A 55526-nucleotide genomic window follows, 5' to 3' on the forward strand; every position below is an offset into this window, starting at 1 on the left:
GTGAGCTTGCCACGCTTGTGCTGCGCCTCGATGCGCCGTTCGCCGCCGCCCTTGCGCGCGCCCTCGCGCCGCGATTCGAGCTGTTCGAGAATATCGCGCATAGGCAAGCCCCAGCCTTGTACTTCCCAGGTTGGGGCTTATGCGAAAGCGACTTCTCGATCTCGCAAATTAGTGCCAAACTGCTAAAATGCTAACCCAACAAATTTGCAATGCGACGTAAGCTCTTTGCAGGCCCTGCCGTCCGCAGGCTTAGGGAAGAGGCCGGCTGGGCCCAAGGCGATCTCGCCAAGAAACTTGGCATATCGGCCGGGTATCTGAATCAAATCGAGCATGGCCAGCGACCTTTGAGCGCCGCCGTGCTCGTTGAATTGGCTCGGGTGTTTAAAGTGGATGTGTCGGCATTCTCGGAAAACGATGAGCACCGGTTACTCGTCGATCTTCGCGACGCGCTTGCAGAACCCATCTTGGCCACGGTGCCGACTGGTCAGGCCGAACTCAAGGCGACGATTCAATATGCTCCCGGCATCGCTCGGGCCGTTGTCCATCTGCAGGCAGCATATCGCGCAATGGAGGACAAATATCAGGCGTTAGACGGCACTTTGCTCTCGTCAGAGCAGCTTACCGCGAGGGCGGGCCTGGTTTTTCCATATGACGAGGTTCGGGACTTTTTCCACCGGATTGGAAACTACGTTGACAGCCTTGACCATCAAGGCGAAGCGCTGCGAGCCGAGCTGCGAGCCGAACCGGCCGTTCTCCATGAAGCCCTCATAGACCGCCTGGCAACTCGACATAAATTCAAGGTCGTTTTTGATCGGTCACTAGGCTCTGAGCGCGCAATGCGGCGGCTCGATCGCAGCACAAAAACGATCGCGATCGACGGCTATGCTGAATCATCTAGCCAAAATTTTGCGCTCGCGCATCAACTTGCACTCCTCGAAGCTCGGGATGCGATCGACGAGACCGTGCGACATGCGACGTTCCGCAGCGCGGACGCCGGTGCCGTCTGCGAAATCGCGCTGGCGAATTATTTCGCCGGGGCCGTGCTCTTACCGTACACGGATTTCCTCGCCTCTGCGCGAAGGCATCGCCATGACCTCAGCCTTCTTGCAAGACTGTTTGGCACGAGCTTCGAACAGGTTGGTCATAGGCTATCGACCCTTCAGCGGCCGAAGGCGATGGGTATCCCCTTTTACTTTCTGCGCGTCGATAGGGCCGGAAACATTACCAAGCGACACAGCGCGACCCGATTGCGCTTCGCTCGCTATGGCGGCGCCTGCCCCCTTTGGAATGTCCACGAAGCATTTGAGACGCCTGATCGAATTTTGGTGCAGGTCGCGGAAATGCCCGATGGCGTACGATACCTGTCGCTAGCCCAGGCAATAACGAAGGCGGGAATAGGCCATTCTGCTCCGCGACGTAGGTACGCCATCGGATTGGGCTGCGAGCTAAGGGATGCGGGACAGGTTGTGTATGCTGACGAATTAGACATCACAAATCCGAAGCAAGTCGTGAAAATCGGGACCAGCTGTCGTCTTTGCGAGCGAAGCGACTGCACGCAACGTGCGTTTCCGCCCGCTGGCGGCTCAATCCACGTCGATCATGATAGCCGATTTGTCGTGCCTTACCGATTAGGTCCAAACTAACAACCGTCCCGGAAGCGATGATCACCCTTCCAGAGCAAGCGGTGAATTCCCGTTGGGCGGAGAAGATGTACGAGCCATGTTCGGATGCTGTCTCAGGCCAGCGTGTAGGCCGTCTTGACGGTGATATAGAACTCCTTGGCGTAGGCGCCCTGCTCACGCGAACCGTAGCTAGAGCCCTTTCGGCCACCGAAGGGCACATGGTAGTGCCGCCTATCGTATCTGACCGTTGTCGGCTCGGCACCGACCGCAGCCAGCCCCTCCATCATCCGCGTGAACACGCCCGCTTCACCTCAGCGCTTCCATCGGTTGTAGAGCGTCTTGTGCGGGCCGTAGGCGCTCGGCGCGTCTCGCCATCGCATTCCGTTCCGGTTGACGAATACGATGGCGCTCAGCACCCGTCGGTCATCAACGCGCGGTTTGCCGTGGCTCCTCGGAAAGAACAGTCGGAGCCGCTCCATCTGCACTTCCGTCAGCCAAACAGGTCGCTCATGCCAGTCTCCTCACGGAGCCTGAACCAGATCGCGGCCATCACAGCAAAGGGTCCTGACCCTAACGGCTCCTGGGCGCTTCCACCCGGCGCTTTTGACGACCATACCCGACCGACTTAACTGCTGCCTTTCGACCCGAGACCCCCTTTTCAAGCATCATCATCTCACGGCAATTCGGCTGCTGACTGGATAGATCGAGCCCTTATCGTACAGAACTTCTCCATGTTGCGATTGCCCCAGTCGGCGACTGCCGTCATCAATCCAGAAAGGTCCAATCCCAGCGGCGTCAACTCGTATTCGACATGGGGCGGCACCGTCTGAAAGTCGATCCGGCGTACCAATCCGTCGCGGGTCATTTCCTTGAGCTGCTGGCTCAACATTTTCTCACTGACGTTACCAAGCTGCCGACGGAGCTCGCTGAACCTTAGTCTGTCGGCGTGAAGATAGTGGAGGATCAGCAACTTCCACTTGCCTCCGACGAGGTCGACTACGGCTTCCATGCCGCAGCGAAATGCAGGCCCTGGCATCACAATCACCTCAAATTAACACTTACAAAAAGGCAAGTACTGGTGGTGGTGTTTGTGCACCCTATCCTCTTTGAAGCGCGCGGCAAGGCCGCTTTCGAAGGAGAATCCGATGAGTCTTGAAAACCCGATGCGTCGTGTGGCCCATTACAGCTTCGGCAGCCCCCAGGAGGTTCTGCGGGCCGAAAAGGATATTCCGCTGCCGCCACTCGCGGCCGACAAGGTGCGGGTGCGGCTGACGCGCAGCATGATCCATCCCGCCGATCTCCAGGTCATGGCCGCGCATTATGTGTCGAGCCACGACGACATTCCCGAAGGACGCGTCCCCGGCATGGAAGGGGTCGGCATATTCGAGGAAGCCAGTCCGGAGGCATTGGTCGGAACGGGCATCGACATTGGCACGCGGGTGGCTTTCATGGGCGACGGCACCTGGCAGACATCGGTTGATCTCCCGGCCCGCTCGCTGGTCGCGGTTCCTGACGATATCACCGATGATGTGGCAACTCAGATGCTGCTCAACACGATCACCGCGCTTCATGTGCTCCGCGTCGCGGAGCAGACCGTCGGCAAACGTCCTACGCGTATCGTGCTGACAGCCGCCTCATCACACGTAGGTAAGCTCATCGCCGTGCTGGCGCTGCGGGAAGGCCTCCCCTTGATCTGTCTTGTCCGTTCGGAGGACAGCGCGAAGCAGCTCGCCGAACTGCTCCCGGTTACCGACATCGTCCCGACCGAAACCAACGGGTGGCAGGATGCCGTTCGCAAGGCGGCAGGTGACGACATCCCGCTCATTATCGACGGCGTAGGCGGCAAGATGGTCACCGAAAGCGGTTGGCTGCTGAATGAGGGCGGGACGCTGATCTCGTTCGGTCTCCTCGCCAAAGGCCCGGCCGACATGACAATGTTCCTGCCGAAGGCACTGACGCTGCGCGGTGCGACCATCGGCACGTGGCATTCGGAAACCAGTGCCGAAGACCAGGCGCGCGATTACGACGCCGCGATCGATATCGCGCGCACCTCACCCAAGCTTTTCGACAGTGGTTCGACCTTCGACCTGTCCGACATCAACGCCGCGGTCGACGCCGCCACATCGCCGAAGAAGCAGGGCAACGTCCTCATATCGTTCTGAGCAAACGCCATCCCTCAGCGCGCCGCTCATGTGATCCGCCCGCAGGCACGGGCGGTCAGACGGATCTACGGCAATCGGACCCGCTTCATTCCGAACGCGCTGCTCGGCCAGTTCGCGCGGACGGCTTGGCCTATCGCGACAACAGACGTCGCGCTGGCGCCTTCGGGCGGGCCGAAGGTCGATGTCAGGGCCAAGATGCGAGGCATGCTATCCGCCCGCGCGGTCCTTGCCGCCGTGCGCGGCGATGAACATGGCGACGGCCGACCGGCAATAGGATTCGATTTCGTTGTCGTCCTCTGCTCTCGCCTCGTCGAAGCGGGCGATCATCAGGAGATCGGATCCTTTGAAAAGCGCGGCAAACAAGCGGGCCGACCGGAGTGGATCGGGCACGTTCAGAAGCGCCTTCGCGTGCAATTGACGCAACAGGGCCTCGATTTGGGCGATGATATGGGCGGGTCCGGCTTCGTAATGGAGCTTGCTCAACGACGTTTGACTCGTGACGTCGGCCATGACCATGGCTTCGACATTGCGGACTTCCGGGCTCGACAGCGTGCGAAGCAGCGATGATCCCACCGCCATGAGCTGGTCTTCGGCCGAACCGTCGACGCCTTCAAAAAGGGCCTGCGGTATTAACTGATGGCAGCGGGCCGCAAACGCTGCGCCAAACAGCGCCTCCTTGTTCTCGAAGTGCCTGTAGATGCTGAGCTTGGATATCTTCGCTCGCTGGGCGACCTTGTCCAAAGTCGTCGCTTGAAAACCCAATTCCGCAAAAAGTTCGCCCGCGGTGTCGACGATCGTTTGGCCAAGCGCCTCGTTGGCGGGCCGGCCGCGCCGGCCCCGGCTGTTTTCGGTCACGAAAATTCTGGTCCTTGACAGTATCGTAATTCCCAAAATACGATACCATACAGTTTCCGAAATACGCAAGTGCGGTCGTCGGACGTTTGCCGACCTGAAACACAAGAGACCATGCAACGACGAACCCTGCTGAAGCTGGCCGCGCTTTCCACCATCGGCCTCGCTCGCGCCCAAGTCAGCGCCAGGTCCAGCCCAACTCCCTCCATCCGCAACACGGAGCCCATCACCATGGATGACGTCATCATCATTGGCGGCAGCTTTGCCGGTCTCGCCGCCGCCCTTCAGCTCGGCCGCGCCCGCCGCAAGGTCACCGTTCTCGATACCGGCCTGCCGCGCAATCGCTTCGCGGGCCGCTCGCATGGCATGCTCGGCCACGATCACAAGCCGCCGCTGGACATCCTGGCCGAGGCGCGACAGCAACTGGCGCGTTATCCCGCGATCAAGCTGGTCAATGCCCGGGCCGACAGCATCTCCGGCACCATCGACAATTTCTCCGTCCTCACCGGCGACGGCGAAAGCCTTGGCGCGCGCCGCCTGATCCTGAGTTATGGCGTTGTCGACCAGATGCCTGCTGTTCCGGGCTTTGCCGAAAGCTGGGGCACATCCATCATCCCTTGCCCCTATTGCGATGGCTTTGAAGTCGCCGACCAGCATTGGGGCCTCGTCTGGTCCGGCCCGCAGTCGATGAACCAGGTCAGGCTGTTCCACGACTGGACCGACAGGTTGACCGTCTTCGCCGATGGTCACGACATTCCGCCCGATGTCCGGGTTGATCTGGGGCGTCGCAACACACCTGTCGTCGACGGCCGGATCACCGAGGTCGCCCATCACGGGGAGCATGGCGCCACCGTCAAGCTCGATACCGGCCCCGATGTCGCGGTCGACATCCTGTTCGCGCATCCGCGCAACAAGCCGTCCGCAAGCCTGCATGAAGCATTGGGTCTCGCCACGGTCGACACGCCTCTTGGCATCGTCCTCAAGGTCGACGAGCGCCGCGAAACCAGCATGCCCGGCATCTACGCTGCGGGGGACCTCACCAACCCCGTCATCCCCTCGGTGACCACGGCATCATGGCAAGGCGCGATGGCGGGCATCTTCTCCCAGCAGTCGATGCTGGTTTGAGAGCACAGATTGGAGATGAGCATGGCCGTCGAGCCGGACAGCGCGGGTGTGCGCTTCCCTCCGCCCTTCCTCTATCTGGGAGCGCTGCTGTTGGGGCTGGCGGCGGAGCGGTTCGTCGCCCTGCGCTCTTTCGGCATCGACTGGCGGTTGCTGGTCGCGACGGGCGCGCTGCTGTTCGTTGCCGGCGCGGCGATGATGCTTGCGGCGGCGGGGCTGTTCCGGCGGCTCGGCACCAACGTTCCGCCTTCGCAGCCAACGACCCTCGTCGCAACGACCGGTCCTTACCGGTGGACCCGCAATCCCATGTATCTTGGCATGGCGCTTGTCTATGCCGGCCTTGCGATCGCCTTCGACTGGCCGATCGCCTTCGCCTTGCTCCCCTTGGTGCTGATCGGGATCCAGACGCAGGTGATCGCCCGCGAGGAGCGCTATCTCGAAGCGAAGTTCGGCGACGACTACCGCCGCTACAAGGCCGAGGTCCGCCGCTGGTTCTGACCCTCGCTCAGCGAGACCACGCGCGAGCTCTGGCCCTTCTTTGGGGTGGCGATGCTCGTGCTGCTGCTAGTGAGCTACGTGCCGGCGCTGACGATCTACTGAGCATCCTTAGAATATGAACGCCCGCGGCACCCCAAGAAGGGAATCTGCGCTATTGGTAGGCTCCCGCGTTTGCAAGGATCGATCGACCGATCCTACAATCCTGCGACCAATTCCTTCGGCCGGTTCTTGAAAGTCGTACGCAGGCGCATCGATGTCAGCCCCGCGATCAGCCTCGCCTTCCAAGCTCGCTTCGAGCCGAGCGCGGGCAAGTCAGCTTCTTGATCGCGCGTCAGACGGGCTGACCGTTGAGACCCTTGGGAGGACGCAAGAAGCGAAGACCAAACCTCAGCGACAATCGCCGCGCTGGAATTTTAGTGGCAGTATGAAAATTTTTTATATGGGTGATGGAGAGCCCGCGCCTCTCACCGCGACCGGGTTCATACCAATGCCTGCCGATAAGCCTCTGCCCGGCTTCCTTTGCCAGGCTGCTCGCTGACTAACGAATGTCTCGCAGTCTTGGCTTTGGCAAAATGCCAAAGTCTCGCGGAAGACGATAAACGATTTTGAGAATGGATACGCTTCCCCCAAAATGGCGCTGAATACTAGGATTAGGCACGCTCTTGACCTCCGGGTCACCTTTCGGTGTGCGCCATCGACGACAATGCGGAAGGACTAACTCGCCTCAAGGTACGCGTAGTCGACATCAAGTCTGCCCTGCAGAAAGACCGCGGGGACATGCGCACCTTCCTCGAAGCCAGTGCCGAGATCGGGCTTACGCCGGCGGCCGCGAAGGAGGTTCGAGATGCTGGCTACCTCCCGTTTGTGAAGACGGGAAACCGCTACAGCGTTTCGAAGCAGCATATTGACGAGTTCAACGACCTCTACACCACGTCTAGCAAGTTGGCAGAGACCTTCGGCCTGTTAGGCTGGCAATCGGCCGACCAGCTCCTGAAAACAATAGGGGTCAAGTCAGTCGGCGAGCGGGAATTCGCCAAGCGGTTCATCTACCATCGCCGGGAAACTGAAGAAGCGATCCGAAGTTGGTCTCAGTCGGAAACCAAGGCCGAATCGTATTCTGCGGGCGGTTGGCTCACACCGAAACATGCTCTCAGTCAGCTCCAGGTCCCTTACATCCTCGGAATGGAGCTTATTGGCGCCGGTATCCTTCCCAGTGAGGTCAACAGTCGCGGGCGGCGCATCAGTGAGGATGCGGTCAGCGATTTTCGTGCCCGCTTCCTCACCACAGTCGAGGCTGGAGAGCTCCTCCGTTGTACTGCTCAAAAGGCAATCAATCTGCTCAGAGATCAGAAATTGGTCGCCGGGCCGCCGGACTATTCGGGTTATCTCTACGAGCGAAAATGCGCGCTGGCAGAGATCGAACGCCTGAACTCCGTTGTGATTGAGGAGGCGCCGCGTTTCGAGTTCGATCCTGATGAGCACCTCACCGCCTCGCAGATCACGGAGCTCGTGGGCATCAACCGCGACACGATAACCTTTATCGAAAAGAGGGGGCTCCTCACGTCAACCCGACAGGGCGGCCAGTTCGATTTCTCCGCGACCCAACTCGCTGGCTTTCGCGATCGGTATCTAGGCGGAAGGGACGTCGCTGAGGCGCTGGAAGCGAACACCAAAGATCCTGAGATGAATCCAGTTTGGTTCTCGAAGCGCCTTGGATTGAAGCCGGCCTTCGGGCCTCCAGATATCAAGGCCTACATTTTCGACCGCGAAGAGTTCGTCGAAGCGGTTCGGCAGTTCGAAGTCGAGCGGCAGGCGGAGGAGGACAGGCAGGCGGAGATCGCAGAAATTCCTGTCCTCCAGTCCCGGCAAGTCGGCGAAAGGCTTAGGATTGTCTCAAAACTCATGGCCAATCTGGTCCGAGCTGGCATCCTCCGCGGGGGGAAGCGCGGCCATTCCGTCGTGTTCACCTTGGAAGAGGTCGAACGGTTCGAGAAAACCTATATCCTCGCTACGGAGGCTTCGGAGCACATCGGCAAAAAGGGCTCGATGACCGCGGTTGCCGCTCTGCAGCGGCTGGGCGTGCCTCCCATCGCTCCGTACTCAGAGTTGGGCGGCTACATCTACGATCAGGAGCAAGCTATACGCGCACTGGACGGCCTCACCCAAAAGCGCTGGTCAGCGGCCTGAGATGCGGTGTGGCCAAGTTGGAAGGGATATGCTCGTGCCCCAGTTCTCGGTCCGTGAAGCACAAATCCAACTGTCCGAATTGATTGCGAAGGCGCTGGCGGGTGAAGACGTGGTCATCACCCGCCGCAGCGTGCCGGTTGTGCGTCTGGCGCCCATTGCGCCACGGGGCAAACGACGCTTTGGAACGCTCAAGGGCAAGATCGCCATCGACGAGCGCTTCCAGGATCCGCTGCCCGAGCATGAGCGCGGTAGTTGGGACCTCGACTGAAACTTCCCATGTCGCACCAAGGCTGACTATACCGAGGCTTCACGGTGCCTTTTTGTCGCGCTTCTGTTTGCGCATCAGCGCTCGTAGTTCGCGCACTCTCTGTTTGCTGGCGTCGGCCAGTTCAGTCTGACTGCGTTCGCCGTCCTGCGTGAGCGCGACCGAAGTCGACCCTTTCAAGGTCGGTTTCGTCTCTTCCGTCGATTGCGACGACCGATCAGTCAATTTTCATTCCAACAATCAGGTTGCGTCGAGACGGCACTACCGGGGATCATATGTGATCGAACCGCGTCAGCCGATCGTACGGGCCATGAGGCTACGCGTCATGACGGAACTACCGCGGCCATTGGTTGGTTTACGGTAGTGCCGGCAGCACTACTCTTGCGAGCCCCAAGCCACAAGTCGGGGATGGGGAATCGCAGCGCCCAGCGGGGCGATATCCAGACCAGCCCAACGCTGTCGCTCATTCGCCCGCCCGCACGACTGCATCAAACGCAGCATCGACCCGAGTCGAAGATCTACGTCATTTGAGTCCGACAACCCGGCCAGAGAGTCAGGCTTTAGGGTGCCCCTACATTGCAGCGGGATCAGATGTCGACGGTGGCGTTCAGCGCGTTGGTCTGGATGAATTCGCGCCGCGGCTCGACGACGTCGCCCATCAGCTTGACGAAGAGGTCGTCGGCCTCGTCGTTCTGGTCGTTCTTGACGCGCAGCAGCGTGCGCACGTCGCGATCGAGCGTCGTCTCCCAGAGCTGGTCGGGGTTCATCTCGCCCAGTCCTTTGTAGCGCTGCAGCGCGACGCCCTTCTTGCCGATGGTCGAGACCGCATCGAACAGGTCGGTGGGGCCGTTGATCGGGAAGGAATCGCCCTTGCGGGTGAGCATCGCCGGCTTGGCATAGGCTTCCTGCAGGGAACCCGCCGCGGCATCGAGCTTGCGGGCTTCCGCACTGGCGAGGAGGCCTGCGTCGATGGTCGCCGCCTGCTTCACGCCGCGGATCATGCGCGAGAACACGAAGCCGCCTTCGCTCACCTTGCCTTCCCAGCCGCGCTCCAGCTCGTCCGAGATCGCATCGAGGCGGCGCGCGACAGAGGCTGCCGCCTCGTTCGCCTGGGCCTCGTTCTCCTCGCTCACCGGATGCAGCACGCCGGCGATCGCCATCTGCTCGACGATGCGCCGGTCATAGCGGGAATGGAGCTGGCCCAGCGCGTTGCGGACGTTGCGGGCTTCCTCGATCAGCACCCTGAGATCGGCGCCGGCCCGTTCCACGCCCTCGCTGGTGCGGAAGGTCGCGCCGTCCAGCGTCGAATCGATCAGGTACTCCTCCAGCGCCCGCTCGTCCTTGAGATAGACATGGCTCTTGCCGCGCGCCGCCTTGTAGAGCGGCGGCTGGGCGATGAAGAGATGGCCGGCATCGATCAATTCCGGCATCTGCCGGTAGAAGAAGGTCAAGAGCAGCGTACGGATATGGGCGCCGTCGACGTCGGCGTCGGTCATGATGATGATCTTGTGGTAGCGCAGCTTCGCCAGGTTGAAGCCGCCCTGCTCGGCATCGGCGCGGCCGATGCCGGCGCCCAGCGCCGTGATCAGCGTGCCGACCTGATCCGACGAGAGCATCTTGTCGAAGCGCGCGCGCTCGACGTTCAGGATCTTGCCGCGCAGCGGCAGCACGGCCTGGTATTCGCGGGCGCGGCCCTGCTTGGCGGAGCCGCCGGCCGAGTCACCCTCGACGATGAAGAGTTCGGATTTGGCGGGATCCCTCTCCTGACAATCAGCCAATTTGCCCGGGAGCGAGGCGATATCGAGCGCGCCCTTGCGGCGGGTGAGGTCGCGCGCCTTGCGGGCGGCCTCGCGGGCGGCAGCGGCTTCCGCCACCTTGCCGACGATGGTCTTGGCCTCGCCTGGATGCTCTTCGAGCCACTCCGAGAGAGCCTGATTGACCACATTCTCGACGACCGGGCGGACTTCCGAGGAAACCAGCTTGTCCTTGGTCTGCGAGGAGAATTTCGGGTCGGGAACCTTGACCGAGACGATCGCGGTCAGGCCCTCGCGGCAATCGTCGCCGGTGAGCGAGACCTTCTCCTTCTTGGAGATGCCGGAGCTTTCGGCATAGCCGGTGATCTGGCGCGTCAGCGCGGCGCGAAAGCCGGCAAGATGGGTGCCGCCGTCGCGCTGCGGGATGTTGTTGGTGAAGCAGAGCACGTTCTCGTGGTAGCTGTCGTTCCACCACAGCGCGACGTCGACGGTGATGCCGTCCTTCTCCGAGGTCAGCATGATCGGCTTGTCGATCACGGAGGACTTGGCGCGGTCGAGATAGCGCACGAAGGCCTCGACGCCGCCATCGTACATCAGCTCCTCGCGCACGATCTCGGCATGGCGCGCATCGGTCAGGACGATGCGCACGCCCGAATTCAGGAAGGCGAGCTCGCGCAGGCGGTGTTCAAGCGTCTTGTAGTCGAACTCCACCATGGTGAAGGTCTCTTGCGACGGCAGGAAGGTCACCTCCGTGCCGCGCTTGTCGCCTTGCGGGCCGACGACCGCAAGCGGCGCCACTGCGTCGCCATGGCGGAACTCCATGTAGTGCTCGTGCCCGCCGCGCCAGATGCGCAGCTTGAGCGAGACCGAGAGCGCGTTGACGACGGAGACGCCGACGCCGTGCAGGCCGCCCGAGACCTTGTAGGAGTTCTGGTCGAACTTACCGCCGGCATGGAGCTGGGTCATGATGACCTCGGCGGCCGAAATGCCTTCCTCGCTGTGGATATCGGTGGGGATGCCGCGCCCATTGTCGCTGACCGTGACCGAGCCGTCGGCATTCAGCGTCACCGTGACGAGGTTGGCATGACCCGCCAGCGCCTCGTCGATCGCGTTGTCGACGACCTCGTAGACCATGTGATGCAGGCCCGAGCCGTCATCGGTGTCGCCGATATACATGCCAGGCCGCTTGCGAACGGCATCCAAGCCCTTGAGAACCTTGATGGAATCGGCGCCGTAGTCGTCGGGCTGGGCGCTGAGCGCGGCATCGGTCATGAAATGGTCCCTGAGCGGGCGAGCGAGCGCCCGCGATGATCCTGATTCGAAACGACAATATAGGGGCAGACGATGGCTTTTTCACGCGCCTACGCGTGCGTGTGCGTAGAGGGGCGGTTTGGTTCCCCTGCCTCGTCATTCCGGATCGGCGCCGCTTCGCTCCGCCCGGAATGACGAGGCAGGGTGAGCCTTAGCCTCGAAACTCCGAAATCGCCTCGACGAAGGCCTCGCCATATTGCGCGAGCTTGCGCTCGCCGACGCCCTCGATCGCCCGCATCTCGTCCAGGCCCAGCGGCCGCTCGCGCGCCATCGCGATCAGGGTCCGGTCGGTGAAGATGATATAGGCCGCCACGCCCTCCTCGCGGGCGATCTGGAGCCTGAGCTTGCGCAGATGCTCGAACAGGCCGGCCGTGCCCTCGTCGAGCCCGTCGGCGCGGGCCGCGTCGCGCTCCGAGCGGCGGGAGCGTCGCTCGGCGAACGGGTCGGCCCGGAGCGCGATCTCCTCTCGGCCGAACAGGATGTCCTCGCCCTTCGGCGTCAGCTTGAAGCCGCCATGCTCGGCGCTGGCCTCGGCCAGCGCCCCGGCGGCGAAGAGCTTGCGCGTCAGCCCCATCCAGGCGGCCTTGGGCTTGTCGGCGCCGACGCCGAAGGTCTTAAGCCCGTCATGGTTCTGCCGGCGGATGACCTCGGTCGTCGTGCCCGTCAGGATATCGGCGAGATGGCCGGCGCCGAAGCGCTCGCCGGAACGGATCACGGCCGAGAGCAGCTTGCGCGCATCGAGCGTCGCATCCTGCAACGCGGGCGCCTCCGCACTACAGAGATCGCAGCGGAACGGCGCTTGGCCATGCCGGCAGGGCGGTGTCTCCTCGCCGAAATAGGCGAGCAAGGCGCTGCGCCGGCAGAGCGCGTTCTCGCAGAGATCGATCATCGCGTTGAGGCGCTTGTGCTCGATGCGCCGGCGCTCGTCGTCGATCTGCTTCTCGTCGATCTGGCGGCGCCTCAGAGACATGTCGTCGACGCCATAGAGCGTCAGCGTATCCGCCGGCAGGCCGTCGCGCCCGGCGCGGCCGATCTCCTGGTAATAGCCCTCGATCGAGCCCGGCATATCGGCATGGACCACGAAGCGCACATCCGGCTTGTTGATGCCCATGCCGAAGGCGATGGTGGCGCAGACGACGACGCCGTCCTCCTGCAGGAAGATGTCCTGGTTACGGTTGCGCGTCTCCTGTTCGAGCCCGGCATGGTAGGGCAGGGCATTCCAGCCCTTTTCGCTGAGCGCCGTGGCGAGACGCTCGGTCTTGCTGCGCGAGGAGCAGTAGACGATGCCGGAGCCGTTTCGGTGCCGGCGCAGGAAATCGTCGATCTGCCGGCGCGGCTGCTCCTTCGGCGCGAAGGCGAGCTTCAAATTCGGCCGGTCGAAGGAATGCACCACCATGCGCGGCGGCTGCGGGAAGAGTTGCTGGGCGATATCGGCCTGGGTCTGCCGGTCGGCGGTCGCGGTCAGCGCCGTCACCGGCACGCCGCCCAGCGTCTCGCGCGTCTTGGCGAGCAGGCGATATTCCGGGCGGAAATCATGGCCCCATTGCGAGACGCAATGCGCCTCATCGATGGCGAGCCGAGTCACACCGAGCCGCTTCAGCCGGCCGACCAGTCCCTCGCCGGCCAGCCGCTCGGGCGAGACGAAGAGCAGCCTGAGATCGCCCGAATTCAGCCGGTCCCAGGCTTGCGCCGCCTCCTCCTCGGTATTCATCGAGTTGAGCGAGGCGGCCCAGACGCCGGCCCGGACGAGCTGCCCGACCTGATCGCGCATCAGCGCGATCAGCGGCGAGACGACCAGCGTCAGCCCGCCCGCGACCAGCGCCGGCAATTGGTAGCACATCGACTTGCCGGAGCCCGTGGGCATCACCGCGAAGACGTCTTCGCCGTTGAGCGCGGCGGCGATCACCTCCCACTGGCCGGGGCGGAAATCATCGTAGCCCCAGACGGATTTGAGGATCGCGCGGGCGTCTGATTCGCGGGATGGCGACATGGACAAGGGATGTGCCGCAGCCGGGCGCGCTTGGCCAGCCTTTCGAGGCCAAAGCTTGTGTCGATCTCCCTCGGAGCCACCACCGTCATCCCGGGCTTGACCCGGATCCATCGAAAGGCGCGGCGCTTTACGATGGATCCCGGATCTCCGCTTCGCTTCGTCCGGGATGACGGTGAGGGGATTAGGCGCACCTCAGATTTTGACCGCCAGGAGATGGATCACGATCGCCAGTGCGAAAACCGCCGTGATCAGCTTGGACGGCCAGGGCTTGAGGTCGAACCAGATGAATTGCAGCGTCAGCCGCAGGCCCCAGAAGGCGGCGCCCACGAGCGGCAGCACAGGGTGGACGCGGCCTTGCCCGGCCAGCCAGATCAAGGTCGCGCCATAGGCGAGGAAGACGAAGATCAGCATCGCGTTGAGCGTCTGCGTGATCGCCGTGTTCAGGCTGCCCGAGGGTGCCAGCCGCTCCGGCCAGCCGAACAACCGCCGGAACGCGGCATGGAACAGCGCGAAGCCGAGATCGATGAGGCCGGCCGCCAGAGCCAAGGCCGCTCAGCTCCGCGTCGCGATCGCGGCGGCCGCGCCGGCCATCACGCCGCCGGTCGTCCGGTTGATCCAGCGCATCGCGCGCGGGCTGGCGACGAGGCGCCGAGCCCGGTCGGCCGCATAGGCATAGGCCATCAGCGTGCCCGTGATGATCGGGGCGATCAGCGCCGCGACCTCGACGAAGGCGAGCGTGCTCATCGCGTTGAGATCGATCACCAGCGGCAGGATCGACAGGAAGAAGACCATGACCTTGGGATTGCCGAGCGTCAGCGCAATGCCGCCGAGGAACAGGCGCGCACCCTCGCCGCGGGCGGCAGCGGAGGGCTTCGGTGCTTCGGCCGGCGCCGTCCAGGCCTTCCAGGCGAGGTAGAGGAGATAGGCGCAGCCGGCATATTTGATCGCGACGAAGACGCCGTGGAAGCTCTGCATCAGCACGCTCAAGCCCAGCGCGGTCAGTGTGAACCAGACGAGATCGCCCGCGACGATGCCGGCGAGGAAGGGCAAGGAGCGCCGGAAGCCCGATGACAGCGAGCGCGCGACCAGCGCCGCGATGGCGGGGCCGGGCGAGGCGACGGCGAGGAAATAGACGCCGGCGAACAGGGCAAGGCTGGAGATGTCCATGGAAAGCCTCCGAGACTGCCCGCGAGATTAGCAGGAACGCGACGAAGCGTCCCATCGCAAGCCGTGGCCTGACCGATCAATCGAGCGGATCGATCCGCCCCGGCGTCACCGAAAAGCGCTGTGCCCCGGCTGGAAGATCGCCGAACAGCGCCGCATCCGCGCCGGTCATCCAGACCTGGCAGCCGAGCCCGGTCAGCCCCTCGTAGAGCGCAGCGCGGCGGCGCGGATCGAGATGGGCGGCAATCTCGTCGAGCAGGACCAGCGGCGTGATGCCGCTCATCGCGGCGACCAACCTGGCATGGGCGAGCACGAGCCCGATCAATAGCGCCTTCTGCTCGCCGGTCGAACCCTGGCCGGCTGGAATATCCTTCGGCCCGTGCCGGACCTCCAGATCGGAGGCTTGCGGCCCCGCGAGCGTGCGCCCGGCGGCGCGGTCGCGGTGGCGGCTCTGGCGCAGCAGGTCGCGATAGGCATCCTCCGCATCGACGGCCGGCAGGCGCGCAACCAGCGCGTCGATCTCGCCGGAGAGTGCGATATCCGCGAAAGGGAAGGGCGAGGCCTCGTCTCGCGTCTCGGCGATGATGGCGGAGAGCCGCGCCACCGTCTCGGCCCGGGCGGCGGCGACCGCGACGCCGAGCTCGGCGACCTCGCGCTCGACGGCGTCGAGCCATTGTCCCTGATTGGGGCTCTCTTCAAGGATGCGGTTGCGCGAGCGCAGAGCCCGCTCCAGCGCGTTCGAGCGGGTCGCATGGCCGGGATCGATCGCCAGCACGAGACGGTCGAGGAAACGGCGCCGGTCGCCGGCGGCGCCGCGGAACAGCCCGTCGAGATCGGGCGTCAGCCAGACCAGCCGCAGATATTCGCTGAAGGCCAGCGCCGAGCCGGCGGTCGTGCCGTCGATGCGGGCGATGCGCGGGCGGCGCCCCTCCGCATCGAGCGGTCCGAGCCCGATACCAAGCCGGCCGGCCTCATCGGCCAAGGTGATGGACGCGGCGAAGCTGCCGTCGCCGCCCTGGCGCGCCATGCCGGGCAGCTCGGCCCGGCGCAGGCCACGGCCGGGCGCGAAGAGCGAGAGCGCTTCGAGGATATTGGTCTTGCCGGCACCGTTCTCGCCGATCAGCGCAACGATTTGACCCTCGACCGGGAGATCGAGGGCCTCGTAGGAACGGAAATCCTGCAGGATCAGGCGCGTAACGGCCGTCACGGCCGAAAGCCCTTCACACGCGCATCGGCATCAGCACATAGAGCGCGGAGGCGCCTTCGCGGTCCTGGATCACGGTCGGCGAACCCGGGTCGGCGAGCTTCAGCAGCGCCGTGTCGCCGTCGAGCTGGGCGGCGATGTCCATCAGGTAGCGGGCGTTGAAACCGATATCGAGCGGGCTCGCCTCGTAATCGACCTCGATCTCCTCGGTCGCCGAGCCGGAATCCGGATTGGTGACCGAGAGCGTCATGCGTCCGTCGGCCATGGAGAGCTTCACGGCGCGGCCGCGCTCGGAGGAGATCGTCGAGACGCGGTCGACGGAAGCGGCGAAATCGCCCCTGTCCACCGTCAGCCGCTTGTCGTTGCCGGAGGGGATGACGCGCTGATAGTCGGGGAAGGTGCCGTCGATCAGCTTCGACGTCAGTACGACATCGGCGGCGGCAATGCGGATCTTCGAGCCGGAAAGCTCGACCGCGACCTCGCTCTCGCCATCCTCCAGCAGCTTCTGGATCTCGGCCACGGCCTTGCGCGGCACGATCACGCCGGGCATGCCGGCCGAGCCCTGCGGGGCGGCGGTGTCGACCCGGGCGAGCCGGTGCCCGTCGGTCGCGACGGCGCGCAGCACCGGGCGGCCATCGACATCGATGGTGTGGAGATAGATGCCGTTGAGATAGTAGCGCGTTTCCTCGGTCGAGATCGCGAACTGGGTCTTGTCGATCAGGCGCTTGAGCTCGCCGGCCGGCAGCACGAAGCGATGCGCCATCTCGCCGGCGGTGATGTCTGGGAAATCGCTTTCCGGCAAGGTCTGGAGCTGGAAGCGCGAGCGGCCCGAGCGCAGCACGAGGCCGGTGTCGCCGGTGGTCTCCAGCGAGACCTGTGCGCCGTCCGACAGCTTGCGGACGATGTCATAGAGGGTGTGCGCCGGCACGGTCGTCGCGCCGGGCTCGGTGACATCGGCCGGAATCGTCTCCACCACCTCGATGTCGAGATCGGTCGCCTTGAGGCGCAGGCCTCCATCAGTGGCGCTGAGCAGCAGGTTCGACAGGATCGGGATGGTGTTGCGGCGCTCCACCACGCGATGCACGTGGCCGAGCGATTTGAGCAGCGTGGAACGTTCGACCGTGACCTTCATGATTGTCTAGTCTTCTGACGCTAGCCGCCCAGGCATGACGGCCCGGGCCCGAATGAATGGCCAGCGACATTGCCGGACAGCAGCCGGGCGCGCAAGGGCCGCGCATCCCGGCAACCACAACCATTTGGCAGGACAGGCGCGAGCGGCCGCTCCCTCACTCCTGCAGCATGCGCTTCAGGAGATCGACCTCCTCATGCAGCGAGCGGTCCTCGCTGATCGCTTTCTCGATCTTGCGCACGGCATGCAGCACCGTGGTGTGATCGCGCCCGCCGAAGCGCCGGCCGATCTCGGGCAGCGAACGCGGGGTCAGCGCCTTCGACAGATACATCGCGATCTGGCGCGGCTTCACGACCGCGGCCGTGCGGCGCTCGGAGAGGATATCGGCGCGGCTGACATTGTAGCGCGTCGCGACGAGCTTCTGGATGTCCTCGATCTTGACCCGGCGCGGCTCGCGCGTCCGCACGAGGTCGCGGATGGCCGCCTCCGCCGTCTCCAGCGTCACGAACTGGCCGGACAGCGTCGCATGGGCGAGCAGCCGGTTGGCGGCGCCGTCGAGATCGCGGCCATTGGTGGCGACGACGCGGGCGACATAGGCCACCACATCCGGGCTGACCTGGAAGTTGGGATGGGCGCTCTGCAGCGCTTCCAGCCGGGTCGCCAGGATCTTGGCGCGCAAGGCTTCGTCGAGTTCGCCCACTTCGACAACCAGACCGCCGCCCAGCCGCGAACGGATGCGCTCGTCGAGGGCCTCGAGCTCGCCGGCAAGGCGGTCGCCGGCGACGACGATCTGCTTGCCCGCATCGAGCAGCGCGTTGATCGTGTGGCCGAACTCCTGCTGGATCGACTTGCCCTGGATGAACTGCACGTCGTCGACGACGAGCAGGTCGATGCCGCGCAGCTTCTCCTTGAAGGCCAGCGCCGTCTGCGACTTCAGCGCCGCGACGAAGCCGTACATGAAGCGGTCCGCCGTGAAATAGGCGACGCGCTTGCCCAGCCGCCTGGCTTCCTGCGCGATGGCCTGCAGCAGATGCGTCTTACCCAGGCCGACACCGGCATGGAGATAGAGCGGGTTGTAAGGGCTCTGTCCGGCCGGCGCCGCCGCGATGCGCTCGGCCGCGGCGAAGGAGAGCTGGTTCGACTTGCCGACGACGAAGTTCTGGAAGCTCATCCGCCTGTCGAGCGTCGTGCCGCAGACATCGACCAGCTCGGGTTCGCCGGACTGGGCGGTCGCCGCGCCGGGCTTGGCCGCCTCGGCCGGGACCGGTGTCGTCGAAGAGGCGGGGCGGCTGCGCATCACGGCTTCCGCCAGCGGGGCCGGCGTGGTGTCGCGCGAAGCCTGGCGGACTGAGAGCAGCACGCCCTTCGGCGCCGGCAGCTCGGCGATGCAGTTCACCCGCAGCCGCTCGGCGTAATGGGCCTCGAGCCAGCTTTTCAGGAAGCGGGTCGGGACGGTGAGATAGGCGATGCCCCCGACGATGCCGGCGATTTCGAGCCGGGCGAACCAGCTCGAGAAGACATCCTCGCCGAGTTCGGCACGCAGGCGCCGGCGCACACGCTCCCAGGCGTCCTGGAGCGACGCGTCCTCTGCTCCGACCGGAGCAGTCTCCTCGACCGCCATTGTCACCACCACCGACGCTGCCTCGACCGTATCTCCGATTTGCTGCCGCTCGAACATCAATGGCCCCATTTGCTTCAAAATTGAACACGCCTTCGGAGGGGCGATTGCAGAGGCAACCGCCTTCCCGGCGCTGTTGTCCGGTTAAAAAGGATCCCGGCCCGGCAGGCGCATCCGCCCGACAGGTCAGGAAATCCCGGTTCTGTCGATTACGCTTGGAAGGCTCGCCGCTGGCTGGAGCCGCGCTTCATCTCAATACAGAAGACAAAGAGCCGCATTCTCCAACCTCCCTGGTCGCGAGCCAAAACACCGATAATCTATGGAAACCGCCACCGCGTTCATTGCTGTCCGCCCGGCGATGAAGTGACCTTACAGGGCGCGCTCGACGGGCTGCAATATCCCTTTCAGCCGGCTTCGGAGCGAGGTGGCTTCCGCCCCCCCGGATCGAACGGGGTCGGGGGGCTGCAATTGGTTGGGGAACTTAATCTTTTCTTTACAGCGGGCGCGCTCGCGGCGGCCGAATCTTTTTTTTCAAAGGGGCGAATGGGTGCCTTGGAGTCGCCGCGATTCTCTCGCCTCAAAATCCTTTGCCCGCTAAGATGATGAAAAATAATGACTTTCCATGTGCGGCAGACTCCTGCTGAAGCAGCGATTCCGCGCCCCGAAAGCGCCCGGAGAGTCAAGTCCGTAAAGCCGTGGAAAGATTGCCGAATCGGCTTGCCGTAACGATTTTTTTCTTCCGTGGCGGCGCGTGGCGAGGCGGCAACAGGGGGCCTTGAAGCCAACAAAAAAGCCCGGCGTCGAGCCGGGCTTTTAAGCGATGCGATGCGGTCCGCGAAGGTGGCTCAGGAGGCCAGCGCGCCGATGCGATGGGCGAGACGCGAAACCTTGCGCGAGGCGGTGTTCTTGTGAACCACGCCCTTCTGCGCGGCGCGCATGATCTCGGGCTGGGCAGCCTTGAGCGCCTCGGCCGCGGCGGCCTTGTTGCCCGTGGCGATCGCCTCTTCGACCTTGCGCAGGAAGGTGCGCATGCGCGAGCGGCGGTTCTTGTTGACCTCGGTGCGCCGCGCGATCTTGCGCGTGGCCTTCTTGGCCGACGTCGTATTGGCCATCCAAACGTCCTCGTCTTCATCACGGTCCGTCGCCTGGCGTTGAGCCGGCGGTTCTGACCGCTACCTTGCTGGAAACACGTGAGCGGCGGCCGAGCTTGCGCGGGCCGCCGCGAGTGGTGGGGCTATAATCGCTCGCGCGGCCGCCGTCAACGCGGAATCCGCGTGAGCTTTACCATGAGGCTCACACTGACGGCGCGATGAAGCGGGCGAAGCTCGCCAGATCGACATTGCCACCGGAGAGAATGACGCCGACGCGCCGCCCTTCGACGGGCACGGCGCCGGTGAAGGCGGCCGCCGCGGCGAGGCAGCCGGTCGGCTCGACGACGAGCTTCATGCGCTCCGCGAAGAAGCGCATCGCGTCGATCAGCGCCGCGTCGCTCACCGTGACGATGTCCTCGACGTCGCGCTGGATGATCGGGAAGGTGAGATCGCCGAGGAAGGCGGTCTGCGCCCCGTCCGCGATCGTCTTGGGCACGCCGATCTTCACGATCTCGCCCTTGCGCAGCGACTGCTGCCCGTCATTGCCGGCCTCCGGCTCGACGCCGAAGATCCGGCAGCCCGGATTGAGCGTCTTCGCCGCGAGCGCCGCGCCGGCGAGCAGCCCGCCGCCGCCGAGCGGCACGATCAGGATGTCGAAGGGGCCGGCATCCTCGATCAGCTCCTTCGTCGCTGTGCCCTGGCCGGCGATGACGTGGGGATGGTCGTAAGGGGGGATGATCGTCAGCCCGCGCTCGCTGGCGAGGCGATCCCCGATGGCGAGCCGGTCCTGCGTATAGCGGTCATAGCGCACGACCTGCCCGCCATAGCCCTCCGTCGCCGCCACCTTCGCGGCCGGCGCGTCGTTGGGCATGATGATCGTGGTCGGCACGCCCAAGAGCTGGCCCGCATAGGCGATGGCCTGGGCATGGTTGCCGGAGGAGAAGGTGACGACGCCGGCCTTCTTCTGCGCGGGTGAGAGCGAGGCGATCGCGTTGTAGCCGCCGCGGAACTTGAAGGCGCCCATGCGCTGCAAATTCTCGGGCTTGAAGACCAGGCTCGCATTCGTCCGCCGGTTGGCGGTGGCGGAGCTCATCGCCGGCGTGTGGTGGGCGATGCCCTTCAGCCGCTCGGCCGCCGCCTCGACATCGGCATAGGTCGGGAGGGACGGTCCGGTCTGGGCGTTCATGGCGGGAAATCCTGCTGGCGAAAGACGTGTTCTATCTGCCAGCAGGAGCGCCGGTCCATCAAGGCGGGGCCGCTCGACGCCGCCATGCGGCAGGCGATGGCCGGTTGCTCAGGCGTTCCTGAAATCCGGCTTCCGCTTCTCGGCGAAGGCGGACATGCCTTCCTTCTGGTCGGCGGTGGCGAAGAGCGAGGAGAAGACGCGGCGCTCGAAGCGCAATCCCTCCTGAAGAGTTACCTCGAAAGCGCGCTCGACCGCCTCCTTCGCCATCAGCACGGAGGGCAGTGACTTCGTGGCGATCGCCTCGGCCGCCTTCAGCGTCTCGGTCAGCAGGTCGGCGAGCGGCACGACGCGCGCGACGAGTCCGGAGCGCTCGGCTTCCTCGGCATTCATCATCCGGCCGGTGAGGATCAGGTCCATCGCCTTGGCCTTGCCGACCGCCTTGGTCAGGCGCTGCGTGCCGCCGGCGCCGGGGATGACGCCAAGATTGATCTCGGGCTGGCCGAACTTCGCGTTATCCGCCGCGATGATGAAGTCGCACATCATGGCGAGCTCGCAGCCGCCGCCCAGCGCGAAGCCGGCGACCGCGGCGATGATCGGCTTGCGGCGCTGGCCGATCCGGTCCCAATCCGCGAATTTGTCGTCGAGATAGGTGCCTGGGAAGGTGCGGCTCTGCATCTCCTTGATGTCGGCGCCGGCGGCGAAGGCCTTTTCCGAGCCGGTGAGGACGACGCAGCCGATGCCGTCATCCCCACCGAAGCCGTCGAGCGCCGCGTTGATCTCGCCGATGAGCTGGCCGTTCAGCGCGTTCAGCGCCTGCGGGCGGTTGAGCGTGATCAGCCCGACCTTGCCCTTCGTCTCGACGAGAATGGTCTCATAAGCCATGGCGGCCTCCCGGATGGTCCTGCTCCGCCAGCTTTAGCGAGCGGCGCGAGAGCGGTCCATGCGCGTTGCGCACATCCGCGCATTCGCTGTCTCCCCCAGCGCGTCATGCTCGGGCTTGACCTGAGCATCTCGTGCAAGAGGAGGCTCCAGTGTCACTTCCGGCCGGAGATTCTCGAGTCAAGCCCGAGAATGACGCGTGTCTCTACCGCCTCGGCTGGCAGCTCTCGCAATAAAAGGTCGAGCGGCCCGACTGCACCAATCGCTTCACCAGCTTGCCGCAGCCGGGCGTGACGCAGGTCTCGCCCTCGCGGTCATAGACCTTGAAGCGATGCTGGAAATAGCCGAGCGAGCCGTCGGCATGGGCGAAGTCGCGCAGCGTCGAGCCGCCGGCCGCGACCGCTTCCTCCAGCACCTCGCGGATGATGCGGGCGAGCTCATGCGCCTTCTCGCGCGGCCGCCCCGTCGGCGTCGCGATCGTTCCGGCTTCCGCCTCTGGATGGAGCCCGGCCCGGAACAGCGCCTCGCAGACATAGATATTGCCCAAGCCCGCCACGAGCCGCTGGTCGAGCAATGCGGCCTTCAGCGGCGCGAACTTGCCGGCGAACAGCTTCGCCAGCGTCTCGCCGGAGAGTTCGTTGCCGAGCGGCTCGATGCCCATGCCCGCGAAATGCTTCGATGTCGCCAGTTCGGCGCGGGGAACGAGATCCATGAAGCCGAAGCGGCGCACGTCATTATAGGTGACGCGCGCGCCCGTCCCCATCTCGAACACGACATGGTCGTGGATCAGATGCCGGCCGATATCGTTGTAGTAGCTGCCGGGTTCGGTCGGCGGCGTTCCGGGCGCCTCGACGATGAAGCGCCCGCTCATACCCAGATGCATCACGAGCGCCGCGCCGTCGTCGAGATCGGCGATCAGGTATTTCGCCCGCCGCGACAGGGCCTCGATCCGCCGGCCTGTCAGGCGCTCAGTGAAGCGCTCCGGCAGGGGAAAGCGCAGGTTCGGCCGGCGCAGCTCGACCCGCGCGAAGCGCTCGCCCAGCATGGCCGGCTCCAGCCCGCGCCGGACGGTTTCGACCTCGGGGAGCTCCGGCATATCAGCGACCTCAAATAAAGCCTGCGTCGAGAGGGCCCGCGACAAGCCCGCCGCCTTTGGCTATTGATCGGCTCAGGCGAATACAAGACAGATTTGCACAAGGCCGGCCCGACCGTGACAGCAGCTTCCGACACCACCCATTTCGGCTTCGAGACGGTGAAGCTCGCCGAGAAGCAGGCCAAGGTCGACGACGTCTTCCACAAGGTCGCAGACCGTTACGACCTGATGAACGACATGATGTCGGGCGGGCTGCACCGGGCCTGGAAGAGCGCGCTGCTGACCGCGATCAACCCACCGAAGGATCGTGCCTTCCATCATCTCGACGTGGCCGGCGGCACGGGCGACGTCGCCTTCTCGGTGCTGGAGGCCGGCGGCCCGCTGACTGATGTTACCGTGCTCGACATCAACGCGGACATGCTGCGCGTCGGGCGCGAGCGGGGCGAGAAGCGCTTCCCGGATAATGATCGCATCCGCTTCGTCCAGGGCAATGCCGAGGAACTCGGCCTGCCCGACAACCATTTTGATTGCTACACGATCGCCTTCGGCATCCGGAACGTGCCGCGCATCGACAAGGCCTTGGCCGAGGCCTATCGCGTGCTGAAGCGCGGCGGGCGCTTTCTCTGCCTCGAATTCAGCCATGTCGACGTGCCCCTGCTCGACAAGATCTACGAGACCTATTCCTTCAGGGTGATCCCGCCGATGGGCCGGATGGTTACCGGCGAGGCCGAGCCCTACCAGTACCTCGTCGAATCGATCCGCAAATTCCCGAAGCCGCAGGCCTTCGCCAACATGATCGAGGATGCCGGCTTCCGCCGCGCGAAATTCACGCCGATGACCGGCGGCGTCGTGGCGCTGCATTCCGGCTGGAAGCTGTGATGCTGGCTGCGGCGGCATGATCTCCTCCTTCTTCCACATGCTGCGCGGCGTGCGCGTCGGCTTCGTGCTGGCGCGCGAGGGTGCGCTGGCGCTCGTCGACCCCTCCGTGCTGCCGCCGCTGGCACGAGGCCTGATCCGCGTCGGGCGGCTGATCGAGCGGCGCGGCGCCGGCTCTTCCGCGACGCGGCTTGCGGCGGCGTTGACGCGGCTGGGGCCCTCCTACGTCAAGTTCGGCCAGTTCCTGGCGACGCGTCCCGATGTCGTCGGCATGAAGATCGCCGAGGACCTATCCGCTTTGCAGGACCGGATGCCGGCCTTTTCGATGGCAGAGGCGCGCGCCATCGTCGAGGCTGCGCATGGCGTGCCGCTGGAGACGCTGTTTCCCGAGTTCAGCGAGCCGGTCGCGGCCGCCTCGATCGCTCAGGTCCACCGCGCCCGGCTGAAGGATGGCCGCGAGGTTGCGGTGAAAATCCTGCGGCCGGGCATCCGCGACCGCTTCAACCGCGACCTCGCCGCGATGCGCTTCGGCGCCGAGATGGCCGAGATGCGTTCGGCCGAGGCGCGCCGTCTGCGCTTCACCGGCGTGGTCGAGACCCTGGCGCGCTCGGTCGCGATGGAGATGGACCTCAGGCTCGAGGCCGCCGCCCTCTCCGAATTCGCCGAGAATACCAAGGAAGACACCGATTTCCGCGTGCCGGAGCCGGATTGGCAGCTCACCGCGCGCGAGATGCTGGTCGACGAATGGATCGACGGCGTTCGCCTCTCCGATGTCGAGGGCCTGCGCGCCGCCGGCCACGACCTGCCGGAGCTGGCCCGCAAGATCATCCAGTCCTTCCTGAAGCATGCGATCCGCGACGGTTTCTTCCATGCCGACATGCATCCCGGAAACCTGTTCGTCGATGCGGAGGGGCGCCTCGTCGCGGTCGATGGCGGCATCATGGGTCGGCTCGGCCTGAAGGAGCGGCGCTTCCTCGCGGAAATCCTGCTCGGCTTCATCACCCGCGACTACACGCGCGTCGCACAGGTGCATTTCGAGGCGGGCTATGTCCCCGCCCATCACGATGTCGCGGATTTCGCCCAGGCGATCCGCGCCGTCGGCGAGCCGATCCACGACAAGCGCGCCGACCAGATCTCGATGGCCAAGGTCCTGACCCTGCTCTTCGAGATCACCGGCATGTTCGACATGGCGACGCGCACCGAGCTCGTCATGCTGCAGAAGACCATGGTGGTGGTCGAGGGCGTGGCGCGCTCGCTCGATCCGCATCTCGATATGTGGGGCACGGCCGACCCCGTCGTGCGCAGCTGGATCACCCATAATCTCGGGCCGATCGGCAAGCTGGAGGAGGCCGGGCGCGGCGCCCGCTCCCTGCTCGGCTCGCTGGCGGCGCTGCCCGACACGGTCGTTCGGGCCGAGCGCGTCCTCGGGCAGCTGGAAGACGCCTCGCGCCACGGTTTTGCGCTCGACGAGCGCAGCGTCGCCGCGATCGGCCGGGCCGAGGCGCAGCGCAATCGCTGGGGCACGGCGGCGCTCTGGGTGATCGCGGCGCTGGTCGCCTACGGCGTGTTCGGCTAGGTCAAGCCTCAGCCGTCATTCTCGGGCGAAGTACAGCTTCGACCCGAGAATCTCTCGCAGGAAGAGGCGCCTTTCCGTCCTGAGATGCTCGGGTCAAGCCCGAGCATGACGCGCCTCTCTGAGTTACCGAAACGGCGGCTCGTCAAAGCTCCTGAGCTTGCGCGAATGGATCGCCGAGCCGGTCTCCTTGAGCTTCTTCAGCGCGTCGAGCCCGATGCGCAGATGCTCGCCCACCGCCCGTTCGTAGAAGGCGTTGGCGGCGCCGGGCAGCTTGATCTCGCCGTGCAGCGGCTTGTCGGAGACGCAGAGCAGCGTGCCGTAGGGCACCCGCAAGCGATAGCCCTGCGCTGCGATGGTGCCCGATTCCATGTCGACGGCGATGGCGCGCGACAGGTTGATGCGGCGGCGCTCCTTGGTCCAGCGCAGCTCCCAGTTGCGGTCGTCCTGCGTCACGACGGTGCCGGTGCGCAGCCGCTGCTTCAGCGTATCGCCCTTCTCGCCGGTGATGTCGGCCGCGGCCTGCTGCAGCGCGACCTGCACCTCGGCCAGGGCCGGGATCGGGATGTCCGGCGGCACCAGCTCGTCCAGGATGCCGTCCTGCCGGAGATAGGCATGGGCGAGGACATAGTCGCCGATGATCTGCGTCTGGCGCAGGCCGCCGCAATGGCCGACCATCAGCCAGCAATTCGGCCTGAGCACCGCCAGATGGTCGGTGATGTTCTTCGCATTGGACGGGCCGACGCCGATATTGACCAGGGTGACGCCGTCGCCATCCTTCCGGATCAGGTGATAGGCCGGCATCTGGAAGCGGTGCCAGGGCGCCGACATCACCCGCTCGGCCGCCGAGACGTCGACGCCGTCGCGGTCGATGCGAATGCCGCCGGGCGCGACCAGCGCCTCGGCCGTGCCGGCCTCGATCTCGGCCAGGCCCAGCCGGACGAACTGGTCGACATAGCGATGGTAGTTGGTCAGCAGCACCCAGGGCTGCACCGCCCGCCAGTCGGTGCCGGTGTAATGCACCAGCCGGCGCAGCGAATAGTCGACACGCACCGCGTCGAAGAGCGAAAGCGGCCGCGGCTCGCCCTCGACGATGTCGAAGGTGCCGTCGGCGATCTCGTCCCCGACCAGCGCGAGCAGCGGGGTCGGGAAATAGCGCGCGAGCTCGGCGGCGGTGATCTTGCCGCGCCCCAGCTCGTCGCCACCTTCGAGCGCATAGGGATAGGGGATTTCCTGCTGGCTGATGCCGGTCTCGATCATCGCGCCGTATTCGGCGACGAGCGGCTTGAGCTGGTCGAGCAGATAGCTCCTGAACTCGGCCGGCTGGGTCACCGTCGTCGAGTAGATGCCCGGCGCGGCGAATTTGGCGTAGCCGCGCCGCGTCGCCGCCGGCAGCTTGGAGGGCTCGTAGCTCACCCGCAGCATGGGGTAGCGATAGCGCTCCCGCTGCTCCGGGGTCGGCGGCTCTCCGGTCTCGAAGAAGCGCTGGAGATCGCCGCGCAGCGCGCCGCGCGCCTCCTCATAGAGCCGTTCGAGGCGGTCGATGGCGGCTTCGGGCGTCGCGGCGGTCTCGAAGCTCATGGGCGGCGGCATCCTTCTCTCCCGTCGGTTCTAACCATGCGCCCTCGGTCCTGACAACAACCGGCAGTCCGCCCCGCCAGATTGGGGGAAAGGACGGCTTGACGCGGGTGGAATTCGGCATTACTAAACCGATCAGTTAATTAACTGATCGGTTTCATAGATGTCGACGGACCCGCTCAGCCTGACCTTCGCCGCCCTCGCCGACCCGACCCGCCGCGCCATCCTGGCCCGGCTGTCGGAGGGCGAGAGCTCGGTGAAGGAGCTGGCCGAGCCCTTCGCGATGAGCCTGCCGGCCGTCTCCAAGCATCTGAAGGTGCTGGAGCGGGCCGGGCTGATCACGCGAGGGCGGGAGGCGCAGTGGCGACCCTGCCGGCTCGATCCCGGCCCGTTGCAGGACGTCTCGGAATGGCTGGAGCATTACAGCCGTTTCTGGGACCAGAGCCTGGGGCGGCTGGACGAGGTCCTGCGCGCGATCAAGGCGAAACCGCCGGGTGAACCGGGCGTTTGACGTCCAGATCTCTTCAATTGGATCAAAAGGCTTCTCGTCATGCTTAAGACAGCTCTCCTCAGCCTGCTCGGCCTCGTCGTGATCGCCGTTGCGGTGGTGCTGATCCTTGCCGCCCGCAAGCCCGACACCTTCCAGGTCACGCGCACGGCCACGATCAATGCGCCGCCGGAGCGGATCTATCCGCTCATCGCCGATTTCAAGGCCTGGGGCGCCTGGTCGCCCTGGGAGAAGAAGGATCCCGCCATGACGCGCAGCTATGGCGGGCCGGAAAGCGGGGTCGGCGCGACCTATGCCTGGGCCGGCGACAAGAATGTCGGCGAGGGAGGCATGCGCATCCTCGAGGCCAACCCGCCCGCCAGGATCGCGCTCAAGCTCGATTTTCTCAAGCCATTCGAGGCGCATAACGACGTCGTCTTCGCTCTCGCCCCGCAGGGCTCCGCGACGAATGTCACCTGGACCATGACCGGCCCGACGCCCTTCATCGGCAAGATCATGCATGTCTTCATGGATATGGACCGCATGGTCGGCGGCGATTTCGAATCCGGTCTGGCAGCGATGAAGGCGGCCGCCGAGCGGCCCGCCTGACGCCTGCCGCCGCAGGGCCTGAACGCCGCCGATACGCGATAATCAAAGGAGGAGACGACGATGAAACTCTCGACCTATCTGATGTTCGGCGGCAATTGCCGCGAGGCCTTCACCCACTACGAGAAGGTGCTCGGCGGCAAGATGCTCGCCATGATGGATCACAAGGGTACGCCGGCCGAGGAGCATGTTTCGCCGGAATGGCGCGACAAGATCCTGCACGCCTGCCTGGAGATCGACGGCCAGATGCTGATGGCCTCGGACGCGCCGCCGGATCGCAGCGACGGCCCGATGCGCTCGGTCTCTGTCAGCGTCGGGGTCAAGACGCCGGAGGAGGCGGAACGCATCTTCGCAGGGCTCTCCGAAGGTGGCGCCAAGGTCACCATGCCGATGGCCGAGACCTTCTGGTCGCCGCGCTTCGGCATGCTGACCGACCGGTTCGGCACGAGCTGGATGGTCGGGGCGGAGATGCCGGCGGATCAGGCGAATTGCGGTTGACGCTGCCGGTTTCCCGAGGAAACACGCCGTCATCCCGGGCTTGACCCGGGATCCATCGTAAGGCTCTGCGCTCTGTGATGGATCCCGGATCTGCGCGGCTTGGCCGCTTGTCCGGGATGACGGCGGGTTTCCGAGCCGCCTCTACGAGCGCCCGCCGTCGACCGAGAGCACCTGCCCGCTGATCCAGCCGGCCTGCTCGCTCAGGAAGAACAGCGTCGCGTTGGCGATGTCCTGCGGCGTGCCGAGCCGGCGGGTGTGGATGCTCTCGACCAGCCGCTTCTGGCCCTCCGGCCCATAGCTCTGCCATTGCCGCTCGGTCGCGGGATTGGAGCGGACGAAGCCGGGCGCCACCGAATTTACCGTGATGCCATGCGGGCCGAACTCCCAGGCGAGCTGCCTGGTCAGCCCGACCAGAGCGTGCTTGGCGCTGGCATAGGCCTGGATGCCGGTGAGGCTCGGACGCAGGCCCGCGCCCGACGAGATCGTGACGATGCGGCCATAGCCGGCCCGTCGCATCACCGGAGCCGCGGCTTGCGCCAGGAAGAAGGCGGCATCGACATTGGCGGCGAAGATGGCGCGCCAATCCTCTTCCGAGATGTCCTCGATCGGCCGGCCGACCTGCCCGCGCACGCCGCCGGCGGCATGGACCAGGAGATCGAGCCCGTCATCCGCGGAGGCGATGCTAAGGACCAGAGCCTGCGCCGCCTCGGGCGAGCCGAGATCGACGGCATGGGCGGTAGCGCCGAGGCTCTGGGCGGTCTCTTTGACGCCATCCGCATCGATGTCGGCGAGATGGACACGCGCGCCGACCTCTGCCAGCGCCGTGGCAATGGCGCGCCCGATGCCCTGAGCGGCACCGGTGACGAGGGCTACGCGGCCGTCGAAACGGATCTGCATCGGTCGATCAGCACCTTCAGCGTCTCGAAGGCCATCGGGCGGCGGCCTTCCTCGATGTCGTGGATGAGCGAGATCAGGGTCTCCAGCGCCGGCGTCGCGACGCCGGCCTCGCGTCCGAGCGTGGCGATGATGCCGATCTGCGGATCGACCTCGGTCCTGCGCTTGCGCACCGCAAGGTCGCGCCAGATGCCGGAATGGGTCTTGGCCGTCCGCGAGGTGTAGTCGGCGAGCCATGCGATCGTCGCGACCTGCGGCCCCTCGGGCGCGCCCGGCGCGAACACCATCGGGTCGAATTCGCCGAAGCCGAGCGAGGTGATTCCGCGCTTGCTCGCCACCGCGCCGACCTCGCGGCCGAGCGCGAGCCAGACCGGCAGGCGCTGCGGATCGGCGAAGTTCGCCGACATCGAATCATCGGTCAGGGCCGTGGCGAACAGCATCGCGCCATAGGCGAGCTTGCCCCAGAGATAGCCCCAGATGTTGTCGGTCAGGATCGAATCCGGCTCGAACAGGCTGAGCAGGCGATGCATCTCGGCCGCCCGTTCGCTGATCGAGCCGTCGATCTCGCCGACGACCACGGCACCGCGATTGCCATAGAGAATCTCGCCGTCGCCCAGCCAGTCGGCCCCGAAATTGACGAAGCAGCCGAGCGTGCGCCGCTCGCCGACCGCTCTGGCGATGGCGAGCTCGTTGAGCCCGTTCTGGGCGGAGAGCACGAAACCGTCCTCGGCCAGATGCGGCTTCAGCGCGGCGAGCGCCGCTTCCGTCGCGCCTGCCTTCACGGCGAGCACGATGCGGCGATAGCGGCCGTCCAGCTCCTGCGGCGTCACGGCCGGCACGACCTGCCGGAATTCGGCAACCGGTCCGGTGGTCGAGAGCCCCCGTGTCCGGCAGGCCTCGACATGGCCGGGTACGACATCGACGAGGAGCACAGGCACGCCGGCCCGCGCCCAATAGGCGCCGAGCGTCCCGCCGATCGCGCCGGCGCCCCAGATCAGGATCGGTTCGCTCATCCGCGCCGGCTCATCAGGCCTGCCCGACCATCTCGACATCGCCATGGGTGGCGACGTGCAAAAGCCCGTCCGGCGTCACCCAGCCGCGATACATGCCTTCGGTGTTGTAGGGCGCGACGATCGTGCCGTCGGCGCCGACAGCCACCAGCCCGGCGCCGATCTTGTGGTCGGAAAGCTCGCCCAGAACCTCCTGCGTCGCCTGATTCAGCGTGAGGCCCTTATAGGCGATCAGGGATGCGATCTCGTGACCGACGCAATAGCGGATGAAGTACTCACCTTTGCCGGTGCCGGAGACGGCGCAGCGCCCGTCACGGGCGTAGGTGCCGGCGCCGATGATCGGCGAATCGCCGACGCGGCCGGTGGGCTTGTTGGTGTAGCCGCCGGTCGAGGTCGCGGCGGCGAGATGGCCCTGCGCGTCGCAGGCGACGGCGCCGACCGTGCCGTGCTTCTCGGCCTCGCTGGCTTCGGAAGCCGTGCCGACGATTTCGCGGATCTTCATCGAGGCGAGGTTCTTACGTCGCCGCTCGGTCGAGAAATATTCGTTGGGGACGGTGTCGACGCCCTCATGCTCGGCGAAGACGTCGGCGGCCGGACCGGCCAGCAGCAGCGGATCGCCGCGCAGCATCAACGCCTTGGCCGCGACGATCGGATTGCGGATGTGCTTGGCGGCGCAGATCGCGCCGGCAGCGAGCGTCGCCCCATCCATGATCGAGGCGTCAAGTTCATGCTCGCCATCGGCGTTGAAGGCGGCGCCGTGGCCGGCATTGAAATGCGGCGAATCCTCCATGACGCGCACGGCGGCCTCGACGGCGTCCACCGCCGGCCCACCCTTGGCGAGGATGGTCCAGCCGGCGCGCAACGCGCCGGCGAGGTCGGAGCGGGCCTGCGCCCATTCGGCTTCGGTCATCTCGGCCTTCGGCAAGGTGCCGCAGCCGCCGTGGATGGCGAGAGCAAGTGTCATGAAAGAGGTTCCGTCGAAGTGATCTGGTCCGTCCCGGCCTGCACGGGGCCGGCCGGGAGGCGGAGGCGAAGGGTCACTTCTTAACAGGCTTGATGTCCATCGCCAGCGTGTCCTCGTCGACGCGCGGCGCGATGGTGACCTTGTCCTTCTGCATCGCCCAGGCCGAGCCGACGGCCGTGATCGGCAGGCGCGGCCGGTCCTTGGCGACGATCGCGGCGACATCCGAGAGCATCTTGTTGCGCTTGGCCTCGTCCATCTCGATGGCCGCGTCCTCGATCAGCTTGTCGACCTGCGGGTTGGCGTAGTTCTGGACGTTGAAGGCGCCGAGCTTCTTGGCCGGGTCGTTCGAATGCACCAGCGAGGACAGCGTGTAGTTGGCCTCGCCCGTCAGCGTGCCCCAGCCGGACATCGCCATCGAGAAATCCCCGCGCAGGCGGGCCGGGAAGAAGACGGCGCCGGGCTGGGCGTTGGCGTTCACCTCGATGCCGATGCGCGCCAGCATCTGGGCGAGCGAGGTGCCGACCTGCCGGTCGCCGGGCAGGCGGTCATTGGTGAAGGAGAAGGTGACCTTGAAGCCGTTGGGGTAGCCGGCCTCCTCCATCAGCTTCTTCGCTTTGGCGAGGTCGGGCTTCAGCGCCGGCAGCTCCTTGTTGAAGCCGGCGATGGTCGGCGTCACCAGCTGGTTGGCCGGGGCGCCCAGCCCTTCCATGGCGATCTCGGCGAGCGCCGGCCGGTCGATGGCGAGGTCGATCGCCTCGCGCACCCGGACGTCCTGCATCGGGTTCTTCGGCAGGGGCGAGCCGTCCTTGGCGCTGACCTGCGGGGACTTGTCCCGCATGTCGAGCTCCATGTTGAAGAGATAGACGCTTTCGATGGTGGTGACGGTGAGCTTCGGGTCGCGCTTGAGCGTCGGCACGTCGGAAGCCGGCGCGCGCACGATGATGTCGACCTGGCCCGCCTTGAGCTGCGCGACGCGGGCGGCGTCGTTCGGCAGTTCCTTGCGCACGACCTTGGCCCAGGGCTCCTTCGGGCCCCAATAGCCGTCGAAGCGCTCGAGCACGAGCTGGTCCTTCGGCGTCCAGGACACGAATTTATAGGGGCCGGTGCCGATCGCGGCCTTGCCGGAGTTGAACGCCTCGTTGGCATTGTCCTTGGTCAGGCCGGCGGCCGCCTTGTGCGAGACGATGAAGAGGCGGATGAAGTCGTTCGGCAGGTTCGGCGCGGGCCCGTCGGTGACGACCTGCACCGTCAGCGGATCGACGATCTTCACATCCTTGACGCGGCGGACATAGATCGTCGTCGGGTTCGGGCCGGCGACGACCGGAATGCGCTCGATCGAGAACTTCACGTCCTCCGCCGTGAAGTCCGAGCCGTCATGGAATTTCACGCCGGGGCGCAGCTTGAACTCCCAGACATTGGGCTCGATCGCCTTCCAGCTCGTGGCGAGCCGCGGTTCGAGTTGCAGCTTGTCGCCCGACCAGATCAGCGTGTCGAAGACCTGCTTCAGCGCTTCGGCATGGGTGCCGGTCGCGGTGAAGTGCGGGTCGATCGATTCCGGGCCGGCGCGGACGCCGATCGTCAGCGTCTGGGCCAGCGCGCCGGTCGAGACGGTGGCGCCGAGCAGGGCGGCGAAGGCGGCGAGACGAAAGCTGCGTGCCAGATTCATCATGGATCCCCTGTTGTTGGCGTTGATGTCGTCTAGAGTTCTTGCGGCCAGTCGGGCGAGGCGATGACGAGCTTGTCCATCAGCGTGCGGAGCTGGCGCTGCTCTTCGGAGCTGAGGCAGGCGAGCATGGCCTGCTGCTGCTCCACCATCAGCGGCATGGTCTCGTCGAAGATCTTGCGGCCGGCCGGGGTCAGATGCAGCACGTAGCTGCGCAGATCGGCCGGGTCGCTTTCGCGCTTCAGGAGGCGTCGCTGCAGCAGCTTCTGGATCGCGCGCGAGAGCGTGTTCTTCGGCAGGCCGGCCGAGGCGACGATGTTCTTCGCCGCCACGCCCTCCTTGAGGCCGACCGCATAGAGCGCGACGAAATCCGGCCGGACCAGGCCGTAGCGCGTCTCGATCCAGCGATAGACCGGGTCGTTGAAGCGGAAGGCGACGAAGTTCAGCCTGAAGGACAGCCAGCAGGGGTTTTCCCAGAGCTTGGTCACGATCAAGGGATCGAGCGCGCCCAGCGCCGCTTCGCGTGCGGGATCGACAGGCGAAAGGGGGCTCGGAGAGCGGCTCATGACGGCTGTCTCTTCGGTCAAATTAGTTCCAGATGGAACTTGACCATATCTTGGGACGGAGTCAAGGGTAGTGTCGGGATCGCGCCATCGCAATCCATTTAGTCTATCGCATTAGTAGTTTGTCCGTCGCTCCAATGACCCAAGCAAGGAACGCACCGTGCTGGTTGCCGAGATGAACTGGATGCAGATCGAGGCGCAGGCGCGCCGCGACGATCGCTGCGTCCTGCCCCTCGGCAGCGTCGAGCAGCACGCCTATCTCAGCCTCGCGACCGATGTGATCCTGTCCGAGCGCGTGGCACAGGAGGCGGCCGAGCCGCTCGGCATTCCCGTCTTTCCCGTGCTCGCCTATGGGCTGACGCCGGGCTTCCTGAATTTCCCCGGCAGTATTTCGCTGCGCATGAGCACCTATGCGGCTCTGCTCGGTGACATCTTCGACGGCTTCTACCGCTCGGGCTTCCGCCGGATCGTGCTGGTCAACGGCCATGGCGGCAATTCGCCGGCTCTCAACTTCGCGACCGAATGGCTGGACAAGCACCCGGATGCCAGCATCCGCCTGCATAATTGGTGGGCGGCGCCGCAATTCCAGGCGGCGGTCAAGGCGGTCGATCCGGCCGCCTCGCACGCCTCCTGGATGGAGAACTTCCCCTGGACGCGGCTTGCGGGCGTGGCCATGCCCGATACGCTGAAGCCGCCCTTCAACGCCGCCGAATATCAGGCCGCCAGCCCGGCGAAGCGGCGCGAGATCCTCGGAGACGGCAATTTCCACGGCCTTTACCAGCGGCCGGATGAGGAAATGCTGGAGCTCTGGCAGGTCGGCGTCGAGGAGACCCGTGCAGCGATGGTGGAGAACTGGCCGTGACGTCGCGCCGAAGGCTTCACGCATGCTAGGCCACATCGCCTCCCGCCTGGCTCAGGCCCTCGTCGTCATGCTCGTCATGTCGGTGCTGGTCTTCGTCGGCGTCTACGCGATCGGCAATCCCATCGATGTCCTGATCGGCCCCGATGTCAGCCAGGAGCTCCGGCTCCAGACCATCGCGCATTACGGGCTCGACCGGCCGCTTTGGGAGCAGTACCTCACCTTCCTCGGCCGCGTGCTGCACGGCGATTTCGGCCGCTCCTTCGTCTTCGGCATGCCGGTGATGGATCTCATCCTGTCGCGCCTGCCGGCGACGCTGGAACTGACGCTGGCTGCGGTCTGCGGCGCGGCGCTGATCGGCATCCCCGCCGGCATCTATGCGGGCTACAGACCAGACAGCTTCGCCTCCCGGCTAATCATGACGGTCTCGATCCTCGGCTTCTCGGTGCCGACCTTCTGGATCGGCCTCGTGCTGATCATGGCCTTCGCCGTCGAACTGCAATGGCTGCCGGCCGGCGGGCGCGGCGATACCGTTTCCGTCTTCGGCGTCGAGTGGAGCTTCCTCACCTTGAACGGCTTGAGCCACCTCCTGCTGCCGGCGCTGAACCTCGCCCTCTTCAAGCTCGCCCTGATGACGCGCCTCGCCCGGGCCGGAACGCGCGAGACCATGCTCTCCGACACCGTGAAATTCGCCCGAGCAGCCGGCTTGTCCGAGTGGACCGTGCTGCGCCGCCATGTGCTGCGGCTGATCGCGATCCCGCTGGTCACCGTCTTCGGCCTCGAATTCGGCTCGACTCTGGCTTTCGCCGTTGTCACCGAGACGATCTTCTCCTGGCCGGGCATCGGCAAGCTGATCATCGATTCGATCCAGTCGCTCGACCGGCCGGTGATGGTCGCCTATCTCATGCTCGTCGCCTTCGTCTTCATCACCATCAACTTCCTCGTCGACCTCGCCTATGTCGGGCTCGATCCGCGACTCAGGAAGGGGGGCGCGCGATGACCGACGCTTCTCCAGCAGCCCGCTTCTGGGCCGAGTTCCGCGAGAGCAAGGTCGCGGTCGTGGCGCTCGCCGTGGTCGTGCTGATGATCGGCATCGCCTTGCTGGCACCGCTCGTCGCGCCGCAGGACCCTTACGACCTCGCCAATCTCTCGCTTTCCGATGCGCGCCGTCCGCCGGGTTTCGTCGGCGAGGGCGGCTATACCCATTGGCTCGGCACGGATGCGCAGGGGCGCGATCTCCTCTCGGCCATCCTCTACGGCCTGCGGATCTCGCTGGAGATGGGCCTGGTGGCGGGCGCGCTCGCCTTCACGCTCGGCGTCGCGCTCGGCATCGGCGCGGCCTATATCGGCGGGCGCTGGGAAGCCTTCATCATGCGCGTCATCGACCTGCAGCTCGCCTTCCCGGCGATCCTGCTGGCGCTCGTGCTTTCGGCGCTGCTGGGCCAGGGCAAGCTCCAGCTCATCGCGGCGCTGGCCTGCGCGCAATACGCCTATTTCGCCCGCACCGCCCATGGCGCGGCCTCGGCCGAGCGCGGCAAGGACTATGTCGAGGCCGTGCTCTCGACGCCGTTGCCCGGCTGGCGCGTCGTCCTGCGCCATATCTTTCCGAACTGCCTGCCGCCCTTGATCGTCGTCGCGACCGTGCAAGTGGCCAATGCCATCGCGCTGGAGGCGACGCTCTCCTTCCTCGGCGTCGGCCTGCCGGTGACGGAGCCCTCGCTTGGCATGCTGATCTCGAACGGCTTCCAGTACATGCTGTCCGGCCGCTACTGGATCTCGATCTATCCCGGCATCGCGCTCATCGTGCTGATCGTCGCCATCAACCTCGTCGGCGACCGCATCCGCGACCAGGTCAATCCGAGGCTGAAGCGATGAGCGACGCGCCTCTCCTTCAGGTCACCGACCTCGCCACCCATTTCCACACCCGCAACGGCGTGGTGAAGGCGGTCGACGGCGTCTCCTTTGCGCTGAAGCGCGGCGAGGTGATGGGGCTCGTCGGCGAGTCCGGCTCGGGCAAGAGCATCACCGGCTTCTCGATCATCGGGCTGATCGACGCGCCCGGCCGCGTTGAAACCGGCTCGTCGGTGAAGCTGGAGGAGCGCGAACTCGTCGGCTTGCCTTCGGCGGAACTGCGAAAAATCCGCGGCAAGCAGATCTCGATGGTCTTCCAGGACCCGATGATGACGCTGAACCCGATGCTGACCATCGGCACGCAGATCCGGCTCGCCCTGGAAGCGCATGAAACGGTCTCCGGTGCCCAGGCCCGCCGCCGCTCCGTCGCGGCGCTGGCGCAGGTCCGCATTCCCGATCCCGAGGCCAAGGTCGATTTCTACCCGCACCAGTTCTCGGGCGGCATGCGCCAGCGCGTCGCCATCGCCATCGCGCTGCTGCACCGGCCGAAACTGATCATCTGCGACGAGCCGACGACCGCGCTCGATGTCTCCGTCCAGGCCGAGATTCTCGTCGAGATGAAGGAGCTCGTCGCCGAGCTCGGCACGGCGCTGATCTGGATCAGCCACGACCTCGCCGTCGTCGCCTCGCTCGCCGACCATGTCTGCGTCATGCGCTACGGCAAGATCGTCGAGGCCGGGCCGACGCTCGATGTCCTGACCCATCCGCAGCATCCTTATACGCGGGGCTTGCTCGATGCGCTGCCCTCCCGCTCCGAGCCCGGAACACTGCTGGCTGGCGGCGCCGGCGCGGAGGCTGCTCCGCCACCACGTGTCGCGAAGGAGACCGCACCGCAAACCGGCGACGCCGTGCATTACGTCCGCATCGAGCATGTCGCCAAGCGCTTTGCCCAGACGCCCGGCCTGTTCCGGAAGCTCGCGCAGAAGGCCGGCCTGTCGAAGGCACCGGCCGCTGTGCAGGCCGTCGACGACGTCACGCTGGTGCTCAAGCGCGGCGAGGCGCTCGGTCTCGTCGGTGAATCCGGCTCGGGCAAATCGACGCTCGGACGCGTCGCGGCCGGCATCTATGCGCCGGACAGTGGTTTCGTGCGCATCGACGATGCGCCGGTGATGAGCGCGGGCGACCATCCGCACAAGGTCACGACCCGCGTCCAGACGATCTTCCAGGACCCCTTTGCCTCGCTTAACCCCCGCATGAGGGTGGGTGACAGCATCGCCGAAGGTCCGCTGGCGCACGGGCTCATCAAAAGCGGCGAGGCGAAGACTTACGTCCGGCAATGGCTGGCGGCGGTCGGGCTCGATCCGGATTTCGCGGACCGCTACCCACACCAGTTCTCCGGCGGCCAGCGCCAGCGCGTCGCCATTGCCCGCGCGCTCGCCATGCAGCCCGATGTCGTGGTCTGCGACGAGCCGGTCGCCTCGCTCGACGTCTCCATTCAGGCGCAGATCATCAACCTGCTGATCCGCCTGCGGCAGGAGCTCGATCTCACGCTGATCTTCATCTCGCATGACCTCTCGGTCGTCCGCCATCTCTGCGACCGCGTCGCGATCATGTATCGCGGCAAGATCGTCGAGAGCGGCCCGGCCGGCCAGGTCTACGATCATCCGCAGCACGACTACACCAAGCGCCTGCTCGCCGCCGTGCCGGTGCTACCGGGCGCTGTGACGACCTGAGGAGAGCGACCATGACAAGCCAGTCCGATGAACTCCTGCCCTGGCAATGGCCGGAAGAGGTCTGGCGCGGCAAGGTCGAGCAGGTTCGCGCCGGCCGCAATCTCAAGCCGGCCAGATGGAAGAACGGCGCCCGTTGCGCCGTGGCCCTCTCCTTCGATGTCGATCACGAGACCAACGAACTGCGCGACGGCGGCAAGTCGGTCGGGCGCCTCTCCTGGGGCCAGTACGGAAACCGCGTCGGCGTGCCCCGCATCCTCGACCTGCTGAAGCGGCAGGATATCCCCGCAAGCTTCTTCGTGCCCGCCGTCACGGCCCTGCTCTATCCGGAAGAGCAGCGCCGCATCATCGGTGCCGGCCACGAGATCGGCCTTCATGGCTGGATCCACGAGGTCAATACGGCGGTGCCACCTGAGAACGAGCGCGAATTGCACCTGCGCTCGGCCGATACGCTGGAGAAGGTCACCGGTGTCCGCCCGGTCGGCATGCGCACGCCGTCCTGGGATTTCTCCGACGTGACGCTCGCGATCGAGCGCGAGCTCGGCCTGCTCTACGATTCCTCGCTCTTTGCCGATGACGATCCCTATGAGATCGTCGAGAAGGGCGAGCCCACCGGCATCGTCGAACTGCCGGTCGAGTGGATTCGCGACGACGCGCCCTATCTCAGCATGAACCGCTTCCAGGCGCTCCGGCCCTATACGCCGCCGGAAGCGGTCTTCGACATCTTCCGGCGCGAATTCGAGGGCGCCTATGCCGAGGGCGGGCTCTTCCTGCTGACCATGCACCCGCATGTCATCACCTACCGCTCGCGCTTCTGGATCCTCGAGGAGCTGGTTCGCCTCGCCAAGGCCAAGGGCGATTGCTGGTTCGCGACCCATGCCGAGATCGCGGCCTATGTGAAGGACGAGGCCGGCATCTGACCCGCTCGGGCGGTGGAACCGCTGCCCGATTCCCGCCGTTTTCGCTTCATCGCCGGTTCAGGCCGCAAGGGCCCTGATACCGCGCAGGTTGAACGAATGACGGGAATCGCGATGCGCACGAAACGCTTGCTGCTGGTCGGAACGGTCCTGCCGGCCCTTATCCTCTCCCAGGCGGGGCAGGCCTTCGCGCCGTTGGGCGTCCAGCTCGCCCAGGCGCCGGGAGGCGACGACGATCGTGGCCGCGGCCAGCGTGAGCGCCAGCCCGGTCCCGGAGGAGGCCAGCCCGGTCAGCCGGGGCATCCAGGAGCCGGCGGCCAGCCGGGGCGTGCCGGAGCCGGCGGTCAACCCGGCCAGCCCGGCCGCCCGGGACAGCCGGGACAACCTCCTGGCGAGCGCGCGCCCGCAGCGCCCCGCCCGCCCATGCCTTCCGCGCCGGCACCGGCCGAGCGGACCGCCCCGCCGCCTCCGCCGCAGAGCCAGCCACGGCCTGCGCCGCCGGCCCTGCAGCCCCGGCCCGAGCGCCCGGCGCCGCCGAGCGCCGCGCCGGCTCCTCAGGAACGCCTCGCGCCGCCTGCCGCGCCTGCGCCGTCGCGGCCTGCGCCCGTGCCGCCGCCGGCAGCACAGCCCGGCGTGCCCCCGGTGCAGCGTCCGGCCGTTCCGCCTGCGCCGCAGCCCGGCGCTCAGCCGACCCAGCGACCCGTGCCTCCCGCGGCACCGACGGCTCCGGCCCAGCCCAACGCGGCTTCGCCCGGTGCGCCCCAGCCCGGCCTCAGGCCAGATCAGCGCCCGGCTGCGCCCGGTGCGATTGCGCCTGCGCCGCAACCCGGCGCGCAGCCGTCACAGCGCCCCCTGCCGCCGCCGGGAGCACCCGTGCAGCGGCCCGTGCCTCCGCCCGCGCCGACGGCTCCGGCCCAGCCCAACGCGGCGACGCCGGGCGCGCCCCAGCCCGGCCTCAGGCCGGATCAGCGTCCGGCTGCCCCCGGCGCGATTGCGCCTGCGCCGCAACCCGGCGCGCAGCCGACGCAGCGTCCCCTGCCGCCTCTGGGAGCGCCGACACAGCCGAACGCCGCTACGCCCGGCGCAACCCAGCCCGGCGCCCGGCCCGATCAGCGGCCCGTGCCGCCGAATCCGCCCGCCGTTCCCGGCCAGCCCTCGACCCCGGCTCAACCGGGTGCGGTTCCTCCTGCTGCGGCCCCGGTTCAGGGCCAGCCGAACCCGGCCGTGCCGCCCGGAGCTGCGCCCGGTGCCGCCGTGCCCGGCCGTCCCGGTGTCGCCCCGCCTGCGCCCGGCGCCGTGCAGGGTCAGCCGCCGGCAGGTCTTCCCGGCCAACTTCCCGGTCAGCCGCCCCAGCGTGAGGGGCGTCGCGGCGGCATTTCGCCCGGCGTCGCCGGGGCGATCGGCCTGGGCGCCGGCGTCATCGGTGGCATCATGGCGACCCAGGGCGCCGAGCGCTTCGACGACATCCGCAGGGAACGGCAGGAGCAGCGCGAAGGTGACCTCACCATCATCCGTGAACCCGGCCGCACCATCATCCGCGACGATGACGGCCGCGCCATCATCCGCCGCGACGAGGACCAGCGCTTCCGGGATCTCGGCTGGCAGGGCCGCGCCGAGCGCCGCGACGGCGAGACGCGCACCGTCTTCGAGCGGCCCGACGGAACGCGCATCGTCACCGTCACCGACGAGGAGGGCCGGCTGATCCGCCGCAGCCGCATCGGCCGCGACGATCGCGAGGTGATCATCATCGACAACACGCTGCGGGACCGTCCGGGGCGCTTTGCGGACGATGTCGTGGTGCTGCCCCCGCCGCCGCTGCCGATCCCGCGCGAGCGCTATATCGTCAATGCGGACCAGGCCGATGAGAGCCTGATCTACGAAACGATCATGGCCCCGCCGATCGCCGCGATCCCGCGTCGCTACACGCTGGACGAGGTCCGCTACTCGCCCGACCTGCGTGCCCGCATGCGCAGCGTCGATATCGACACGATCAACTTCGAGACGGGCTCCTGGCAGGTCACGGCCGACCAGGCGCAGCGCCTCGCGGTGATCGCGGATTCGGTGCGGCGTGTGCTGCAGGGCTCGCCGAACGAGGTCTTCCTCGTCGAGGGCCATACCGATGCCGTGGGTTCCGACATCGACAACCTCTCGCTCTCCGACCGCCGGGCCCAGTCCGTCGCCGAGATCCTGACGCGCGACTTCCAGATCCCGCCCGAGAACCTGACGACCCAGGGCTATGGCGAGCAGTATCTGAAGGTGCAGACGCAAGCTGCCTCGCGCGAGAACCGGCGCGTCACGCTTAGGCGCATCACGCCGCTGCTGACGGGCCAGAGTCGCTGACCGGCGCGGCGTCGAAACGCCGCTATCGCACAGAGCGGGGCTGCACTTTGTGCAGCCCCGCTCTTCGTCGGAAGCAAGGAACCGCCGCTTCGTTTCGCCAGTTCTATGTTCCGGAGGAGTAGTCCGAAGGGAGATGAAGCCATGAAGAAGCTCTCCTTGATGCTGGCATGCCTGCTTCTGGCCGGATCGCTTCTGGCGCCGGCCGCGCAGGCCCAGAGCACCTCGTCGCCCGGCCCTGCGGTCAAGCAGCGGGCGCCCGGCGTGCCGATCGCCCCGCAACCGGGGGAGGTTTCCCGCTTGCGGTCCGAGGAGCGAGGGCTGTTCCATCAATACGGGCGCGTGGCGCAGGACGGACGCGCGGCGCAGGAGGCCAATCGCGATCTGCCGATGCCGCGCGGCGTGCCTTCGATCATCGCGCCCTGAGAGGCGTTCAGGATTGTTCAACGCTTGCGGCCTAAGCATCGCCGCATGAGTGACGTTGCCGCCATCGCCCAAAGCCTCGTCTCGATGCAGTCAGCCTCGACGCAGCAGGCCCTCGGCACCGAGATGCTGCGGCAGAATGCCGAGGCCGAGCGCGGCGTCGTCGCCATGCTCGAGCAGGGCGCTGAGCAGGCGAAGGCCGTCCTCCCCGCAGGCCAGGGCCTGCGGGTCGATCGCACGGCCTGACGTTTTTTGCATGCCGGCCCCTGCGTGCCGGCTTTCCTTTGCCGGTTGCGTCTCCCCGGTCGAAGCCCTACCCTTGGAATCGTTCCGAGGGGTGCTCGCAAGGGCTGAGATGGCTGATGAGGCCGAACCCGTCGAACCTGATCCGGGTCATACCGGCGGAGGGACTGGAACGCGGGTCGGGCCGTACCTTATCCGCAGACAGCGACTGGACCGCTTCCAAACCCGGATCTCCTGAACCTTGGACCAAGGAGGAGATCCCGCATGAACGCCCATACCAAGCCGCAGAAGAACAGCGTCAAGACCGCGCCGCAAAGCGTGACCACGGGGCCAATCATCGGCTCGCGCAAGATCTATGTGCCGACACCCGAGGATGGCTCGATCCGGGTGCCGTTCCGTGAGGTGCAGCTCACCACGGACGCCGAACCGCCGGTGCGGATCTACGACCCGTCCGGCCCCTTTACCGAGACCGACGCGAAGATCGACCTCGATGCGGGCCTGCCCCAGCCGCGTCGTGCCTGGCTCGACGCCCGCGGCTTCGAGCGGGTCGCCGGGCGCGCGGTCACCGCCGCCGATAACGGCCATATCAGCGAAGCGCAGCTGGTTCCGGCCTGCCCGGCTGAGCGCCCGATCCTCGAGGCGAAGCCCGGCCAGATGGCGACGCAGTACGAATTCGCCAAGGCCGGCATCATCACGCCCGAGATGATCTATGTCGCCCATCGCGAGAATCTCGGCCGCGCCGCGATGCTCGAAGGCGCGCGCGAGCGTCATGCCGATGGCGAGAGCTTCGGCGCCAGCGTGCCGGAATTCGTCACGCCCGAATTCGTCCGCGAGGAGATCGCCCGCGGCCGCGCCATCATCCCGGCCAACATCAACCACCCCGAGCTCGAGCCGATGGCGATCGGCCGCAATTTCCTGGTCAAGATCAACGCCAATATCGGCAACTCGGCCGTCACCTCCGGCGCGGCCGAGGAGGTCGAGAAGCTGGTCTGGGCGATCCGCTGGGGCGCCGATACGGTGATGGACCTCTCCACCGGCCGCAACATCCACAACATCCGCTCCTGGATCCTGCGCAATTCACCGGTGCCGATCGGCACGGTGCCGATCTATCAGGCGCTGGAGAAGGTCGGCGGCGATCCGATCAAGCTCGACTGGGAGGTGTTCAAGGACACCCTCATCGAGCAGGCCGAGCAGGGCGTCGACTACTTCACCATCCATGCCGGCGTCAGACTTCCCTATGTTCCGCTCACGGCATCGCGAGTTACCGGCATCGTCTCGCGCGGCGGCTCGATCATGGCGCGCTGGTGCCTGGCGCATCACAAGGAGAGCTTCCTCTACGAGCGCTTCGACGAGATTTGCGACATCATGCGCAAATACGACGTCTCCTTCTCGCTGGGCGATGGCCTGCGTCCGGGCTCGATCGCCGACGCCAATGACCGCGCCCAGTTCGCCGAGCTGGAGACGCTGGGCGAGCTGACCCAGGTCGCCTGGAAGAAGGGCTGCCAGGTGATGATCGAGGGCCCCGGCCATGTGCCGATGCACAAGATCAAGGAGAACATGGACAAGCAGCTGCGCGAATGCGGCGAGGCGCCCTTCTATACGCTCGGACCGCTGACCACCGACATCGCGCCGGGCTACGACCACATCACCTCGGGCATCGGGGCTGCGATGATCGGTTGGTATGGCTGCGCCATGCTCTGCTACGTCACGCCGAAGGAGCATCTGGGCCTGCCGAACCGCGACGACGTCAAGACCGGCGTCATCACCTATCGCATCGCGGCCCATGCCGCCGACCTCGCCAAGGGCCATCCGGCCGCGAAGATCCGGGACGACGCGGTCTCCCGCGCCCGTTTCGACTTCCGCTGGGAGGACCAGTTCAACCTGGCGCTCGACCCCGACACGGCGCGCGAGTTCCACGACGAGACCTTGCCGAAGGACGCCCACAAGGTCGCGCATTTCTGCTCGATGTGCGGGCCGAAATTCTGCTCGATGAAGATCACGCAGGATCTGCGCGCCGAGGTTCTGGCGATGGGCGAGAACGAGCGCAAGGCGCTCGAAGCGCTCGCGGATGAAGGCATGGCGGCCAAGTCGAAGGAGTTCCTCGACAAGGGCGGCAGCATCTACCTCCCCGCGGCGGAGTGAACAGAGCCTCCGGAGGTCGCGACGCGGCTCGCGTTGCGGCCTTCGGGCGGCCGGAATAACCCGCCGGCTGTCGCGGACCGGGAAATCGCTACTGCGTGGGCGTAAGCGGGAGCGGCGCGGGTTTCGGCGCTGCCGGGCGCGGTTTCGGCTTGGCCGCCTGCTTCGGCTCGGTGCCGAGCCCGAGCCTCGCCCGCAGCTCGGCCGCGCGCCCCTCCGTGACCCGCGCGGCGCAGAAGCCGTATTGGCCCTCGCGCTGGAAATCGCGGCAGATCATCTCGCGCTCGCCCGAGAAGCCGGCCTGCTCGCGGGCAAGCGTCCGCTGGTCGACCGCGTTCGCCTTCGCCGTCAGCGTCCGGTAGCCGTCGCGCAGTGCGCGCTCGGCCGCGCCGCGCGCACGTTCGATCGCCTTGGCCTGGCTCGCGACGACACCCTGATCCGGCCCCCAGAGCCCGCGCGGATCGATCCGGCATTGCGCGGCTTCGACGATGCAGGGCGCGGCTGGCTCCGTCACCAGCAGGGCGCCGTCGAGCACGTCGAAGACGATCGGGCAAATCGGCGCCTCCAGCCTGTAGCGTGGCAGGCCCGCCGGCTTGCCGAGGGGGGTGACGGGAAGGGGCGCATCGCCGAAAGAAACGGCGCAGGGCTCGACCAGATTGGCGGCCTGATAGCCGTCGAGATTGAGCTTCAGCCCGTAGCCGCTGCCGAGCTTCTCGAAGACGGCGGTACCATGGTGGCCGTTCAGATGCAGGGTCTTGCCGAGGATCGCCTCCTCGCCCGCGATCTTGAGGGCCGGCAGGCTCTGCTGGCGCGGCGCCGCAGGCGCGCCCGCCGCCGGCGGGGCGGCCTGGTGGGTTCCCGGAGCGTTGAAGGGCTGGGCGCCCGGCAGTTGCAGTGGCTGCGCCCATGCGGCGGTGCCGGCGGCTGCCTGAAGCAGCGCTGCGAGGCCGAGGACGATGCGCTTGCGTGCTTTCATCGGGTTCATGTCAAGCCAAACGGCCTTTTGAATGAGCCGTGCTTTTGGCGTGCGCAAGGACGCAAAGGCCACACTCGGCCGGGAAAGCGCCGCAAAGATAACGTTAGGGCAAGTCCCGCCGCATACTCGGGAATGTGTAATCCCCGATTCTTAATCGGCTCGCCTGTCTTGCAAGGGCGGGAACACCCTCACTATATACGCGCCCAAGGGGCGGTTTCACCACCGTCAAACGTGGAATGCCGGGTCGTTCGCCGCTGAAGCGGGTGCGAGCCGGTCCATGGGCCGGCAGGCGGCGTGAACGCGTCGCAGGTCGGCGATCTGCTCAGTCGAAAGGGATCCCATCCATGGGTAAAGTCATCGGTATCGACCTTGGCACGACCAATAGCTGCGTCGCAGTGATGGAAGGCTCTACACCGAAGGTCATCGAGAATTCGGAAGGCGCGCGCACCACGCCCTCCATCGTCGCCATCACGGATGACGGCGAACGCCTTGTCGGCCAGCCCGCGAAGCGGCAGGCCGTCACCAATCCGGAGCGCACCTTCTTTGCGATCAAGCGCCTCATCGGTCGGACCTACGACGATCCGATGACGCAGAAGGATCTCAAGCTGGTCCCCTACAAGATCGTCAAGGCCCCGAACGGCGACGCCTGGGTCTCGGCCGACGGCAAGGAATATTCGCCGTCGCAGATCTCGGCCTTCACGCTGACCAAGATGAAGGAAACGGCGGAGGCCTATCTCGGCCAGCCCGTCACCCAGGCCGTCATCACGGTTCCCGCCTATTTCAACGACGCCCAGCGCCAGGCGACCAAGGATGCCGGCAAGATCGCCGGCCTTGAGGTCCTGCGCATCATCAACGAGCCGACTGCGGCCGCGCTGGCCTATGGTCTCGAGAAGAAGTCGTCCGGCACCATCGCGGTCTATGACCTCGGCGGCGGCACCTTCGACGTCTCGATCCTCGAGATCGGCGACGGCGTCTTCGAGGTGAAGTCGACCAACGGCGACACCTTCCTCGGCGGCGAGGATTTCGACATGCGCCTCGTCGAGTATCTCGCGGACGAGTTCAAGCGCGAGCAGGGCATCGACCTGAAGAAGGACAAGCTCGCCCTCCAGCGCCTGAAGGAAGCGGCCGAGAAGGCCAAGATCGAGCTGTCGAGCGCCGCGCAGACCGAAATCAACCTGCCCTACATCACGGCGGATGCCTCCGGTCCCAAGCACCTCGCCATCAAGCTTTCGCGCGCCAAGTTCGAGAGCCTGGTCGACGACCTGATCCAGCGCACCATCGAGCCCTGCAAGAAGGCGCTCAAGGATGCCGGCCTCTCGGCGGGCCAGATCGACGAGGTCGTCCTCGTCGGCGGCATGACCCGCATGCCGAAGGTGCAGGAGGTCGTGAAGCAGTTCTTCGGCAAGGAGCCGCACAAGGGTGTGAACCCTGACGAGGTCGTCGCCATCGGCGCCGCGATCCAGGCCGGCGTGCTCCAGGGTGACGTCAAGGACGTGCTGCTGCTCGACGTGACCCCGCTCTCGCTCGGCATCGAGACGCTGGGTGGAGTCTTTACGCGTCTTATTGACCGCAACACCACGATCCCGACCAAGAAGAGCCAGGTCTTCTCCACCGCCGAGGACAACCAGAACGCGGTGACGATCCGGGTCTTCCAGGGCGAGCGCGAGATGGCGGCCGACAACAAGCTGCTTGGCCAGTTCGACCTGATGGGCATTCCGCCGGCCCCGCGCGGCATGCCGCAGATCGAGGTGACCTTTGACATCGACGCCAACGGCATCGTGTCCGTGACGGCGAAGGACAAGGCCACCAACAAGGAGCAGCAGATCAAGATCCAGGCTTCGGGCGGTCTCTCCGAGGCCGATATCCAGAAGATGGTGAAGGATGCCGAGGCCAATGCCGCCGAGGACAAGAAGCGCCGCGAGCTGGTCGAGGCCAAGAACCAGGGCGAGAGCCTGGTGCATTCGACCGAGAAGTCGCTGAAGGACTTCGGCGACAAGGTTTCGGAAGCCGACAAGTCGGCGATCGAGACGGCGGTCGAGGCGCTCAAGACCGCGCTCACGGGCGAGGACGCCGAGGCGATCAAGGCCCGCACCAACGAGGTGATGCAGGCTTCGATGAAGCTCGGCGAGGCGATGTATGCGGCCAGCCAGGCCGAAGGCGCTGCCGCCGAGGGCGAGCATCACGAGGAAGCCAAGAAGGACGACGTCATCGACGCCGACTTCAAGGATGTCTCGGACGACAAGAAGAAGAGCGCGTAACCGCGCGCTCGGGATGACGACGTCATGGCCGGGCTTGACCCGGCCACCACGTTCGGGAATGGCGTTGAGGCCAACTGACGACGCTTGACGCGCGGATGGCCGGGCTTTCGAGTCCGGCCGTCTTGCGTCGGGACCACAGGGACAGAACGTTTCGATGTCGAAGCGCGATTACTACGAGATCCTCGGCGTCAGCCGGACCGTGACGGATGTCGAGCTCAAGGGCTCCTTCCGCAAGCTCGCGATGCAGCATCATCCGGACAAGAATCCCGGCGACCACGAAGCCGAGGTCAAGTTCAAGGAAATCAACGAGGCCTATCAGGTCCTCTCCGACGGCCAGAAGCGCGCCGCCTATGACCGCTTCGGCCATCAGGCTTTCGAGAATGGCGGCGGAGCCGCCGGCGGGGCCGATTTTTCCGACTTCATGTCGGATATCTTCGATTCCTTCTTCGGCGACGCCCGTCGCGGTGGGCCGCGGGGAGCCAATGCCCGCGAGCGTGGCGCCGATCTGCGTTACAACCTCGAGATCGGGCTGGAGGACGCCTTTACCGGCAAGAACGCCTCGATCCGCGTGCCGACCTCGGTTTCCTGCGAGGCCTGCACCGGCAGCGGCGCCAAGCCCGGCTCGAAATCGCGCCAGTGCCCGACCTGCGGCGGCCATGGCCGCGTGCGCGCCAATCAGGGCTTCTTCTCGGTCGAGCGGACATGCCCGACCTGCAATGGCCGTGGCGAGGTCATCGACGACCCTTGCAAGAATTGCCAGGGCTCGGGCCGGGTCACCCGCGAGCGCACGCTTTCGGTCAACATCCCCGCCGGCGTCGAAGACGGTACGCGCATCCGCTTGGCCGGCGAGGGCGAGGCCGGCCTGCGCGGCGGCCCGGCGGGCGATCTCTACATCTTCCTGTCGATCAAGCCGCACGCGATCTTCCAGCGCGACGGTGCTGATCTGTTCTGCCGCGTGCCGATCGGCCTGGTCTCGGCCGCGCTCGGCGGCGAGATCGAGGTGCCGACGCTGTCGGGCGAACAGGCCCGGGTGAAGGTCCCGGAGGGCACGCAGACCGGCAAGCAGTTCCGCCTCAAGGGCAAGGGCATGAGCGTGCTGCGCTCGCGCGAGGTCGGCGACCTCTATATCCAGGTCGTGATCGAGACCCCACAGAAGCTGACGGCGCGCCAGCGCGAACTGCTCGAGGAGTTCGAGCGCGAGAGCTCGCACAACAACCATCCGGAGACCGCGGGCTTCTTCGGCCGGGTCAAGGATTTCCTCGGCGGGCTCGGCGGCACGGCCTGAGCCACGCCGAAGCGAGGCATGAAAAAAGGGCCGCCCTCGGGGCGGCCCTTTCCGTTTCTGCGGGCTTGCGCCTCAAGCCTTGTCGACGACCTTCTTGATCGCGTCCTTGCCCTTGCCGATCGCCTGCTGGGCCTCGCCCTTGAGCTCCTGCGCCTTGCCCTCGGCTTCCCATTCCGGCTTGTTCACCGCCTTGCCGGCGGCCTGCTTGATGTTGCCGGCGGCCTCATTGGCCAGGCCCTTGATCTTGTCGGTCGTGCTGCCCATGGCGTGGGATCCTTTCGATGTCGATGCCGCTCGCGCGGCCTTCGCATAGGCAACCGGGCTTGCCGCGAAAGGTTCCGGCCCGGTTCTCAAGCGCGTCCCGCGCCCGTCGCCGCCAGCACGCGCAAGGCCTCGGCTGTCGCCGGGTCGGCCGGGAAGAAGGTTTCCAGGGCGAGCTCCGACAGGGTCACGTCGACCGGCGTGCCGAACACCGTCGTCGTCGAGATCAGCGACAGCGTGGCGTCGCCGAGCCTGAGCTTGAGCGGCACGGCGATGGCGGGCTCGGTGCCCGCATCGTGCTGGGGCGGCGCAGAGCCTTTCGGATCGGGATAGGCCGAGAGCTCGGTGAGCAAGGCGCCGAGTTGCGTATCCGCCGTAGCCCGGACCTGCTGGCGCAGCCTTGCGAGCAGATGCCCCTTCCATTCCGCGAAGTTGACGATGAAGGCCGCGAGCCCGCCCGGATGCAGCGAAAGCCTGAGGACATTGACCGGGGGCTCCAGCAATTCCGCCTCCGCGACAAGGCCGAGGAAGCCGGCCACGGCGCCGTTGGCCGCCAGCAGGTTCCAGTGCCGGTCGACCGCGAGCGCCGGATAGGGCTCGTGGCCTTTCAGAATGAGGTCGATCGCCGTGCGGGCGGCCTGCAAGGAAGGATCCTCCAGCGACCGCTCGCGGTAGACCGGGGCATAGCCGGCCGCCAGCAGCAGGGCGTTGCGCTCGCGCAGCGGGACAGTGAGGTGTTCAGCCAGCAGCAGCACCATCTCGCGGCTTGGCCGGGCGCGGCCGCTTTCGATGAAGCTCAGATGCTTCTGGGAGATCTCGGCTTCCAGCGCGAGATCGAGCTGGCAGAAGCGGCGAAGCTGGCGCCAGTCGCGCAGCAGCGAGCCGATGGGCGGAGCGTGATGTGTCGTCATGCCGACAAGCTAGCCGGGCGGCCGGCCGGTTCCAATTACCTCCCGCTTAATCGACGGGCTGCCGTGAAGGCGCCAGCATTTCCTCATCGCAACGGGCATTCGGCCCAGACGAGAAGGAGACTGCCATGTCGACGATCCGCTCCTTGCGCTTCCTGCGCAACGCCCTGGCCCTCGATGCCGCCGCCTGTGCCGGCATGGGCCTCGTGCTCGCCGGCGCCGCCGGCGCGCTTGCCGGCCCGCTCGGCTTGCCCACGGGCTTCCTGCGTGGGGCGGGGCTTGTCCTGCTGCCTTGCGCGGCCTTGCTCGCCTGGTTCGCCAGCCGCGAGACGCTGCCGCGCTGGGCGATCCATCTCGTCGTTGCGGTCAATCTGATCTGGATCGCCGACAGTGTCCTGATCCTGCTGGCGGGCTGGTTCGCCCCCTCCTCGCTCGGCATCGCCTTCGTCCTGGGGCAGGCGCTCGCCGTCGCGGTCGTGACGGAGCTGGAGGTCATCGGCCTGAAGCGTTCGGTTGAGGTTCCGGCTCCGATGATCCCGGCCTGAGGATCCGTCACGCGGCTGTCGCACAGGCCCACTAGCCGACGGGTTTCCCCTTCAGCCAGCGGATCCGACCCATGCGCCAGCCCCTCGCCCTCGCGGCTCTCGCTTCGTTGCTCCTCGCCGGTACCGCCGGCGCGGAGCCGCTGTTCAACCGCATCGCGACCTTCTCGGTGCCGGACAACCTTCCGGCCGACCGTGATCGCAGCAAGAAGACCGTCTCCGAGATCATCGCCGTCAGCGAGGACGGCATGCTGCTCGCTTACACCGACGCGGAGCAGAAGGCGCTCGGCCTCATCGACATCGCCGACCCGGCCAATCCCAAGCCCGCCGGCTTCGTGTCGCTGGAAGGTGAATCGACCTCTGTGACCGTCCTCGGCGACAAGGCCTTCGTTGCCGTCGTCACCTCCGGCGACAATTTCAAGGAGCCGGCCGGCCATCTCGCCACGGTCGATCTCAAGACGAAGCAGGTCGTGGCGACATGCGACCTCGGCGGCCAGCCGGATTCGGTCACGCTGACCAAGGACAAGGGCAAGATCGTCATCGCCATCGAGAACGAGCGCGACGAGAAGCTCAACAAGGGCGCCCTGCCGCAGCTTCCGGCCGGCAACCTGACGCTGATCGGCATCAAGGACGGCGCCATCGACTGCGCCTCGCGCCAAATCGTCGATGTGACCGGCCTCGCCACGGTCGAGCCGACCGATCCGGAGCCGGAATTCGTCGATGCCAACCAGGACGGCCTCGTCGTGGTGACGCTGCAGGAGAACAATCACCTCGTCATCGTCGACAGCAAGACCGGCAAGGTGGTGACGCATTTCTCGGCCGGAACGGTCGATCTCAAGAACATCGACAAGACCCGCGACGGCAAGATCAGCCCGACCGAGGAGCTGAAGGGTGTGCCGCGCGAGCCGGACGCCGTGCGCTGGCTCGACAATGATCGCTTCGTCACCGCCAATGAAGGCGACTGGAAGGGCGGCTCGCGCGGCTTCACGATCTTCCGCAAGGACGGCACGGTCGAGTTCGACTCCGCCTCGGATGTCGACCACCTCGCCATGCGGCTGGGCCATTACCCGGAGCGGCGCTCGGCCGCCAAGGGCAGCGAGCCCGAGGGCATCGAGGTCGCGACCTACGGCAACGACCGGCTGATCTTCGTCGGGCTGGAGCGTGCCTCGCTGGTGCTGGTCTACAAGGACGAAGGCCCGGGCAAGGCGCCGCGCTACCTCCAGGCGCTGCCGACCGGCATCGGCCCGGAAGGCCTGCTCGCCATCCCGCAGCGCGACCTCTTCGTCTCGGCCTCGGAAACCGATGTCGGCGAGAAGGGCGGGGCGCGTTCGGCCGTGATGATCTATCGTCGCGCCGAGCAGACCGCCGCTTATCCGACCATCCAGTCCGAGAACGAGAACGGCCTGCCGATCGGCTGGGGCGCGCTCTCCGGTCTCGCGGCCCGCGCGGATGAACCCGGCAAGCTCTTCTCGATCACCGACAGCGCCTATACGCCCTCGCGCATCCTGGAGATCGACGCGACGGCGAAGCCCGCCCGCATCACCGGCGCGATCACGGTGACGAAGGACGGCAAGCCCGCCTCCTACGATCTCGAAGGCATCGCGACGCGCAGCGGTGGCGGCTTCTGGCTGGCGTCCGAGGGCAATCCGGAGAAGAAGGATGCCGTCCTGCCTGACCTGCTCCTGCGCGTCTCGGCCAAGGGCGAGGTCGAGGAGGAGATCCGTCTGCCGGAGGCGCTGGCGAAGCACGCCGTGCGCTTCGGCTTCGAGGGCGTCACCGTCACCGGCACCGGCGCTGATGAGACCGTCTGGCTCGCCGTGCAGCGCGAATGGCAGGACGATCCGAAGGGCAAGACCAAGATCCTGTCCTACAAGCCCGCCACCAGGGAATGGGGCGTGCTGCACTATCCGCTGAGCCAGCCGGCGAAGGGGCACTGGATGGGCCTCTCGGAGCTCGTCGCGCTCGGCGACGACCGTTTCGCCGTGCTGGAGCGCGACAACGCCTTCGGAGCCAAGGCCTTCAAGACGATCCAGGCCTTCTCGGTGAAGGGGCTCAAGCCCGCCGCGATCGGCGCAAGCGAGATCCCGACCGTCTCCAAGACCCTGCTGCGCGATCTGACGCCGGACCTGATGAAGGCCGGCGGCTACGGTCTCGACAAGGTCGAGGGCATGGCGGTGGACAAGGCCGGCCACCTCTTCGTCGTGACCGACAATGACGGCGTCGAGGATTCCTCGGGCGAGACGCAGTTCTTCGCTTTCGGCAAGCTCGGAAACTGAGCGAATCCATCGCGTCATGCTCCGGGCAAGCCCGACCATGACGCGCAAACAAAAAAGCCCGGATGCGTGAGCATCCGGGCAGGTGCCTGGCTGATGATCGAAAAGCCAGGTGGGAGGAGAGGGTTACCAGCCGGCGAGGACGGCGCCCTTGAAGCGCTCGGCGACGAAAGCCTTGATCTCGGGCGTGTGGTAGGCGCCGAGCAGGGTCTTGACCCAGGGCTTGTCCTTGTCGGCGCTGCGCACGGCGATGACGTTGACATAGGGACCCTTGGCGTCCTCGCGCAGGATGGCGGAGGCCGGGTCGATCTTGGCGTCGACGGCGTAGTTGGTGTTGATCGCGGCGGCGGCGACGTCATCGAGCGAGCGCGGCGTCTGGGCGGCCTCGATCTCGATGATCTTGAGCTTCTTCGGATTGGCGGTGATGTCGGCGACGGTCGGCTTGAAGCCGACGCCGTCCTTCAGCTTGATGATGCCCTTGTCCTGCAGCAGCAGCAGCGAGCGCCCGCCATTGGTCGGGTCGTTCTGGATCGCAACGCTCGCGCCGTCCGGCACCTCGCTCCAGCTCTTGTATTTCGACGAGTAGATGCCGAGCGGGAAGTTCACCGTCAGCCCGACGGTCTCGATCTTGAAGCCGCGATCCTTCACCTGATTGTCGAGATAGGGCTGGTTCTGGAAGGAATTGGCCTCCAGCTCGCCGGCGTCGAGCGCCTGGTTCGGCACGACGTAATCGGAGAACTCGATGATCTTGAGCTCGACGCCCTGCTTGGCCAGCAGCGGCTTCACCTTCTCCAGGATCTCGGCATGGGGGCCGGGCGAGACGCCGATGCGGACGACCTGATTCTGCTGGGCGAGCGCGGGCACGGCCGGGCCGAGCGCCAAAGCGAGGCCGGCGGCGAGCGTGAGGCGGCGGGTGAGGGAGATCGTCATGGTCGATGGTCCTTTGGATGGAAGACGGGATGGCTGGAATCAGGCTTGGCGGTGATCAGGCCTGGCGCAGGCGCTTGTTGAGGCGGCGCGCCAGGCGGTCGCCGAAGCTCTGCACGAACTGGACGAGGACGATGAGTACGGCGACGACGGTCGCCATCACCTCGGGCATGAAGCGCTGATAGCCGTAGCGGATGCCGAGATCGCCGAGCCCGCCGCCGCCGACCGCGCCGACCATGGCCGAGAAGCCGATCAGGCTGACGATGGCCAGCGTCAGGCCGAGCACGATGGCGGGCAGTGCTTCCGGCGCCAGCACCTTTCTGACGATCTGGAGGGGCGTCGCCCCCATGGCGCGCGCTGCCTCGACCAGCCCCTGATCGACCTCGCGCACCGCACCCTCGATCAATCGCGCTATGAAGGGCACGGATGCGACCGTCAGCGGCACGATCGCCGCCGTGGTGCCGATCGAGGTGCCGGCGATCAGCCGCGTGAACGGGATGATCGCGACGACGAGGATGATGAAGGGCGTCGAGCGCGTGGCGTTGACCAGCACGCCGAGCGCGGCGTTGAGGGCCGGCGCCGCGAAGAGCTCGCCGCGCTTGCTGGTGGCGAGGAAGACGCCGAGCGGCAGGCCGAGCAGTGTACCGATGCCGGCGGCGACGGCGACCATGCTCAGCGTGTCGAGCGTCGCCTGCCCGATCAGGCGCAGGATTTCAGGAGACATGGCCGATCACCTCCGCCTTGAGACCGAGATTCCGGAGCGCGCCAAGCACGGCCTCGCTCTCCGGGATGCGCGACGGCACCGAGACGAGCAGGCTGCCGAAAGGCTTGCCGGCAATGGCGTCGATCCGCCCGGCCAGGATGTTGACGTCGACCCCGACCACTGAGCTCAGCCGGCTGATGACGGGGGCGGTGGCGTTCTCGCCGGTGAAGGTGATGCGCAGCACGATCTCGGAGCCGGGACGGGCCTCCGGCCGGATGCGATCCGCGAGATGGGCGGGAACCTCGACGCCGGTGACGGCCTCGACGAAGCGCGCCGTCGTCGGATGCTGCGGGTTGGTGAAGACGGCGAAGGTCTCGCCCTCCTCGACGATCCGGCCGCCCTCGATAACCGCGACGCGGTCGCAGATTTCCTTGATCACTGGGATCTCGTGGGTGATCAGCAGGATCGTGATGCCGAGCTCGCGATTGACCTGCCGCAGCAGCGCGAGGATCGATTGCGTCGTCTCGGGATCGAGCGCCGAGGTCGCCTCGTCGCAGAGCAGCAGCTTCGGGTCGGTCGCGAGCGCGCGGGCAATGCCGACGCGCTGCTTCTGCCCGCCGGAGAGCTCGGCCGGGTAGCGCCCGCTCTTGTCGGCGAGCCCGACCAGCGCCAGCAGCTTCTCGACCTTGCTGGCGATGGCCGCCTTGGGCGTCCCGGCGATTTCGAGCGGCAGGGCGACATTGTCGAACACCGTGCGCGAGGACAGCAGGTTGAAATGCTGGAAGATCATGCCGATCTCGCGCCGGCGGCGACGCCATCCGGCCTCGTTCAGCGCGGTCACATCCTCGCCCTCGATCAGGATCCGGCCGGCGGTGGCGCGCTCCAGCCCGTTGACGAGCCGGATCAGCGTCGATTTGCCGGCGCCGGAGCGGCCGATGACGCCGACGATGGCGCCGGCCGGCACGGTGAGGTCGATGCCCGACAATGCGGCCACGGCCTGCTGCCGGCTGCGGCCGGCATAGGTCTTGCCGACCTGCTCGAAACGGATGATCGGA

Annotated in this window: 51 protein-coding genes, 1 pseudogene and 1 riboswitch (1 of these 53 running past the window's edge); of the genes and pseudogenes, 24 read left to right on the forward strand and 28 right to left on the reverse strand. The window is 66.3% G+C overall.

Annotated elements, in window-relative coordinates; genetic code table 11:
- Positions 1–209: 209 nt before the first annotated feature.
- Positions 210–1643, forward strand: a complete 1434-nt coding sequence (locus GGC47_RS11675; protein WP_142022461.1) for a helix-turn-helix domain-containing protein — start codon at positions 210–212, stop codon at positions 1641–1643.
- Between the two features lie 212 nt (positions 1644–1855).
- On the opposite strand, the pseudogene GGC47_RS11680 reads toward GGC47_RS11675, so the two are convergent.
- A pseudogene (locus GGC47_RS11680) lies at positions 1856–2133 on the reverse strand (transposase); the annotation flags it as partial.
- 162 nt (positions 2134–2295) lie between these two features.
- Positions 2296–2658, reverse strand: a complete 363-nt coding sequence (locus GGC47_RS11685) for a winged helix-turn-helix transcriptional regulator (RefSeq protein WP_210245680.1) — start codon at positions 2656–2658, stop codon at positions 2296–2298.
- A gap of 109 nt (positions 2659–2767) precedes the next feature.
- On the opposite strand from GGC47_RS11685, the gene GGC47_RS11690 reads away from it, so the two are divergent.
- Positions 2768–3784: a zinc-binding dehydrogenase gene (locus tag GGC47_RS11690; RefSeq protein ID WP_142022458.1), complete on the forward strand. Its 1017-nt coding sequence runs from the start codon at positions 2768–2770 to the stop codon at positions 3782–3784.
- Positions 3785–3991: 207 nt separating this feature from the next.
- Here GGC47_RS11690 and GGC47_RS11695 read toward each other — a convergent pair whose 3' ends face one another.
- A complete protein-coding gene (locus GGC47_RS11695) occupies positions 3992–4639 on the reverse strand; it encodes a TetR/AcrR family transcriptional regulator (RefSeq protein WP_142022457.1) in 648 nt (215 codons plus the stop codon).
- A 228-nt stretch (positions 4640–4867) separates the two neighbouring features.
- Here GGC47_RS11695 and GGC47_RS11700 point away from each other — a divergent pair, with 228 nt between their 5' ends.
- The 4 genes from GGC47_RS11700 to GGC47_RS11715 all read left to right on the forward strand — a co-directional run bounded on the left by GGC47_RS11700 (position 4868) and on the right by GGC47_RS11715 (position 8711).
- Positions 4868–5761 carry an NAD(P)/FAD-dependent oxidoreductase gene (locus tag GGC47_RS11700; RefSeq protein ID WP_185747988.1) on the forward strand — a complete coding sequence of 298 codons (894 nt, stop codon included), beginning with the start codon at positions 4868–4870 and terminating at the stop codon, positions 5759–5761.
- 21 nt (positions 5762–5782) lie between these two features.
- Entirely contained in the window at positions 5783–6256 is a 474-nt protein-coding gene (locus GGC47_RS11705; RefSeq protein ID WP_142022455.1) for a methyltransferase family protein, read from the forward strand.
- 777 nt (positions 6257–7033) lie between these two features.
- On the forward strand, positions 7034–8443 hold the full coding sequence (locus GGC47_RS11710) for a hypothetical protein (RefSeq protein ID WP_429068125.1): 1410 nt from the start codon (positions 7034–7036) through the stop codon (positions 8441–8443).
- Positions 8444–8471: 28 nt separating this feature from the next.
- Positions 8472–8711: a type II toxin-antitoxin system Phd/YefM family antitoxin gene (locus tag GGC47_RS11715; RefSeq protein WP_210245679.1), complete on the forward strand. Its 240-nt coding sequence runs from the start codon at positions 8472–8474 to the stop codon at positions 8709–8711.
- Positions 8712–8750: 39 nt separating this feature from the next.
- On the opposite strand, the gene GGC47_RS11720 is transcribed toward GGC47_RS11715, so the two are convergent.
- The 12 genes from GGC47_RS11720 to mutM form a co-directional block, all read right to left on the reverse strand.
- Entirely contained in the window at positions 8751–8933 is a 183-nt protein-coding gene (locus GGC47_RS11720; RefSeq protein WP_142022453.1) for a hypothetical protein, read from the reverse strand.
- Positions 8934–9295: 362 nt separating this feature from the next.
- Entirely contained in the window at positions 9296–11734 is a 2439-nt protein-coding gene (gene gyrB / locus GGC47_RS11725; RefSeq protein WP_038365008.1) for a DNA topoisomerase (ATP-hydrolyzing) subunit B, read from the reverse strand.
- A gap of 190 nt (positions 11735–11924) precedes the next feature.
- Positions 11925–13763: a DNA helicase RecQ gene (recQ, locus tag GGC47_RS11730; RefSeq protein ID WP_142022452.1), complete on the reverse strand. Its 1839-nt coding sequence runs from the start codon at positions 13761–13763 to the stop codon at positions 11925–11927.
- Positions 13764–13955: 192 nt separating this feature from the next.
- Positions 13956–14309 carry a hypothetical protein gene (locus tag GGC47_RS11735; RefSeq protein WP_142022451.1) on the reverse strand — a complete coding sequence of 118 codons (354 nt, stop codon included), beginning with the start codon at positions 14307–14309 and terminating at the stop codon, positions 13956–13958.
- Positions 14310–14315: 6 nt separating this feature from the next.
- Entirely contained in the window at positions 14316–14930 is a 615-nt protein-coding gene (locus GGC47_RS11740) for a LysE family translocator (protein ID WP_142022450.1), read from the reverse strand.
- A gap of 76 nt (positions 14931–15006) precedes the next feature.
- Positions 15007–16134, reverse strand: coding sequence for a DNA replication/repair protein RecF (gene recF / locus GGC47_RS11745; RefSeq protein WP_370954998.1), 1128 nt, complete (start codon positions 16132–16134; stop codon positions 15007–15009).
- A gap of 13 nt (positions 16135–16147) precedes the next feature.
- The gene (dnaN, locus tag GGC47_RS11750; protein WP_112762424.1) at positions 16148–17263 is read right to left on the reverse strand and encodes a DNA polymerase III subunit beta; all 1116 of its coding nucleotides are present in this window, start codon (positions 17261–17263) and stop codon (positions 16148–16150) included.
- A 154-nt stretch (positions 17264–17417) separates the two neighbouring features.
- Positions 17418–18881, reverse strand: coding sequence for a chromosomal replication initiator protein DnaA (dnaA, locus tag GGC47_RS11755; RefSeq protein WP_051988271.1), 1464 nt, complete (start codon positions 18879–18881; stop codon positions 17418–17420).
- Positions 18882–19723: 842 nt separating this feature from the next.
- On the reverse strand, positions 19724–19990 hold the full coding sequence (rpsT, locus tag GGC47_RS11760; RefSeq protein WP_038365000.1) for a 30S ribosomal protein S20: 267 nt from the start codon (positions 19988–19990) through the stop codon (positions 19724–19726).
- 181 nt (positions 19991–20171) lie between these two features.
- Positions 20172–21155, reverse strand: coding sequence for a threo-3-hydroxy-L-aspartate ammonia-lyase (locus GGC47_RS11765; RefSeq protein ID WP_370954997.1), 984 nt, complete (start codon positions 21153–21155; stop codon positions 20172–20174).
- Positions 21156–21263: 108 nt separating this feature from the next.
- Positions 21264–22037 (reverse strand): enoyl-CoA hydratase, encoded by a 774-nt coding sequence (locus GGC47_RS11770; RefSeq protein WP_113252803.1) that lies wholly within the window; start codon positions 22035–22037, stop codon positions 21264–21266.
- Positions 22038–22239: 202 nt separating this feature from the next.
- Positions 22240–23130: a bifunctional DNA-formamidopyrimidine glycosylase/DNA-(apurinic or apyrimidinic site) lyase gene (mutM, locus tag GGC47_RS11775; protein WP_133560286.1), complete on the reverse strand. Its 891-nt coding sequence runs from the start codon at positions 23128–23130 to the stop codon at positions 22240–22242.
- 114 nt (positions 23131–23244) lie between these two features.
- Here mutM and ubiE point away from each other — a divergent pair, with 114 nt between their 5' ends.
- Together ubiE and ubiB are read left to right on the forward strand one after the other, a co-directional pair.
- Positions 23245–24006 (forward strand): bifunctional demethylmenaquinone methyltransferase/2-methoxy-6-polyprenyl-1,4-benzoquinol methylase UbiE, encoded by a 762-nt coding sequence (gene ubiE / locus GGC47_RS11780; RefSeq protein WP_142022446.1) that lies wholly within the window; start codon positions 23245–23247, stop codon positions 24004–24006.
- A gap of 16 nt (positions 24007–24022) precedes the next feature.
- On the forward strand, positions 24023–25579 hold the full coding sequence (gene ubiB, locus GGC47_RS11785; protein ID WP_133560290.1) for a 2-polyprenylphenol 6-hydroxylase: 1557 nt from the start codon (positions 24023–24025) through the stop codon (positions 25577–25579).
- Positions 25580–25702: 123 nt separating this feature from the next.
- On the opposite strand, the gene GGC47_RS11790 is transcribed toward ubiB, so the two are convergent.
- Positions 25703–27157, reverse strand: a complete 1455-nt coding sequence (locus GGC47_RS11790) for an AMP nucleosidase (RefSeq protein WP_112762543.1) — start codon at positions 27155–27157, stop codon at positions 25703–25705.
- Positions 27158–27317: 160 nt separating this feature from the next.
- Between GGC47_RS11790 and GGC47_RS11795 the strand changes: the two genes are divergently transcribed.
- Genes GGC47_RS11795 through GGC47_RS11805 form a run of 3 tightly spaced genes read left to right on the forward strand, consistent with a single transcriptional unit; the run spans position 27318 to position 28745 of the window.
- Positions 27318–27665, forward strand: coding sequence for an ArsR/SmtB family transcription factor (locus GGC47_RS11795; protein WP_112762428.1), 348 nt, complete (start codon positions 27318–27320; stop codon positions 27663–27665).
- A 39-nt stretch (positions 27666–27704) separates the two neighbouring features.
- Positions 27705–28250: an SRPBCC family protein gene (locus GGC47_RS11800; RefSeq protein WP_038364983.1), complete on the forward strand. Its 546-nt coding sequence runs from the start codon at positions 27705–27707 to the stop codon at positions 28248–28250.
- Positions 28251–28310: 60 nt separating this feature from the next.
- Entirely contained in the window at positions 28311–28745 is a 435-nt protein-coding gene (locus GGC47_RS11805) for a VOC family protein (RefSeq protein ID WP_142022445.1), read from the forward strand.
- 141 nt (positions 28746–28886) lie between these two features.
- On the opposite strand, the gene GGC47_RS11810 is transcribed toward GGC47_RS11805, so the two are convergent.
- The 5 genes from GGC47_RS11810 to GGC47_RS11830 form a co-directional block, all read right to left on the reverse strand.
- Positions 28887–29642, reverse strand: coding sequence for an SDR family NAD(P)-dependent oxidoreductase (locus GGC47_RS11810; protein ID WP_142022444.1), 756 nt, complete (start codon positions 29640–29642; stop codon positions 28887–28889).
- Positions 29615–30652, reverse strand: coding sequence for a ketopantoate reductase family protein (locus tag GGC47_RS11815; protein ID WP_142022443.1), 1038 nt, complete (start codon positions 30650–30652; stop codon positions 29615–29617). The genes GGC47_RS11810 and GGC47_RS11815 overlap by 28 nt, the downstream gene beginning before the upstream one ends.
- A 13-nt stretch (positions 30653–30665) precedes the next feature.
- A complete protein-coding gene (locus GGC47_RS11820) occupies positions 30666–31613 on the reverse strand; it encodes an isoaspartyl peptidase/L-asparaginase family protein (RefSeq protein ID WP_142022442.1) in 948 nt (315 codons plus the stop codon).
- A gap of 73 nt (positions 31614–31686) precedes the next feature.
- Positions 31687–33282, reverse strand: a complete 1596-nt coding sequence (locus GGC47_RS11825; RefSeq protein WP_370954995.1) for an ABC transporter substrate-binding protein — start codon at positions 33280–33282, stop codon at positions 31687–31689.
- Positions 33283–33311: 29 nt separating this feature from the next.
- Positions 33312–33842, reverse strand: a complete 531-nt coding sequence (locus tag GGC47_RS11830; RefSeq protein WP_051988240.1) for a MarR family winged helix-turn-helix transcriptional regulator — start codon at positions 33840–33842, stop codon at positions 33312–33314.
- Between the two features lie 157 nt (positions 33843–33999).
- Between GGC47_RS11830 and GGC47_RS11835 the strand changes: the two genes are divergently transcribed.
- From GGC47_RS11835 to GGC47_RS11855, 5 genes are read left to right on the forward strand one after another with little or no spacing between them, the layout of a single operon-like run.
- On the forward strand, positions 34000–34701 hold the full coding sequence (locus GGC47_RS11835; RefSeq protein ID WP_142022441.1) for a creatininase family protein: 702 nt from the start codon (positions 34000–34002) through the stop codon (positions 34699–34701).
- 22 nt (positions 34702–34723) lie between these two features.
- Positions 34724–35698: an ABC transporter permease gene (locus tag GGC47_RS11840; RefSeq protein ID WP_038364969.1), complete on the forward strand. Its 975-nt coding sequence runs from the start codon at positions 34724–34726 to the stop codon at positions 35696–35698.
- Positions 35695–36573: an ABC transporter permease gene (locus GGC47_RS11845; RefSeq protein ID WP_038364968.1), complete on the forward strand. Its 879-nt coding sequence runs from the start codon at positions 35695–35697 to the stop codon at positions 36571–36573. Before GGC47_RS11840 ends, GGC47_RS11845 begins: the two co-directional genes overlap by 4 nt.
- Positions 36570–38282, forward strand: coding sequence for a dipeptide ABC transporter ATP-binding protein (locus GGC47_RS11850; RefSeq protein ID WP_142022440.1), 1713 nt, complete (start codon positions 36570–36572; stop codon positions 38280–38282). Before GGC47_RS11845 ends, GGC47_RS11850 begins: the two co-directional genes overlap by 4 nt.
- 11 nt (positions 38283–38293) lie before the next feature.
- Positions 38294–39199, forward strand: a complete 906-nt coding sequence (locus GGC47_RS11855) for a polysaccharide deacetylase family protein (protein WP_142022439.1) — start codon at positions 38294–38296, stop codon at positions 39197–39199.
- A 57-nt stretch (positions 39200–39256) separates the two neighbouring features.
- Here GGC47_RS11855 and GGC47_RS11860 read toward each other — a convergent pair whose 3' ends face one another.
- A complete protein-coding gene (locus GGC47_RS11860; RefSeq protein ID WP_248312476.1) occupies positions 39257–39580 on the reverse strand; it encodes a hypothetical protein in 324 nt (107 codons plus the stop codon).
- A gap of 735 nt (positions 39581–40315) precedes the next feature.
- On the opposite strand from GGC47_RS11860, the gene GGC47_RS11865 reads away from it, so the two are divergent.
- The 4 genes from GGC47_RS11865 (at position 40316) to thiC (ending at position 44341) form a co-directional block, all read left to right on the forward strand.
- Entirely contained in the window at positions 40316–41536 is a 1221-nt protein-coding gene (locus GGC47_RS11865; protein ID WP_429068145.1) for an OmpA family protein, read from the forward strand.
- A 141-nt stretch (positions 41537–41677) separates the two neighbouring features.
- Positions 41678–41959, forward strand: a complete 282-nt coding sequence (locus GGC47_RS11870; protein WP_370954993.1) for a hypothetical protein — start codon at positions 41678–41680, stop codon at positions 41957–41959.
- A gap of 45 nt (positions 41960–42004) precedes the next feature.
- A complete protein-coding gene (locus tag GGC47_RS11875; RefSeq protein WP_429068147.1) occupies positions 42005–42202 on the forward strand; it encodes a hypothetical protein in 198 nt (65 codons plus the stop codon).
- Positions 42203–42279: 77 nt separating this feature from the next.
- Positions 42280–42384: riboswitch (TPP riboswitch) on the forward strand.
- A gap of 79 nt (positions 42385–42463) precedes the next feature.
- Positions 42464–44341, forward strand: coding sequence for a phosphomethylpyrimidine synthase ThiC (gene thiC / locus GGC47_RS11880; protein ID WP_142022436.1), 1878 nt, complete (start codon positions 42464–42466; stop codon positions 44339–44341).
- 88 nt (positions 44342–44429) lie between these two features.
- Here the strand turns inward: thiC and GGC47_RS11885 are convergent, their stop codons facing one another.
- A complete protein-coding gene (locus GGC47_RS11885) occupies positions 44430–45314 on the reverse strand; it encodes a hypothetical protein (protein ID WP_142022435.1) in 885 nt (294 codons plus the stop codon).
- Between the two features lie 344 nt (positions 45315–45658).
- On the opposite strand from GGC47_RS11885, the gene dnaK reads away from it, so the two are divergent.
- Complete coding sequence (gene dnaK / locus GGC47_RS11890) at positions 45659–47572, forward strand: molecular chaperone DnaK (RefSeq protein ID WP_038364955.1); 1914 nt, start codon at positions 45659–45661, stop codon at positions 47570–47572.
- Between the two features lie 154 nt (positions 47573–47726).
- Positions 47727–48857 carry a molecular chaperone DnaJ gene (gene dnaJ, locus GGC47_RS11895; protein WP_142022434.1) on the forward strand — a complete coding sequence of 377 codons (1131 nt, stop codon included), beginning with the start codon at positions 47727–47729 and terminating at the stop codon, positions 48855–48857.
- 72 nt (positions 48858–48929) lie between these two features.
- Here dnaJ and GGC47_RS11900 read toward each other — a convergent pair whose 3' ends face one another.
- Positions 48930–49121: a CsbD family protein gene (locus GGC47_RS11900; protein ID WP_038364949.1), complete on the reverse strand. Its 192-nt coding sequence runs from the start codon at positions 49119–49121 to the stop codon at positions 48930–48932.
- Positions 49122–49207: 86 nt separating this feature from the next.
- The gene (locus tag GGC47_RS11905) at positions 49208–50029 is read right to left on the reverse strand and encodes a helix-turn-helix domain-containing protein (RefSeq protein ID WP_429068153.1); all 822 of its coding nucleotides are present in this window, start codon (positions 50027–50029) and stop codon (positions 49208–49210) included.
- 125 nt (positions 50030–50154) lie between these two features.
- On the opposite strand from GGC47_RS11905, the gene GGC47_RS11910 reads away from it, so the two are divergent.
- Together GGC47_RS11910 and GGC47_RS11915 are read left to right on the forward strand one after the other, a co-directional pair.
- Positions 50155–50571: a hypothetical protein gene (locus tag GGC47_RS11910; RefSeq protein WP_142022433.1), complete on the forward strand. Its 417-nt coding sequence runs from the start codon at positions 50155–50157 to the stop codon at positions 50569–50571.
- A gap of 71 nt (positions 50572–50642) precedes the next feature.
- Entirely contained in the window at positions 50643–52844 is a 2202-nt protein-coding gene (locus GGC47_RS11915) for an esterase-like activity of phytase family protein (protein ID WP_142022432.1), read from the forward strand.
- Positions 52845–52967: 123 nt separating this feature from the next.
- On the opposite strand, the gene GGC47_RS11920 is transcribed toward GGC47_RS11915, so the two are convergent.
- The 3 genes in view from GGC47_RS11920 to GGC47_RS11930 are tightly spaced (at most 55 nt apart) and all read right to left on the reverse strand, a layout consistent with a single transcriptional unit that may run on beyond the window.
- The gene (locus GGC47_RS11920) at positions 52968–53771 is read right to left on the reverse strand and encodes a MetQ/NlpA family ABC transporter substrate-binding protein (protein WP_038364941.1); all 804 of its coding nucleotides are present in this window, start codon (positions 53769–53771) and stop codon (positions 52968–52970) included.
- Between the two features lie 55 nt (positions 53772–53826).
- Positions 53827–54492, reverse strand: coding sequence for a methionine ABC transporter permease (locus GGC47_RS11925; protein ID WP_142022431.1), 666 nt, complete (start codon positions 54490–54492; stop codon positions 53827–53829).
- A protein-coding gene (locus tag GGC47_RS11930) for a methionine ABC transporter ATP-binding protein (protein WP_142022490.1) crosses the window boundary here: on the reverse strand, positions 54482–55526 show its 3' portion. The gene runs 62 nt beyond the window's last position; 1045 of the gene's 1107 nt are visible here — the last part of the coding sequence; its start codon lies beyond the right edge, outside the window; the stop codon is at positions 54482–54484. Before GGC47_RS11930 ends, GGC47_RS11925 begins: the two co-directional genes overlap by 11 nt.

Source organism: Allobosea sp. OAE752, from assembly GCF_050433265.1.
Taxonomy (GTDB): domain Bacteria; phylum Pseudomonadota; class Alphaproteobacteria; order Rhizobiales; family Beijerinckiaceae; genus Allobosea; species Allobosea spartocytisi.

Coding starts and splice junctions, on each gene's coding strand:
- GGC47_RS11675 (WP_142022461.1), top strand. CDS start 210: ATGCGACGTAAGCTCTTTGCAGGCCCTGCCGTCCGCAGGCTTAGGGAA.
- GGC47_RS11685 (WP_210245680.1), bottom strand. CDS start 2,658: ATGCCAGGGCCTGCATTTCGCTGCGGCATGGAAGCCGTAGTCGACCTC.
- GGC47_RS11690 (WP_142022458.1), top strand. CDS start 2,768: ATGAGTCTTGAAAACCCGATGCGTCGTGTGGCCCATTACAGCTTCGGC.
- GGC47_RS11700 (WP_185747988.1), top strand. CDS start 4,868: ATGGATGACGTCATCATCATTGGCGGCAGCTTTGCCGGTCTCGCCGCC.
- GGC47_RS11705 (WP_142022455.1), top strand. CDS start 5,783: ATGGCCGTCGAGCCGGACAGCGCGGGTGTGCGCTTCCCTCCGCCCTTC.
- GGC47_RS11710 (WP_429068125.1), top strand. CDS start 7,034: ATGCGCACCTTCCTCGAAGCCAGTGCCGAGATCGGGCTTACGCCGGCG.
- GGC47_RS11715 (WP_210245679.1), top strand. CDS start 8,472: ATGCTCGTGCCCCAGTTCTCGGTCCGTGAAGCACAAATCCAACTGTCC.
- gyrB (WP_038365008.1), bottom strand. CDS start 11,734: ATGACCGATGCCGCGCTCAGCGCCCAGCCCGACGACTACGGCGCCGAT.
- recQ (WP_142022452.1), bottom strand. CDS start 13,763: ATGTCGCCATCCCGCGAATCAGACGCCCGCGCGATCCTCAAATCCGTC.
- GGC47_RS11740 (WP_142022450.1), bottom strand. CDS start 14,930: ATGGACATCTCCAGCCTTGCCCTGTTCGCCGGCGTCTATTTCCTCGCC.
- dnaN (WP_112762424.1), bottom strand. CDS start 17,263: ATGAAGGTCACGGTCGAACGTTCCACGCTGCTCAAATCGCTCGGCCAC.
- dnaA (WP_051988271.1), bottom strand. CDS start 18,881: ATGGCGGTCGAGGAGACTGCTCCGGTCGGAGCAGAGGACGCGTCGCTC.
- rpsT (WP_038365000.1), bottom strand. CDS start 19,990: ATGGCCAATACGACGTCGGCCAAGAAGGCCACGCGCAAGATCGCGCGG.
- GGC47_RS11765 (WP_370954997.1), bottom strand. CDS start 21,155: ATGAACGCCCAGACCGGACCGTCCCTCCCGACCTATGCCGATGTCGAG.
- GGC47_RS11770 (WP_113252803.1), bottom strand. CDS start 22,037: ATGGCTTATGAGACCATTCTCGTCGAGACGAAGGGCAAGGTCGGGCTG.
- mutM (WP_133560286.1), bottom strand. CDS start 23,130: ATGCCGGAGCTCCCCGAGGTCGAAACCGTCCGGCGCGGGCTGGAGCCG.
- ubiB (WP_133560290.1), top strand. CDS start 24,023: ATGATCTCCTCCTTCTTCCACATGCTGCGCGGCGTGCGCGTCGGCTTC.
- GGC47_RS11790 (WP_112762543.1), bottom strand. CDS start 27,157: ATGAGCTTCGAGACCGCCGCGACGCCCGAAGCCGCCATCGACCGCCTC.
- GGC47_RS11795 (WP_112762428.1), top strand. CDS start 27,318: ATGTCGACGGACCCGCTCAGCCTGACCTTCGCCGCCCTCGCCGACCCG.
- GGC47_RS11800 (WP_038364983.1), top strand. CDS start 27,705: ATGCTTAAGACAGCTCTCCTCAGCCTGCTCGGCCTCGTCGTGATCGCC.
- GGC47_RS11805 (WP_142022445.1), top strand. CDS start 28,311: ATGAAACTCTCGACCTATCTGATGTTCGGCGGCAATTGCCGCGAGGCC.
- GGC47_RS11810 (WP_142022444.1), bottom strand. CDS start 29,642: ATGCAGATCCGTTTCGACGGCCGCGTAGCCCTCGTCACCGGTGCCGCT.
- GGC47_RS11815 (WP_142022443.1), bottom strand. CDS start 30,652: ATGAGCGAACCGATCCTGATCTGGGGCGCCGGCGCGATCGGCGGGACG.
- GGC47_RS11820 (WP_142022442.1), bottom strand. CDS start 31,613: ATGACACTTGCTCTCGCCATCCACGGCGGCTGCGGCACCTTGCCGAAG.
- GGC47_RS11825 (WP_370954995.1), bottom strand. CDS start 33,282: ATGATGAATCTGGCACGCAGCTTTCGTCTCGCCGCCTTCGCCGCCCTG.
- GGC47_RS11830 (WP_051988240.1), bottom strand. CDS start 33,842: ATGAGCCGCTCTCCGAGCCCCCTTTCGCCTGTCGATCCCGCACGCGAA.
- GGC47_RS11840 (WP_038364969.1), top strand. CDS start 34,724: ATGCTAGGCCACATCGCCTCCCGCCTGGCTCAGGCCCTCGTCGTCATG.
- GGC47_RS11845 (WP_038364968.1), top strand. CDS start 35,695: ATGACCGACGCTTCTCCAGCAGCCCGCTTCTGGGCCGAGTTCCGCGAG.
- GGC47_RS11850 (WP_142022440.1), top strand. CDS start 36,570: ATGAGCGACGCGCCTCTCCTTCAGGTCACCGACCTCGCCACCCATTTC.
- GGC47_RS11855 (WP_142022439.1), top strand. CDS start 38,294: ATGACAAGCCAGTCCGATGAACTCCTGCCCTGGCAATGGCCGGAAGAG.
- GGC47_RS11870 (WP_370954993.1), top strand. CDS start 41,678: ATGAAGAAGCTCTCCTTGATGCTGGCATGCCTGCTTCTGGCCGGATCG.
- GGC47_RS11875 (WP_429068147.1), top strand. CDS start 42,005: ATGAGTGACGTTGCCGCCATCGCCCAAAGCCTCGTCTCGATGCAGTCA.
- thiC (WP_142022436.1), top strand. CDS start 42,464: ATGAACGCCCATACCAAGCCGCAGAAGAACAGCGTCAAGACCGCGCCG.
- GGC47_RS11885 (WP_142022435.1), bottom strand. CDS start 45,314: ATGAAAGCACGCAAGCGCATCGTCCTCGGCCTCGCAGCGCTGCTTCAG.
- dnaK (WP_038364955.1), top strand. CDS start 45,659: ATGGGTAAAGTCATCGGTATCGACCTTGGCACGACCAATAGCTGCGTC.
- dnaJ (WP_142022434.1), top strand. CDS start 47,727: ATGTCGAAGCGCGATTACTACGAGATCCTCGGCGTCAGCCGGACCGTG.
- GGC47_RS11900 (WP_038364949.1), bottom strand. CDS start 49,121: ATGGGCAGCACGACCGACAAGATCAAGGGCCTGGCCAATGAGGCCGCC.
- GGC47_RS11905 (WP_429068153.1), bottom strand. CDS start 50,029: ATGACGACACATCACGCTCCGCCCATCGGCTCGCTGCTGCGCGACTGG.
- GGC47_RS11910 (WP_142022433.1), top strand. CDS start 50,155: ATGTCGACGATCCGCTCCTTGCGCTTCCTGCGCAACGCCCTGGCCCTC.
- GGC47_RS11915 (WP_142022432.1), top strand. CDS start 50,643: ATGCGCCAGCCCCTCGCCCTCGCGGCTCTCGCTTCGTTGCTCCTCGCC.
- GGC47_RS11920 (WP_038364941.1), bottom strand. CDS start 53,771: ATGACGATCTCCCTCACCCGCCGCCTCACGCTCGCCGCCGGCCTCGCT.
- GGC47_RS11925 (WP_142022431.1), bottom strand. CDS start 54,492: ATGTCTCCTGAAATCCTGCGCCTGATCGGGCAGGCGACGCTCGACACG.